The organism is Pseudomonas aylmerensis (genome assembly GCF_001702265.1).
Classification (GTDB): Bacteria; Pseudomonadota; Gammaproteobacteria; order Pseudomonadales; family Pseudomonadaceae; genus Aquipseudomonas; species Aquipseudomonas aylmerensis.
The window spans coordinates 57,672-109,300 of sequence record NZ_MAUE01000004.1 but is presented as its reverse complement, the minus strand read 5'-3'; the positions used below and the strand labels follow the sequence as shown (position 1 = coordinate 109,300).

General features: G+C 62.7%; 48 protein-coding genes (1 of these 48 only partly in view). 28 read left to right on the top strand and 20 right to left on the bottom strand.

Annotated features, from left to right (window positions below; all coding sequences use genetic code 11):
* Positions 1–365: 365 nt before the first annotated feature.
* Both BBG20_RS03780 and BBG20_RS03775 read right to left on the bottom strand, forming a co-directional pair.
* The gene (locus BBG20_RS03780; RefSeq protein ID WP_065900387.1) at positions 366–1,859 is read right to left on the bottom strand and encodes a CoA-acylating methylmalonate-semialdehyde dehydrogenase; all 1,494 of its coding nucleotides are present in this window, start codon (positions 1,857–1,859) and stop codon (positions 366–368) included.
* Between the two features lie 39 nt (positions 1,860–1,898).
* Positions 1,899–3,248, bottom strand: a complete 1,350-nt coding sequence (locus BBG20_RS03775) for an aspartate aminotransferase family protein (RefSeq protein WP_065900385.1) — start codon at positions 3,246–3,248, stop codon at positions 1,899–1,901.
* Between the two features lie 125 nt (positions 3,249–3,373).
* On the opposite strand from BBG20_RS03775, the gene BBG20_RS03770 reads away from it, so the two are divergent.
* From BBG20_RS03770 to BBG20_RS03745, 6 genes are all read left to right on the top strand, one after another.
* Positions 3,374–4,294: a LysR family transcriptional regulator gene (locus BBG20_RS03770; RefSeq protein WP_065900383.1), complete on the top strand. Its 921-nt coding sequence runs from the start codon at positions 3,374–3,376 to the stop codon at positions 4,292–4,294.
* Positions 4,295–4,381: 87 nt separating this feature from the next.
* Entirely contained in the window at positions 4,382–5,776 is a 1,395-nt protein-coding gene (locus BBG20_RS03765) for a uracil-xanthine permease family protein (protein WP_065900381.1), read from the top strand.
* Between the two features lie 87 nt (positions 5,777–5,863).
* The gene (locus BBG20_RS03760; protein ID WP_065900379.1) at positions 5,864–6,523 is read left to right on the top strand and encodes a TetR/AcrR family transcriptional regulator; all 660 of its coding nucleotides are present in this window, start codon (positions 5,864–5,866) and stop codon (positions 6,521–6,523) included.
* Positions 6,524–6,534: 11 nt separating this feature from the next.
* Complete coding sequence (locus tag BBG20_RS03755; RefSeq protein WP_065900377.1) at positions 6,535–7,116, top strand: IMPACT family protein; 582 nt, start codon at positions 6,535–6,537, stop codon at positions 7,114–7,116.
* Positions 7,117–7,172: 56 nt separating this feature from the next.
* Entirely contained in the window at positions 7,173–7,859 is a 687-nt protein-coding gene (locus tag BBG20_RS03750) for an SDR family oxidoreductase (RefSeq protein WP_065900376.1), read from the top strand.
* A 181-nt stretch (positions 7,860–8,040) separates the two neighbouring features.
* Positions 8,041–9,399: an 8-oxoguanine deaminase gene (locus tag BBG20_RS03745; RefSeq protein ID WP_065900375.1), complete on the top strand. Its 1,359-nt coding sequence runs from the start codon at positions 8,041–8,043 to the stop codon at positions 9,397–9,399.
* 139 nt (positions 9,400–9,538) lie between these two features.
* Here the strand turns inward: BBG20_RS03745 and BBG20_RS03740 are convergent, their stop codons facing one another.
* Entirely contained in the window at positions 9,539–10,630 is a 1,092-nt protein-coding gene (locus BBG20_RS03740) for a calcium:proton antiporter (protein WP_065900373.1), read from the bottom strand.
* A gap of 193 nt (positions 10,631–10,823) precedes the next feature.
* Between BBG20_RS03740 and BBG20_RS03735 the strand changes: the two genes are divergently transcribed.
* Positions 10,824–11,777: an adenosine deaminase gene (locus tag BBG20_RS03735; protein WP_012722045.1), complete on the top strand. Its 954-nt coding sequence runs from the start codon at positions 10,824–10,826 to the stop codon at positions 11,775–11,777.
* A gap of 107 nt (positions 11,778–11,884) precedes the next feature.
* Here the strand turns inward: BBG20_RS03735 and BBG20_RS03730 are convergent, their stop codons facing one another.
* Both BBG20_RS03730 and BBG20_RS03725 read right to left on the bottom strand, forming a co-directional pair.
* Entirely contained in the window at positions 11,885–12,580 is a 696-nt protein-coding gene (locus tag BBG20_RS03730; RefSeq protein ID WP_065900371.1) for an ArsR/SmtB family transcription factor, read from the bottom strand.
* Positions 12,581–12,714: 134 nt separating this feature from the next.
* On the bottom strand, positions 12,715–13,644 hold the full coding sequence (locus BBG20_RS03725) for a LysR family transcriptional regulator (protein ID WP_065900369.1): 930 nt from the start codon (positions 13,642–13,644) through the stop codon (positions 12,715–12,717).
* A 116-nt stretch (positions 13,645–13,760) separates the two neighbouring features.
* Between BBG20_RS03725 and BBG20_RS03720 the strand changes: the two genes are divergently transcribed.
* The 3 genes from BBG20_RS03720 (at position 13,761) to BBG20_RS03710 (ending at position 15,421) form a co-directional block, all read left to right on the top strand.
* Positions 13,761–14,054, top strand: a complete 294-nt coding sequence (locus BBG20_RS03720; RefSeq protein ID WP_065900367.1) for a putative quinol monooxygenase — start codon at positions 13,761–13,763, stop codon at positions 14,052–14,054.
* Between the two features lie 25 nt (positions 14,055–14,079).
* The gene (locus BBG20_RS03715) at positions 14,080–15,093 is read left to right on the top strand and encodes a zinc-binding alcohol dehydrogenase family protein (protein ID WP_065900365.1); all 1,014 of its coding nucleotides are present in this window, start codon (positions 14,080–14,082) and stop codon (positions 15,091–15,093) included.
* 145 nt (positions 15,094–15,238) lie between these two features.
* Positions 15,239–15,421 carry a hypothetical protein gene (locus tag BBG20_RS03710; protein ID WP_065900363.1) on the top strand — a complete coding sequence of 61 codons (183 nt, stop codon included), beginning with the start codon at positions 15,239–15,241 and terminating at the stop codon, positions 15,419–15,421.
* An 8-nt stretch (positions 15,422–15,429) separates the two neighbouring features.
* Here BBG20_RS03710 and BBG20_RS03705 read toward each other — a convergent pair whose 3' ends face one another.
* Both BBG20_RS03705 and BBG20_RS03700 read right to left on the bottom strand, forming a co-directional pair.
* Positions 15,430–16,623 (bottom strand): multidrug effflux MFS transporter, encoded by a 1,194-nt coding sequence (locus tag BBG20_RS03705; protein WP_065900361.1) that lies wholly within the window; start codon positions 16,621–16,623, stop codon positions 15,430–15,432.
* Between the two features lie 85 nt (positions 16,624–16,708).
* Positions 16,709–16,906, bottom strand: a complete 198-nt coding sequence (locus tag BBG20_RS03700) for a heavy-metal-associated domain-containing protein (protein ID WP_065900359.1) — start codon at positions 16,904–16,906, stop codon at positions 16,709–16,711.
* A 147-nt stretch (positions 16,907–17,053) separates the two neighbouring features.
* Here BBG20_RS03700 and BBG20_RS03695 point away from each other — a divergent pair, with 147 nt between their 5' ends.
* The 3 genes from BBG20_RS03695 to cueR all read left to right on the top strand — a co-directional run bounded on the left by BBG20_RS03695 (position 17,054) and on the right by cueR (position 20,100).
* Complete coding sequence (locus BBG20_RS03695) at positions 17,054–17,434, top strand: hypothetical protein (RefSeq protein WP_065900357.1); 381 nt, start codon at positions 17,054–17,056, stop codon at positions 17,432–17,434.
* A 66-nt stretch (positions 17,435–17,500) separates the two neighbouring features.
* Positions 17,501–19,702 (top strand): heavy metal translocating P-type ATPase, encoded by a 2,202-nt coding sequence (locus BBG20_RS03690; protein WP_065900355.1) that lies wholly within the window; start codon positions 17,501–17,503, stop codon positions 19,700–19,702.
* On the top strand, positions 19,699–20,100 hold the full coding sequence (gene cueR / locus BBG20_RS03685; RefSeq protein WP_065900353.1) for a Cu(I)-responsive transcriptional regulator: 402 nt from the start codon (positions 19,699–19,701) through the stop codon (positions 20,098–20,100). Before BBG20_RS03690 ends, cueR begins: the two co-directional genes overlap by 4 nt.
* Before the next feature lie 150 nt (positions 20,101–20,250).
* Here cueR and BBG20_RS03680 read toward each other — a convergent pair whose 3' ends face one another.
* On the bottom strand, positions 20,251–21,150 hold the full coding sequence (locus tag BBG20_RS03680) for a PA4780 family RIO1-like protein kinase (protein WP_065900351.1): 900 nt from the start codon (positions 21,148–21,150) through the stop codon (positions 20,251–20,253).
* Positions 21,151–21,284: 134 nt separating this feature from the next.
* A complete protein-coding gene (locus BBG20_RS03675) occupies positions 21,285–22,562 on the bottom strand; it encodes an acetyl-CoA C-acetyltransferase (RefSeq protein WP_065900349.1) in 1,278 nt (425 codons plus the stop codon).
* A gap of 119 nt (positions 22,563–22,681) precedes the next feature.
* Between BBG20_RS03675 and BBG20_RS03670 the strand changes: the two genes are divergently transcribed.
* The 4 genes from BBG20_RS03670 to BBG20_RS03655 all read left to right on the top strand — a co-directional run bounded on the left by BBG20_RS03670 (position 22,682) and on the right by BBG20_RS03655 (position 28,592).
* A complete protein-coding gene (locus BBG20_RS03670; RefSeq protein WP_065900347.1) occupies positions 22,682–24,034 on the top strand; it encodes a 3-oxoacyl-ACP reductase in 1,353 nt (450 codons plus the stop codon).
* A gap of 2 nt (positions 24,035–24,036) precedes the next feature.
* Positions 24,037–24,885, top strand: a complete 849-nt coding sequence (locus BBG20_RS03665) for a MaoC family dehydratase (protein ID WP_065900345.1) — start codon at positions 24,037–24,039, stop codon at positions 24,883–24,885.
* A gap of 301 nt (positions 24,886–25,186) precedes the next feature.
* Positions 25,187–26,722, top strand: a complete 1,536-nt coding sequence (locus BBG20_RS03660; RefSeq protein ID WP_065900343.1) for a collagen-like triple helix repeat-containing protein — start codon at positions 25,187–25,189, stop codon at positions 26,720–26,722.
* Positions 26,723–26,909: 187 nt separating this feature from the next.
* Positions 26,910–28,592: a ShlB/FhaC/HecB family hemolysin secretion/activation protein gene (locus BBG20_RS03655; RefSeq protein WP_065900342.1), complete on the top strand. Its 1,683-nt coding sequence runs from the start codon at positions 26,910–26,912 to the stop codon at positions 28,590–28,592.
* 83 nt (positions 28,593–28,675) lie between these two features.
* Here BBG20_RS03655 and BBG20_RS03650 read toward each other — a convergent pair whose 3' ends face one another.
* Positions 28,676–29,083, bottom strand: coding sequence for a response regulator (locus BBG20_RS03650; RefSeq protein WP_065900341.1), 408 nt, complete (start codon positions 29,081–29,083; stop codon positions 28,676–28,678).
* A gap of 45 nt (positions 29,084–29,128) precedes the next feature.
* Positions 29,129–29,326, bottom strand: coding sequence for a Flp family type IVb pilin (locus BBG20_RS03645; protein WP_065900340.1), 198 nt, complete (start codon positions 29,324–29,326; stop codon positions 29,129–29,131).
* A gap of 331 nt (positions 29,327–29,657) precedes the next feature.
* Between BBG20_RS03645 and cpaB the strand changes: the two genes are divergently transcribed.
* The 8 genes from cpaB to BBG20_RS03605 are packed head-to-tail and all read left to right on the top strand — an operon-like array spanning position 29,658 to position 37,076.
* Complete coding sequence (gene cpaB / locus BBG20_RS03640) at positions 29,658–30,599, top strand: Flp pilus assembly protein CpaB (RefSeq protein WP_065900338.1); 942 nt, start codon at positions 29,658–29,660, stop codon at positions 30,597–30,599.
* Positions 30,600–30,618: 19 nt separating this feature from the next.
* On the top strand, positions 30,619–31,848 hold the full coding sequence (locus tag BBG20_RS03635; protein ID WP_065900336.1) for a type II and III secretion system protein family protein: 1,230 nt from the start codon (positions 30,619–30,621) through the stop codon (positions 31,846–31,848).
* Positions 31,845–33,038 (top strand): pilus assembly protein, encoded by a 1,194-nt coding sequence (locus tag BBG20_RS03630; RefSeq protein WP_065900335.1) that lies wholly within the window; start codon positions 31,845–31,847, stop codon positions 33,036–33,038. Before BBG20_RS03635 ends, BBG20_RS03630 begins: the two co-directional genes overlap by 4 nt.
* Entirely contained in the window at positions 33,035–34,306 is a 1,272-nt protein-coding gene (locus BBG20_RS03625; protein ID WP_065900334.1) for a CpaF family protein, read from the top strand. Before BBG20_RS03630 ends, BBG20_RS03625 begins: the two co-directional genes overlap by 4 nt.
* 10 nt (positions 34,307–34,316) lie before the next feature.
* On the top strand, positions 34,317–35,198 hold the full coding sequence (locus BBG20_RS03620; protein WP_065900333.1) for a type II secretion system F family protein: 882 nt from the start codon (positions 34,317–34,319) through the stop codon (positions 35,196–35,198).
* A gap of 1 nt (position 35,199) precedes the next feature.
* Positions 35,200–36,087 (top strand): type II secretion system F family protein, encoded by an 888-nt coding sequence (locus BBG20_RS03615; RefSeq protein WP_065900332.1) that lies wholly within the window; start codon positions 35,200–35,202, stop codon positions 36,085–36,087.
* A 10-nt stretch (positions 36,088–36,097) separates the two neighbouring features.
* Positions 36,098–36,808 carry a tetratricopeptide repeat protein gene (locus BBG20_RS03610; RefSeq protein ID WP_065900331.1) on the top strand — a complete coding sequence of 237 codons (711 nt, stop codon included), beginning with the start codon at positions 36,098–36,100 and terminating at the stop codon, positions 36,806–36,808.
* Positions 36,809–36,818: 10 nt separating this feature from the next.
* Entirely contained in the window at positions 36,819–37,076 is a 258-nt protein-coding gene (locus BBG20_RS03605; protein ID WP_065900329.1) for a DUF3613 domain-containing protein, read from the top strand.
* Between the two features lie 11 nt (positions 37,077–37,087).
* Here BBG20_RS03605 and BBG20_RS03600 read toward each other — a convergent pair whose 3' ends face one another.
* On the bottom strand, positions 37,088–37,873 hold the full coding sequence (locus tag BBG20_RS03600; RefSeq protein WP_065900327.1) for a response regulator transcription factor: 786 nt from the start codon (positions 37,871–37,873) through the stop codon (positions 37,088–37,090).
* A gap of 126 nt (positions 37,874–37,999) precedes the next feature.
* Positions 38,000–38,449 (bottom strand): prepilin peptidase, encoded by a 450-nt coding sequence (locus tag BBG20_RS03595; protein WP_065900324.1) that lies wholly within the window; start codon positions 38,447–38,449, stop codon positions 38,000–38,002.
* Between the two features lie 72 nt (positions 38,450–38,521).
* On the opposite strand from BBG20_RS03595, the gene BBG20_RS03590 reads away from it, so the two are divergent.
* Together BBG20_RS03590 and BBG20_RS03585 are read left to right on the top strand one after the other, a co-directional pair.
* Positions 38,522–38,965, top strand: a complete 444-nt coding sequence (locus BBG20_RS03590) for a TadE/TadG family type IV pilus assembly protein (RefSeq protein ID WP_065900321.1) — start codon at positions 38,522–38,524, stop codon at positions 38,963–38,965.
* The gene (locus BBG20_RS03585; RefSeq protein ID WP_065900319.1) at positions 38,962–41,691 is read left to right on the top strand and encodes a PAS domain-containing sensor histidine kinase; all 2,730 of its coding nucleotides are present in this window, start codon (positions 38,962–38,964) and stop codon (positions 41,689–41,691) included. Before BBG20_RS03590 ends, BBG20_RS03585 begins: the two co-directional genes overlap by 4 nt.
* Here BBG20_RS03585 and BBG20_RS03580 read toward each other — a convergent pair.
* The 6 genes from BBG20_RS03580 to pbpC all read right to left on the bottom strand — a co-directional run bounded on the left by BBG20_RS03580 (position 41,688) and on the right by pbpC (position 48,542).
* Positions 41,688–43,646 carry a pilus assembly protein TadG-related protein gene (locus BBG20_RS03580; protein ID WP_065900309.1) on the bottom strand — a complete coding sequence of 653 codons (1,959 nt, stop codon included), beginning with the start codon at positions 43,644–43,646 and terminating at the stop codon, positions 41,688–41,690. The genes BBG20_RS03585 and BBG20_RS03580 overlap by 4 nt on opposite strands.
* Before the next feature lie 158 nt (positions 43,647–43,804).
* Positions 43,805–44,362 carry a DUF4136 domain-containing protein gene (locus BBG20_RS03575; RefSeq protein ID WP_065900307.1) on the bottom strand — a complete coding sequence of 186 codons (558 nt, stop codon included), beginning with the start codon at positions 44,360–44,362 and terminating at the stop codon, positions 43,805–43,807.
* Between the two features lie 45 nt (positions 44,363–44,407).
* Positions 44,408–45,010: a DUF4136 domain-containing protein gene (locus tag BBG20_RS03570; RefSeq protein WP_065900305.1), complete on the bottom strand. Its 603-nt coding sequence runs from the start codon at positions 45,008–45,010 to the stop codon at positions 44,408–44,410.
* Positions 45,011–45,034: 24 nt separating this feature from the next.
* Complete coding sequence (locus BBG20_RS03565; protein ID WP_065900303.1) at positions 45,035–45,784, bottom strand: methyltransferase; 750 nt, start codon at positions 45,782–45,784, stop codon at positions 45,035–45,037.
* On the bottom strand, positions 45,777–46,085 hold the full coding sequence (locus tag BBG20_RS03560) for a MazG-like family protein (RefSeq protein WP_065900301.1): 309 nt from the start codon (positions 46,083–46,085) through the stop codon (positions 45,777–45,779). The genes BBG20_RS03565 and BBG20_RS03560 overlap by 8 nt, the downstream gene beginning before the upstream one ends.
* 141 nt (positions 46,086–46,226) lie before the next feature.
* Positions 46,227–48,542: a peptidoglycan glycosyltransferase PbpC gene (gene pbpC, locus BBG20_RS03555; RefSeq protein WP_107339024.1), complete on the bottom strand. Its 2,316-nt coding sequence runs from the start codon at positions 48,540–48,542 to the stop codon at positions 46,227–46,229.
* 234 nt (positions 48,543–48,776) lie between these two features.
* Between pbpC and BBG20_RS03550 the strand changes: the two genes are divergently transcribed.
* Positions 48,777–49,070, top strand: a complete 294-nt coding sequence (locus BBG20_RS03550; protein ID WP_065900299.1) for a hypothetical protein — start codon at positions 48,777–48,779, stop codon at positions 49,068–49,070.
* 135 nt (positions 49,071–49,205) lie between these two features.
* Here the strand turns inward: BBG20_RS03550 and BBG20_RS03545 are convergent, their stop codons facing one another.
* Positions 49,206–51,629: the 3' end of an alpha-2-macroglobulin family protein gene (locus tag BBG20_RS03545; protein WP_065900297.1), read on the bottom strand. 2,478 nt of this gene lie beyond the right edge of the window; the window shows 2,424 of its 4,902 coding nt (coding positions 2,479–4,902); its start codon lies beyond the right edge, outside the window; its stop codon occupies positions 49,206–49,208.

The window sequence follows — 51,629 nt, the reverse complement described above, 5'->3', positions numbered from 1 at the left end:
ACTTCAACCACTTGCGCTTCCGATCTCTCGTTAGCGGGAGGCGAATTCTACAGCGTTACACGCTGCTGTCAACACCTCTTTTTCTCCGCTTTCGACCGAGAAGATCGAAACGTTAATAGAGCCAAACAACACTGCTCTACCAACTCCTTCTGGGCTTCGATGAACTGAAGCAAGTCGCTGTCGAATCTCGCGTAACTCTTTGTTTACCAAGGAGTTTTCCGTTTCGACTGCGCCGGAAGTGGGGCGAATTATAGACTTCCAGAATCTGCCGTCAACACCTTTTTTCACATTTCTGTCATATCGGTCAAAAGCCCCCAAAAACGCGAAAGCCGGCCCCAAGGGGCCGGCTTTCTACTTACCCAGCCTTACAGGCTAGGGAAGGCAAACTGCGACGCTTCATGACTGGCGCGCTGCGGCCAACGCTGGGTAATCGCCTTGCGACGGGTATAGAAGCGCACGCCATCCGGCCCATAGGCATGCAAGTCGCCAAACAGCGAACGCTTCCAGCCACCAAAGCTGTGATACGCGACCGGCACCGGCAATGGAACGTTCACACCGACCATGCCCACTTCAATCTCGTCACAGAACAGCCGGGCCGCTTCACCGTCACGGGTGAAGATGCACGTGCCATTACCGTATTCGTGATCGTTGATCAGTTGCATCGCCGCTTCCAGGCTGCTCACCCGGACCACGCACAGCACCGGCCCGAAGATCTCTTCCTTATAGATACGCATCTCAGGCGTCACGCGGTCGAACAGGCTACCGCCCAGGAAGAAGCCCTCTTCATGCCCGGCAACACTCAAACCACGCCCGTCGACCACCAGCTCAGCACCCGACGCCACGCCGTCTTCTATATAGCCACTGACTTTATCCCGTGCCTGCCCCGTCACCAACGGCCCCATATCCAGGCCGCAGGACGTGCCCGCACCAATCTTCAGCGCCTTGACCTGCGGCACCAGCTTGGCGATCAACGCATCCGCCACCTGATCACCCACGCACACCGCCACCGAGATCGCCATGCAACGCTCGCCACACGAACCATAGGCCGCGCCCATCAACGCGCTGACCGCGTTATCCAGGTCCGCGTCCGGCATCAACACCGCATGGTTCTTCGCGCCGCCCAGTGCTTGGACGCGCTTGCCGCGCTTGGTCGCCTCGGCATAGATGTATTCGGCAATCGGCGTCGAACCGACAAAGCTCAGCGCCTTGACTTCCGGTGCCTCGATCAACGCATCCACCGCGCCCTTGTCGCCGTGCACCACGCTCAGCACGCCTTTGGGCAAACCGGCTTCCTGCAGCAGTTGTGCAATCAGCAGCGTCGAACTCGGGTCGCGCTCGGACGGCTTGAGGATGAAACAGTTACCGCAGACGATCGCCAGTGGGTACATCCACAGCGGCACCATCGCCGGGAAGTTGAACGGGGTAATGCCCGCCACCACACCCAACGGCTGGAAGTCCGACCACGCATCAATGTTCGGCCCGACATTGCGGCTGTACTCACCCTTGAGAATCTCCGGCGCCGAGCACGCGTACTCAACGTTCTCGATCCCGCGCTTGAGCTCACCGGCAGCATCTTCCAGCGTCTTGCCGTGCTCTTCACTGATCAACTGCGAGATGCGTGCTTCGTTCTGCTCCAGCAATTGCTTGAAACGGAACATCACCTGGGCGCGCTTGGCCGGCGGGGTATTACGCCAGGCTGGAAACGCTGCCTTGGCCGAGTCGATCGCCTGTTGAATGGTTTCACGGCTGGCCAACGGCACCTGGTGAATGACCTGGCCGGTGGATGGGTTGTAGACGTCGGCACTTCGACCGCTGTCGTTGACCAACTCACCGTTGATCAAATGCTGGATAAGGCTCATGCAGGGCTCCTGAAAAGTTGTTCTATATAGAAGGAGAAATCAGTCGATCTTGTTCAGCACTTCGCCGACCGCATCGAACAGACGATCCAGGTCCTGCGGCTTGCTGTTGAAGGTTGGCCCGAACTGCAGGGTATCACCGCCAAAGCGCACGTAGAAACCGGCCTTCCACAACGCCATGCCGGCCTCGAATGGACGCACGATCGCATCACCGTCACGCGGGGCAATCTGGATCGCACCGGCCAGGCCATAGTTACGGATGTCGATCACGTTCTTGCTGCCCTTCAAGCCGTGCAGCGCATTCTCAAAGTGCGGGGCGACTTCGGCTACGCTCTGCACCAGGTTTTCCTTCTGCAGCAGGTCCAATGCCGCAAGGCCGGCAGCGCAGGCTACCGGGTGCGCCGAGTAGGTGTAGCCGTGAGGGAATTCCACCGCGTACTCAGGCGTCGCCTGGTTCATGAAGGTCTGATAGATCTCGCTGCTGGCAATCACCGCGCCCATCGGGATCGCGCCGTTGGTGACTTGCTTGGCGATGCACATCAGGTCCGGGGTCACACCGAAGCTGTCGGCGCCGAACATCGAGCCGGTACGGCCGAAACCGGTGATCACTTCGTCGAACACCAACAGGATGTTGTGCTGGTCGCAAATCTCACGCAGACGCTTGAGGTAGCCCTGTGGCGGTACCAGCACGCCGGCGGAACCGGCCATCGGCTCGACAAACACGGCGGCGATGTTCGACGCGTCATGCAACTCGATCAGTTTGAGCAGCTCATCGGCCAAGGCAATCCCGCCCTGCTCCGGCATGCCACGCGAGAACGCATTGCTCGCCAGCAAGGTGTGCGGCAGATGGTCAACATCCATCAAGCCCTGGCCAAACAGTTTACGGTTGCCGTTGACGCCGCCCAGGCTGGTACCGGCGATGTTCACCCCGTGGTAACCACGGGCGCGGCCGATCATCTTGGTCTTGGTGGCCTGGCCCTTCAGGCGCCAGTAGGCACGCACCATCTTCACCGCCGTGTCGGCGCACTCGGAACCGGAGTCGGTGAAGAACACGTGGTTGAGGTTGCCCGGGGTCAGATCGGTGATCTTTTCTGCCAGCTGGAAAGACAACGGATGACCGTATTGGAAGCCCGGGGAGTAGTCCAAGGTGCCCAACTGCTTGGCGACGGCTTCCTGGATTTCCTTGCGGGTGTGCCCGGCGCCACAGGTCCACAGGCCCGACAGCGAATCGTAGACCTTGCGGCCCTTGTCATCCGTCAGCCAACTGCCCTCGGCGGCGACGATCAGCCGTGGGTCACGCTGGAAGTTACGGTTGGCCGTGTAGGGCATCCAGTGCGCATCCAACTTCAGTTGGCTGGCCAGGGACGAAGGGGCGTTTTCGGGCATGTTCATCAGCAAAACCTCGCAGGGCAAAAGGCAGCGTCGGGATTGAAAAGCGTTGTTGCAGCTAAATTGCCACGAGGATAAAGTCGGTGAAATCCAACTCTTCTAACCTTCAGTCAGGCCTTTACTAAACTATGAGCAGCCGTCGACCCGATCCTCTGGCCCAAGTCAGCGACTTCGATATTCGCCTGCTGCGCATCTTTCGCAGCGTGGTCGAGTGCGGCGGCTTTTCGGCGGCGGAGACCGTACTCGGTATCGGCCGCTCCGCGATCAGCCAGCAGATGAGCGACCTGGAGCAGCGGCTCGGATTAAGACTCTGTCAGCGCGGCCGCGCCGGTTTTTCCCTTACCGAAGAGGGCCGTGAGGTCTACCAATCGGCGCTGCAGCTATTAAGTGCCCTGGAAAGCTTTCGTACCGAGGTCAACGGCCTGCACCAGCACCTGCGCGGTGAGTTGATCATCGGCCTGACCGACAACCTGGTCACCCTGCCCCACATGCGCATCACGCACGCGTTGGCGCAGTTGAAGGAACGCGGTCCGGACGTGCAGATCCAGATCCGCATGATCGCGCCCAATGAAGTGGAACAAGGGGTACTCGACGGCCGCCTGCACGTCGGCGTGGTGCCCCAGGCCAGCGCCCTCTCCGGCCTCGAATATCAGCCGTTGTACAGCGAACGCTCGCTGCTCTACTGCGCCGTCGGCCACCCGCTGTTCTATGCCGATGACAAGCAACTCGACGACGCGCGCATCGACACCCAGGACGCCATCGCCCCCACCTTCCGCCTGCCCGCCGAGATCCAGGCTCATTACCAGGCGCTCAACTGCACCGCCAGCGCCTCCGACCGCGAGGGCATGGCGTTCCTGATTCTGACCGGTCGCTACATCGGCTACCTGCCCGACCACTACGCCAGCCTGTGGGTGCAACAAGGCCGACTGCGCGCGCTGAAACCGACTACACGTTTTTACGATTTGAGCCTCGCATCGGTCACGCGCAAGGGGCGTCGCCCTCATTTGGTGCTGGAAAGTTTCCTGGAAAGCCTGGCAGCAACGCGCTAACTCGGGGCCTGCGCAAAAAGCTGAGCAGTTGGACAGTTTTTTGCAAGGGTACGAGGACCTTGAACCGTCCGCCTCGAGTTGCCCGCCATGCCACCAGAATCCACCAGCCCCAGTGACCTGATCTACGGCCTGAATGACCGACCGAAACCGCTGCCCTCCCTGCTGGCCGCCTTGCAACATGTGTTGGCCGCCTTCGTCGGCATCATCACCCCGCCGCTGATCATCGGGTCCACGCTGGGCCTTACCGCCCACTTGCCCTACCTGATCAGCATGGCTTTGATGGTGTCCGGCGTAGGAACCTTCATCCAGGCACGCAGGCCATTCGGCATTGGCGCCGGGATGATCTGCCTGCAGGGCACCAGCTTTGCGTTTCTCGGCGCGGTGTTGTCCGCAGGGTTCCTGGTCAAGCAACGTGGCGGCAGCCCGGAAGACATCCTGGCGATGATCTTCGGTGTGTGCTTTTTCGGCGCGGCGGTACAAATCGTGTTGAGTCGTTTCATCGGCCAGTTGCGCCGGGTCATCACCCCGTTGGTCACAGGGATTGTCATCACGCTGATCGGCATCAGCCTGATCAAGGTCGGCATCACGGATTTGGGCGGCGGCTTCAATGCCCCGGACTTCGGCGCCCCGACCAACCTGGCGCTGGGCCTGTTCGTGGTACTGACGATCATCCTGCTCAATCGCTCCAACACGCCGTGGGTGCGCCTCTCGGCCATCATTATCGGGTTGGCCCTCGGCAGCCTGGCGGCATGGTTCAGTGGCAAGCTGGTGCCACACGCCCTGCCCGATTTGCCTCTGGTCAGCCTGCCGATACCGTTTCGCTTCGGCTTCAACTTCGACTGGAGCGCATTCCTGCCAATCGCGCTGATTTATCTGATCAGCAGTATCGAAACCGTGGGCGACCTCACGGCCAACTGCATGATCGCCCGTCAACCCATCAGCGGCCCTGCTTATATAAGCCGGCTTAAAGGCGGCGTGCTCGGCGATGGCGTCAGCTGCATGATCGCCGCCACCTTCAGCGCCTTCCCCAACACCACCTTTGCGCAGAACAACGGCGTGATCCAACTCACTGGCGTGGCCAGCCGTTACGTCGGGCTGTACATCGGCGTGGTGCTGTTCGCCCTGGGCCTGTTCCCGTTGATTGGCGCGGTGCTGCAGCAGATCCCCAAGCCGGTGCTGGGCGGTGCGACCCTGGTGATGTTCGGCAGCGTGGCCGCCGCCGGCGTGCGCATCCTGGCCCAGGCGCCGCTGGACCGACGCAGCATGCTGATCATCGCCACTTCATTCGGCGTCGGCCTGGGCATTGCCGCCCAACCCAACCTGCTGCACTTGATGCCCGTCCTGGTGCAGAACCTGTTCGACTCGGCCATCACCAGCGGCGGGCTGACGGCGATTGTGTTGTGCCTATTACTGCCGGAAACCAAAGCGACCTCGGTTGCCGCAAACCGCGCGTCGGAAAGCGACAGCCTGGAACCGCTTTGACGGTTTTATTGCATCGGGACTTGTCTGAGGCTTGAGGGTGGGTTATCTGTGCACACGTCGCCATCATCGATCAGCACGGAAACCTCCATGAGCCTCGAAGTTCCTGCCCACAGCAACCCCGCCGGTAAACCCGCCAGCCGCATTCGGCAAAAGAACGAACAAGCGATTCTCCAGGCTGCTGAAGATGAGTTCGCGCGCCATGGCTACAAAGGCACCAGCATGAATACGATTGCCGCGAGCGCCGGGCTGCCCAAGGCCAACCTGCATTACTACTTCACCAACAAACTGGGCCTGTATATCGCGGTGCTCAGCAATATCCTGGAGTTGTGGGACAGCACCTTCAACGCCCTGACCGCCGATGACGACCCGGCTGTAGCCCTCACCCGCTACATTCGCACGAAGATGGAATTCTCGCGGCGCCAACCCCAGGCCTCGCGGATCTTCGCGATGGAGATCATCAGCGGCGGCGAATGCCTGACCGAATATTTCAGCCAGGACTACCGCGCCTGGTTCAGTGGCCGGGCGGCGGTGTTCCAGGCCTGGATGGATGCCGGCAAGATGGACCCGGTCGACCCGGTGCACCTGATCTTCCTGTTGTGGGGCAGCACCCAGCATTACGCCGACTTCGCCACCCAGATCTGCCGTGTCACCGGGCGCACCAAGCTGACCAAGCAAGATATGGAAGACGCCGGGACCAACCTGATCCACATCATTCTCAAAGGCTGTGGCGTCAAGCCGGCCCCCTGAAGACGCGACTTATGCCTTTCACGCTTACCGGCCTTTGCGAGTTTCGCGAAGAAATTCGCAAAAGCCGCTTTATCACCCTCGCCGCACCGATCACCAGCCCGCAGGACGCCCAGGCGTTTTTCGAGCAACACAGCGACTTGAACGCCACGCACAACTGCTGGGCCTGGAAGCTCGCCGATCAATACCGCAGCAATGACGACGGTGAACCTGGCGGCACCGCTGGGCGGCCGATCCTTGCGGCCATCGAGGCACAAGGATTCGATCAGGTCGCCGTGCTGGTGATCCGCTGGTACGGCGGCATACAACTGGGTACCGGCGGCCTCGCGCGCGCCTATGGCGGCGGCGCGAATAAATGCCTGCAGGCCGCCGAGCGCATCGAGCTGATCAGCCGCGTGCCGCTGAGTTGCGCCTGCAGCTTCTCCGAACTGAACCTGGTCAAGCTGCGCGTCGCCGAACTCGGCGGGCTCGTCGTCGAGGAAAACTTCACCGCCCACGGCGTGGAGCTGCAACTGGCCCTGGGCGAAACCCAGATCGACACCCTGCAAACCCAGCTCGCCGACTTGAGCCGAGGACGTATCCTGCTGCAACGCTGAAACTGCTACTGTTGTGCACTGAATTCCCTGAACCGCGATTTCAAAGGAAGCCCTTCATGTCTACGCCAAAAACCGCACTGATCATCGGCGCCTCGCGCGGGCTGGGCCTTGGCCTGGTCAAGCAATTGCTCAAGGATGGCTGGGACGTGACCGCCACCGTGCGTGATCCGAACAAGGCCGATGCCCTCAAAGCCGTCGGCCCGGTGCAGATCGAGAAGCTCGACATGGACGATCAACAAGCCGTGATCGCCCTGAACCAGCGCCTCAAGGACCGCACCTTCGACCTGCTGTTCGTCAACGCCGGCGTCAAGGGCCCCGCCAATCAGGAGCCTGGTCATGCCACCCTGGCGGAAGTCGGCCAGCTGTTCTACACCAACGCCGTGGCGCCGATCAACCTGGCCCAGCGCTTTGTCGGGCAGATCCGCAAGGACAGCGGTGTGCTGGCGTTCATGAGTTCGGTGCTGGGCAGCGTGACCATCCCCGATGGCTCGGACCTGGCGCTGTACAAGGCGAGCAAGGCCGCGCTCAACTCGATGACCAACAGCTTTATCACGCAACTCGGTGACCACAAGCTCACTGTGCTGTCGCTGCATCCGGGCTGGGTGAAGACCGACATGGGCGGCGAAAACGCGCATATCGATGTCGACACCAGCGTGCGCGGCCTGGTGGACCAGGTGAACGCCTACACCGGCAAGGGCGGCCATCACTTCATCGACTACAAGGGCGACACCATCGCCTGGTAACGCCACTCCACTGTGGGAGCGCTTGCCGGCGATGGTCTCAAAAGCAGCGCGTTCCTACAGATAGACCCGAACATAGACTACAAGTAGACTCTGCACCTCGCCCTCACCGGCGACCCTGGATCAGCAGACAGGGCAACACTGAGCTGGCAAACCTGAACCCATCATTCAGAGGAGCCGGCCAATGCCTGCGACCCGTATCTGGTTAAAAAACCCCCTCGCGATTTTCACTGCCAACGGCCTCGACGCCCGTGGCGGCCTGGTGCTGCAAGACGGTGTAATCACCGAGCTGCTGCCCCTGGGCCAAGCCCCCGCACAACCCTGCGCGCAGGTGTTCGACGCGCGCGAACACGTGATCCTCCCGGGGCTGATCAACACCCACCACCATTTCTACCAGACCCTGACCCGCGCCTGGGCGCCGGTGGTCAACCAGCCGTTGTTTCCCTGGTTGAAAACCCTGTACCCGGTATGGGCACGGCTGACCCCGGAAAAACTCGCGCTGGCCACTAAAGTTGCACTCGCCGAGCTGCTGCTCTCGGGCTGCACCACGGCGGCCGATCACCACTACCTGTTCCCCGACGGCCTGGAAAATGCCATCGATGTACAGGTGCAAAGCGTGCGCGAACTGGGCATGCGCGCCATGCTCACCCGCGGCTCCATGAGCCTGGGCGAAGCCGACGGCGGCCTGCCGCCGCAGCAGACTGTGCAACAAGGCCAAGTGATCCTTGACGACAGCCAACGCCTGATCCGCGAATACCACCAGCGGGGCGACGGCGCGCAGATCCAGATTGCCCTGGCGCCCTGCTCGCCGTTTTCCGTCACGCCGGAAATCATGCGCGCCAGCGCCGAACTGGCCGACCAACTCGATGTGCGCCTGCACACCCACTTGGCGGAAACCCTCGATGAAGAAGACTTCTGCCTGCAGCGTTTCGGCCTGCGCACGGTGGACTACCTCGACAGTGTCGGCTGGCTCGGCCCGCGCACCTGGCTGGCCCATGGCATTCACTTCAACCCGGATGAAATCGCGCGCCTGGGAGCGGCCGGTACCGGCATCTGCCACTGCCCGAGTTCGAACATGCGCCTGGCGTCGGGCATCTGTCCGACCCTGGACCTGCTCGCCGCCGGCGCGCCTATCGGCCTGGGCGTGGACGGCTCGGCCTCCAATGATGCCTCGAACATGATTCTCGAGACCCGCCAGGCCCTGTACATCCAGCGCCTGCGTTATGGTGCCGAGAAGATCACGCCAGAAGGCGTACTGGGCTGGGCGACCAAGGGCTCGGCGCAGCTGCTGGGGCGCACGGATATCGGCGAGCTGGCCGTTGGCAAACAGGCCGACCTGGCGCTGTTCAAGCTCGATGAGCTGCGCTTCTCCGGCAGCCACGACCCGATTTCCGCCCTGCTGCTGTGTGGTGCGGACCGTGCGGACCGGGTGATGATCGGCGGCCAGTGGCGTGTGATCGACGGGCAGGTTGAAGGCCTGGACCTCAAAGGCTTGATTGCCGATCACAGCCAGGCGGCGCGTGAACTGATCAACCCAATTTAACGGAAGAAACGCCATCAACATGTGGGAGCGGGCTTGCTCGCGAATGCAGTAGATCAGTCAGCTTATGCATCGACTGACACACTGCCTTCGCGAGCAAGCCCGCTCCCACACTGGTTTCCAGGGTGCTCTGTAGAACCGTTTACAAACCCAGCAACGACAGCATGATAAACGTCGCAAACAGCACAAAGTGGGTCATCCCTTCGATAGCGTTGGTTTCGCCATCGTTGAGGTTGATCGCGCTGACGATCAGCGTGATAAACACCATCACCGTCTGCACCGGCGTCATCGCCATCTGGAACGGCTGGCCGGTGTAGAGCGCCATGGCCTCCATGACCGGCACCGTCAGGATCACCGTCGACAAGGATGCACCCAACGCGATGTTGACCACCGATTGCATGCGGTTGGCCAGGGCGGCGCGCAAGGCCGTCAGGATTTCCGGTGCCGCTGAAATCGCCGCGACCACAATCGCAGTGATGACCGGCGGTGCTCCCGTACCTTCCAGGCCCAGGTCGAGCGTCTTGGACATCACCTCGGCCAGTGCGCCAATCACAATCACGCCAAACACCAGGGTGCCGATGGAGAACGCCAGGTTCACCGGCGGCGCCTGCTCCTCTTCCGGCAGTTTCTTGCGACGCTTTTCCGGGTAGCTGTAGCTGAAGAAATAACTGTGCGGCCCTACCTGCATTCTCAGGAACAGGGTGTAGAGCACCACCATCGCACCGATGGTGAAGGCCGAGTAGATTTTCCAGTCGGCCTCGGGGATAAATTCCGGCACCACCATCGACACGCCCATGGCGGTGAGGATCATCACGCTGTAGGTACGTGCCGAATCATCGTTGTAGGACTGTTCGCCATGCTTGATGCCGCCCATCAACGCCGCCAGGCCGAGGATGCCGTTGATATCGAGCATCACTGCCGAATAGATGGTGTCGCGCACAAGGGTCGGCGACGGCTCATTGCTCATCATGATCGCCAGGATCACCACTTCCACCAGTACGGCGGCGAGGGTCAGGATCATCGTGCCGTAGGGGTCGCCGACCTTTTCCGCCAACTGCTCGGCATGGTGCGCCACGCGCATCGAGGCCACTACGATAAACGCGATCAGCACCACGCCGGCCAGCAGCGCGACCATCTGCCCGCTGTGCAGCATCCAGTGCTCCAACGGGTAGGCGGCGATGGCGGCAATCAGCGCCAGCAACATGAATTTTTCTTGCTTGAGGGATGTGAGCATTCCGGGCCTTTTAGGACGGCAAATCAGTCATTGATGGGGTACAGACTGCGTCACGCCGCTAACGTTTCGTTACACCTTAGTTCACGCGGCCCTTGCGCGAACCCACCAAAACTCTTCTGCCGGTCAGGTTTTGCCGATTATTTCAGTCATCACCTGTAGAATGCCGCCATTGCACCTGATGAGAATTATAGAAATGTACGATTGGCTCAACGCCCTGCCCAAGGCTGAATTGCACCTGCACCTGGAAGGCTCGCTGGAGCCTGAGCTGCTGTTCGCCCTGGCCGAGCGCAACAAGATCGCGCTGCCGTGGAACGACGTTGAAACCCTGCGCAAGGCCTACGCCTTCAACAACCTGCAAGAGTTTCTCGACCTGTATTACAAGGGCGCCGACGTGCTGCGCACCTCCCAGGATTTCTATGACCTGACCTGGGCCTACCTGCTGCGCTGCAAAGAACAGAACGTGATCCACACCGAACCGTTCTTCGATCCGCAGACCCATACCGACCGTGGCATCCCGTTCGAAGTGGTGCTCAACGGTATCGCGGCGGCCCTCAAAGATGGCGAGCAGCAACTGGGGATCACCAGCGGCTTGATCCTCAGCTTCCTGCGCCACCTGAGCGAAGCCGAGGCCGAGAAAACCCTCGACCAGGCGCTGCCGTTCCGTGACGCGTTCGTGGCCGTGGGCCTGGACAGTTCGGAAATGGGCCACCCGCCGAGCAAGTTCCAGCGCGTGTTCGACCGTGCTCGCCACGAAGGCTTCCTCACGGTTGCCCACGCCGGCGAAGAAGGCCCGCCCGAGTACATCTGGGAAGCCATCGACCTGCTGAAAATCCAGCGTATCGACCATGGCGTGCGCGCCATCGAAGACGAACGCCTGATGCAGCGCATCATCGACGAGCAGATCCCGCTGACCGTCTGCCCGTTGTCCAACACCAAACTGTGCGTGTTCGACGACATGGCGCAGCACAACATCCTCGACATGCTCGAGCGTGGCGTGAAGGTGACGGTGAACTCGGATGATCCGGCGTACTTCGGCGGCTATGTCACCGAGAACTTCCACGCGCTGTACACCTCGCTGGGCATGACCCAGGACCAGGCCAAACGCCTGGCGCAGAACAGCCTGGACGCGCGACTGGTAAAACCCTGACGGTGCCGGACGCGGGCTTGCTGGCGAAGGCGGCAGATCAGTCAAACACCGAGTGACTGACACGCCGCCTTTGCGAGCAAGCCCTCTCCAACGGCGACCTCTTCACCTCAAGCCTGCTCCGGCGCGGCGAGCCGAGTGATTTCCGCCAGCCCGGTATCGCTGACCAGCAAGGCGCGGGACTCGTTGACCGCGCGAATCCAGCCCGACTGCACAAACAGTTGTAGCAACCCTGCACCCAACGCCCCTCCCAGGTGCGGTTGGTGCTGGCTCCAGTCAAAACAATCGCACACCAGCGGTGACGCCAGCGCCGGCGTGAAAATACCCAGCCTCGCCAAGCGCTGCGCGCCCTTGAACGTGACGTCGGTGCGCTGCTCAGCGCGCTCGATCCACCCTGCGTCGATCATCCGCTGATACACCCCCGCCGCCAGCTCGCCGCCCAGGTGACCGTGGCATAACCGTGCGTGGCGCAACGACGCAGGCGCCATCAAGGCCGGCGGCGACGACTCGGGGGCAGAACGCATGGCACTGGCCATGGTCGTCGTGGCCAGGGCATCGATGGCGCTGCTGACGTCCGCTGCCGCCATGCGAAACAGCCGCTGGCCGCGTCGAGCTTCGACCCGCAGCAGGCCGCTGCCGGTCAGCCGTGCCAGGTGTGCAGTGGCGGACGCCGGTGACAGCTCGGCGAGGGAGGCCAGTTCGGCGCAAGACTTGGCCGAGCCGTCCATCAATGCCCATAGCATGGCGGTACGCTTGGGCTCGGCGAGCAAGCTGGCGATCTGACTGATGCAAGGTGCCTGTTCCATCTATCCACTCCCTGTTGAATCATTTATCTGCTGCGGTTGGTGCCGAAGTATAGGTGCGCAAACCAGCGGTTCCGCGACGTCCGACAGCACGGATAGGGACAGGCTCTGAGTGAAATTTCCTGCTTTGATGGAGGCTACTGCGAAGCGCGCGGGCGTTCTGGCCTTTGCGCGGTCAATGTCGCACAGCGAGCCACAAGCATTTCCCGCAGCAGGTTGATGGGTTTACTCAACTGCGCACGGTGCGCGCACAGCAGATTCAGTGGCGTTCGCTCGCCGCGCAGCTCCGGCAGGATCAATCGCAGGCGCCCGGCCAGCACATCGGTGCTCACATCCAGCCATGACTTGTAGGCAATGCCCACGCCAGCCACAGCCCAGCGTCGCACCACGTCGGCGTCGTCGCTGAAACGATCACCCGAGACCGTCAGGCTGACTTCGCGCTTGCCGTCGTGGAAACTCCAATGGTCGTGGACGCGGCTGCCGAGCATGTACAACAGGCAGTTGTGCTGGGCCAATTGTTCCAGGTGCCGGGGCTCCCCGTGGCGTGCGAGGTAGCTGGGCGCGGCACACAGCACTCGAACATTCTCGGGAGCCACGGGCAGCGCAATCAGGCTTGAGTCCTCCGGCTCGCCATAACGCAAGGCGATATCCACCGGCTGGCGGAACAGGTCGGCGATTCGATCACCCAACAATAAACGTACGGTGAGTTGCGGGTGTTCACGCTGGAACTCATCCAGCCACGGCAGCAGCTGGTTGCGACCGAAATCCGACGGCGCCGACAGTTGCAGCACGCCGCTGACATGGTCCTGGCCGCTGGCCAACAGGCGCCGCCCCTCATCCAGCGCGCCCAACGCGGCGCGCGCGTATTCGAGGAAACCCTCGCCTTCGGCAGTCAGGCGCAGGCTGCGCGTGGACCGGGCCAGCAGGCGCGTGCCCAGTTGCTCTTCAATCCGCTTGAGTGCTGCGCTGGCCACGGCGGGCGACAGGTCCATGACCCGCGCTGCAGCCGAAAGGCTGCCCAGGTCGGCTGCGCGAACAAACAACTGCAAATCGTCAAAACGCAGCATGCATCCCATCCATTATCAAAATTTCGTTGAAACAGACTGCTGTTTTAGCCGCTTTTATCTTCACGGGAAATAGCCAATCATCTGTGCATCCCGTTCATCACGTGTCTGGAGTTGCCATGTCCACTGCCTTTAACGTCATTGCCACGCTGATCGCCAAGCCCGGCCAACAGGCCACCCTGGAAACCCTGCTGCGCGGCCTGCTGGAACCCACCCGCCTGGAAGCCGGTTGCGAGCAATACGACCTGCACCAGGACCTGCAGCACCCCGAGACCTTCTACATGCTCGAACGCTGGGCCGATGACGCCGCGCTGGCCGACCACGACCAGAGCGCACACATCCAGAGTTTTCGCGCCAAGGCCGCCGATGTGATCGAACACTTCGAACTCAAGCGCCTGAAATTTCTCGCCTGATCACTGCCCTTTTTCCGGAGCCATCATGAAAGCCATTGCCTACTACGCATCCCTGCCGATCAACGATCCCAGCGCCCTGCAAGACATCGAACTGCCAGCACCGGTCGCCGGTCCACGCGACCTGCTGGTGGAAGTCAAAGCCATCTCGGTCAACCCGGTGGACACCAAGGTGCGCCAGAACGTCGCCCCGGAAAACGGCGACGCCAAGGTGCTGGGCTGGGATGTGGCCGGTGTGGTCAAGGCCGTCGGCAGCGAAGTGACACTGTTCAAGGCCGGCGACAAGGTGTTCTACGCCGGCTCCCTGGTGCGCCCAGGTGGCAACAGCGAATTGCACACTGTGGACGAGCGTATCGTCGGCCATATGCCCAAGAGCCTGGGTTTTGCCGAGGCCGCCGCGCTGCCCCTGACCGCCATCACCGCCTGGGAACTGCTGTTCGAGCGCCTGCAGGTACGTGAGAGTAAAGAGGACGAGGGCCAGAGCCTGCTGATCGTCGGCGCGGCCGGTGGCGTGGGTTCGATCCTGACCCAGTTGGCCAGCCAACTGACGGCACTGAAAGTCATCGGCACCGCCTCGCGCCCGGAAACCCAGGCCTGGGCCAAGGACCTCGGCGCCGACCTGGTGATCGACCACAGCCAACCGCTGAGCGAAGCGCTGAAAGCCGCCGGCCACCCGCAAGTGACCCACGTTGCCAGCCTGACCCAGACCGACCATCACCTCGAACAACTGGTGGAAGCCCTGCAACCCCAGGGCAAGCTGGCACTGATTGACGATCCCAAGGCGCTGGACGTGAGCACACTCAAGCGCAAGAGCCTGTCGCTGCACTGGGAGTTCATGTACACGCGCTCGATGTTCGAGACCCCGGACATGATCGAGCAGCACAACCTGCTCAACCGCGTGGCCGAGCTGATCGACGCCGGTACCTTGAAAACCACGGTGGGCGAGCACTTCGGCGTGATCAACGCCGAGAACCTGCGCCGCGCCCATGCGCTGCTGGAAAGCGGCAAGGCCAAGGGCAAGATCGTGCTGGAAGGCTTCTAAAAACGGTCTGTCAGCGTCGTCCCTTATTCCTGTAGGTAAGGGACGACGCCGCTAGTCAGAGAGTTGATCTTTGTCATATTTGTGAGCGTATTCGGGTTTATATTGGCCGCCTTTGCCACGATTCTTTTACGTGAGGAAGTCAGCAATGAAAATCCTGATAAAAGCGTTAGCAAAATCCCCAGGCAATAAATGGCAGGTTCGTCTCGACGGCGACGCGTTTACGTTTCGCAGTGAAGCCGAGGCCCGAGCCTTTGCCAACACCCTGCAAGCCCGTATCCAGGCACCCCACCGTTTCCCGCTCAGCCAGCAACGTTCCGCCGCTGGCTGACCCGCATTTCAGGCCTGCGCCTGCAGGGCCCTCGCCCGTTGCAGGCGCTGGGTCGACATCGCAATCGTCACCGCCAATACACCGCACAAGCTGATGACCATGGCCATCGGCATCGCCGTGCCGTCATGCAACACGCCGACCAGCGACGCGGCGCCCGCCGCCACGCCGAACTGGATGCAGCCGAGCAACGCCGAAGCACTGCCCGCCCGGGCGCCCTGCCCAGCCATGGCGCAGGCCGAGGTGTTGGGCAAAATGCAGCCCAGGCTCGCGATGCAGATAAACAGCGGCACCAGCAGAGGCCACAGCGCGTCGGTGCGCAAGGCTGCGATACCCAACAGCGTCAATGCGGCCAGCATGTAAAGCCAGACCGTGCGCGACAGCAAAAACGCCGGGCCGCGCTTGGCGAGCAGGCGTGCGTTCACCTGGGCCATCAGGATAAAGCCGGCGGCGTTGGAACCGAAGACCCAGCCGTAATGCTCGGCGGGCACGCCATACAGCTTGATAAACACGAAAGGCGAACCGGCGATGTAGGCAAACATCCCGGCAATCGAGATGCCGCCGGTCAGCGCATAGCCGAGGTAGACCCGGTCTGACAGCAGCGAACCGTAGCGACGCAGCGATCCAGACAAAGGCTGGCGTGGTTGATGGGCCGGGAACGTCTCGGGCAAACCCACGGCCACGGCGACGGCGGCCATTACGCTGAAGATCGACAGTGCCAGGAAAATCGACTGCCAGCCCCACAAGCCGACCATCAGCCCACCGGCCAACGGCGCGAGGATCGGCGCCAGGCCAGTGACCAGCATCAGTTGGGAAAACACTTTGGCTGAGCCCACCGCATCACATTTGTCGCTGACCACCGCGCGGGAAATCACCATGCCGGCGCAACCGCCGAGGGCCTGCACGAAGCGCGCGCCGATCAGCCATTCCAATGACGGTGCAAAGGCGCAGGCGAAGGAGGCCAGGGTAAACAGGGTCACGCCGCTCAGCAGCGGGCCGCGCCGACCAAAGCGGTCCGCCAGCGGACCGTAGATCAATTGGCCGATGGCCAGGCCGCCGAAATACACCGCCAGGGTCAGCTGGATGTGTTTTTCGTCGGTCGCGAACGCAGTGGCCATGGCTGGAAAGCCCGGCAGATAAAAATCGATCGCCAGCGGCGCGAAGGCGCTCAAGGCACCCAGAATCAGGATTATACGGAGGTTCATCAGGCACCCAAGTGTGTCGGCAGCCCGACAGTCTAGCCGCGCTTGGGTGCATTTAACACGATAGCTCGCTAACTATTTGAGCGGGTCAGGCGAGCTTGGCGGTGTAGCCTTCTTCACTGATCAGGCTGATCACCTGCTCGGCAGACAGACGGCTTTCCACCCCCACTTCCTTCGCCGCCAGGTCGACCTTCACGCTCGCGGCCGGGTCCTCGTTCTGCACCGCCTGGGTGACGGCCCGAACGCAATGGCCGCAGGTCATTCCTTCAACGCTGAATACTTGCATGACATGACTCCTTTGATGAGGTTAAACCCAGTCTCGACCTTGCCACGATGGCAAGGTCAAGTTCCAGGATGATCTGCCGGGCTGGTATTCGGCGGCGACGTCGGCCAAGCTTCACTCATCTTTGATTCAATCCACGGAGCATTCGCCATGCGCTGGTCGTTTTTTGGCCTTGTCGGCCTGATGAGCTTGTCTGCCATTGCGCCCACGGCCAGTGCCGCAGAAGACTATGCGGTGCTGATCATTTCCCGCGAACGCCTGGAAGTGCCGACCAATTGCGAAATCGGCCTATATATCCAGGACCAACTGGCAGGCCGGCTGTTCCAGGAACAATCCACCTCGTTCAACTTGCCCGCCGGCAATGTGTCGCTACGCCTGAAGCTGTTGCCGGGCCAGTCCCCGGGCTGCCTGCCGGGCATGCTCGCGCCGCCGGCGCAGAACATCACGCTGAAGGTCGGCGACGTACGCAAATTGCGCATCGCGCAGGGCCCGGACGGTATGTACCTCAAGCCTGCCGCACTGGAATATTAAAGGCGCTTGACCTTCCCCACAGGTCAAGGTTGATCCTAGGGGCAACTTCTCCTGGAGGACTGCCCCATGAATGGATCCACCACCTTTGACCTGCCCATCGGCGGCATGACCTGCGCCAGCTGCGCCGGGCGCGTCGAACGCGCGCTGGGCAAAGTGCCGGGGGTGCAAAGCGTCAGCGTCAACCTGGCCAACGAACGCGCGCATGTTGAAGTGCTCGGCCAGATGGACCCGAACGTGTTGATCGCCGCCGTCGACAAGGCCGGCTACAGCGCCAGCCTGCCCCAGAGCGAAGCCGCCACCGAGGTCGACCAGGCCCGGCGCCTGCACCGCGAGCGCTGGGCATTGCTGCTGGCGATCCTGCTGGCGCTGCCGTTGGTGCTGCCGATGCTGGTGGAGCCTTTCGGCCTGCACTGGATGCTGCCGGCCTGGGTGCAGTTCGCGCTGGCGACGCCGGTGCAGTTCATCTTCGGTGCGCGTTTTTATATCGCCGCCTGGAAAGCCGTGCGCGCCGGTGCCGGGAATATGGACTTGCTGGTGGCCATCGGCACCAGCGCCGGCTACGGCCTGAGCATTTATGAGTGGCTCACCGCACCGGCCGGCAGCATGCCCCATTTGTACTTCGAGGCCTCGGCCGTGGTAATTGCCCTGGTGTTGCTCGGCAAATACCTGGAAAGCCGCGCCAAACGCCAGACCGCCAGCGCCATCCGCGCCCTCGAAGCGCTGCGCCCGGAGCGCGCGATTCGCGTGGTCGACGGCCGCGAGGAGGACGTCGCGATCAACGCGCTGAAGCGCGGCGACCTGGTGCTGGTCAAGCCCGGCGAACGCTTCCCGGTGGACGGTGAAGTGGTCGACGGCCAAAGCCACGCCGACGAAGCGCTGATCAGTGGCGAGAGCCTGCCGGTGCCAAAGCAGCCGGGCGACTCGGTCACCGGCGGCGCCATCAACGGCGAAGGCCGCCTGCTGGTGCGCACCCTCGCCTTGGGTGCGGAAAGCGTATTGGCACGCATCATCCGCCTGGTGGAAGACGCCCAGGCCGCCAAGGCTCCGATCCAGAAGCTGGTGGATAAAGTCAGCCAAGTGTTCGTGCCGGCGGTGCTGGTGCTGGCGTTGATCACGCTGGTGGGTTGGTGGCTGTACGGCGCCTCCCTGGAGACGGCAATCATCAACGCGGTGGCGGTGCTGGTGATCGCCTGCCCATGCGCCCTGGGCCTGGCCACACCGACGGCGATCATGGCCGGCACCGGCGTCGCCGCGCGCTACGGCATCTTGATCAAGGACGCCGAAGCCCTGGAGCGTGCGCACGCCGTGAGCGCCGTGGTGTTCGACAAGACCGGCACCCTCACCTCCGGCACGCCAAGAATTGCGCACCTGGCGGCGGTGGATGGCGACGAAGCATCATTGCTGCAGCACGCCGGTGCCTTGCAGCGCGGCAGTGAACATCCGCTGGCCAAGGCGGTGCTGGATGCCTGCCGCGAGCGAGGGCTGGATGTCGCCGATGTGAGCGCCAGCCAAGCGCTGACCGGGCGCGGCATTGCCGGCACCCTGGCGGGCCGGCAACTGGCGCTGGGTAACCGTCGGCTGCTGGAAGAAAGCGGTTTGAACGCCGGTGAACTGTCCGGCTCCGCCACCGCCTGGGAAGCCGAAGGCCGGACCTTGTCCTGGCTGATCGAGCAAGGCCCGCAACCGCGTGTGCTCGGGCTGTTTGCCTTTGGCGATACGCTCAAGCCGGGGGCGCTTGCGGCCGTGCAGCAACTCAAGGCGCAGCAGATCAGCAGTCATCTGCTCACCGGTGACAATCGCGGCAGCGCCCGCGTGGTTGCGCAGGCGCTGGGCATCGAGGATGTGCACGCTGAAGTGCTGCCCGCCGAAAAAGCCGCCACCGTCGCCGAGTTGAAAAAAACCGGCGTGGTGGCGATGGTCGGCGACGGCATCAACGATGCCCCGGCCCTGGCGGCTGCCGACATTGGCATCGCCATGGGCGGCGGCACCGACGTGGCGATGCATGCGGCGGGTATCACCTTGATGCGCGGCGACCCGCGCCTGGTGCCTGCCGCCCTGGAGATCAGCCGCAAGACCTACGCAAAGATCCGCCAGAACCTGTTCTGGGCCTTTGTGTATAACTTGATCGGCATTCCGCTGGCGGCGTTCGGCCTGCTCAACCCGGTGCTCGCGGGCGCGGCCATGGCCTTGTCCAGCGTCAGCGTGGTCAGCAATGCCTTACTGTTGAAAACCTGGAAACCCAAGGACCTGGAGGATCAACGCCCATGAACATCGGCCAAGCCGCCCGCCAGAGCGGGCTGAGCGCCAAGATGATTCGCTACTACGAATCCATTGGTCTGTTGAAAGCCGCCCACCGCACCGACAGCGGCTACCGCGTCTACAGCGGCGACGATTTGCACACACTGGCGTTTATCAAACGCTCACGGGACCTGGGGTTTTCCCTGGAGGAAGTTGGCAAGTTGCTGGCCCTGTGGCAAGACCGCCAACGCGCGAGCGCGGACGTGAAAGCCCTGGCGCGCCAGCACATCGATGAGCTCAATCAGAAGATTCTGGAGTTGGGGCAACTGCGCGACACGCTGCAGGACCTGGTGGAACATTGCCAGGGCGATCATCGGCCGGATTGTCCGATTCTCAAGGAATTGGCTTCGGGCAGTTGCTGCGCCTGACTGAGCTTTACTCGCCCCAGACAGAACAAAATGTGGGCGGGAGCCGGGCTTGCCCGCGATGCAGGCACCTCGGTATGTCAGTCACACCGAGGTGATGCGATCGCCGGCAAGCCAGCGTCTACACCAGCCTGCTCCCACAGTTTTGCGGGATCACTGCAGCCAAGGCGGCGGCGGTGGCTCGTCGGGTACTTTGCTCGGTGGCGCATCGTCCGCCGCGCGAATCGCCTGGCGACGCTCTTCATCCAGGCGCGCCGCTTCGATCTCGCGGATCACTCCGCCGACATCCGCCAGCTCTTCCGGTTCGTCGAACTCACCGGTCAACACGCTGGCCGGGTGCAAGGTGCCGGCTTCGTAAAGCGCCCACATCTCCTTGGCGTACTTGGTCTTCTTCAGCTCCGGGGCAAAACGGCCGAAGTAGGACGCCATGTTGCCCACGTCACGCTCCAGCATGCTGAACGCGTGGTTGTTGCCCGCCGCATCCACCGCCTGAGGCAGGTCGATGATCACCGGCCCGGTTGGCGTGAGCAGTACGTTGAACTCGGACAGGTCACCGTGCACCAGGCCGGTACACAGCATCAGCACGATCTGGGAGATCAGGAAGGCGTGGTATTCGCGCGCCTGGTCCGGCTCCAGCACCACGTCGTTCAGACGCGGTGCTGCATCGCCGTACTCGTCGGCTACCAGCTCCATCAACAGCACGCCTTCAAGGAAGTCGTACGGCTGGGGCACGCGAACGCCCGCACCGGCCAGGCGGAACAACGCCGCCACTTCAGCGTTCTGCCAGGCATCTTCGGTTTCTTTCTTGCCGAACTTGGAGCCCTTGGCCATGGCCCGGGCCTGCCGGCTGTTACGGACCTTACGGCCTTCCTGGTATTCGGACGCCTGACGAAAACTTCGTTTGTTCGCCTCCTTGTAAACCTTGGCGCAACGCAATTCGTTGCCGCAGCGCACCACATAAACAGCTGCTTCTTTACCACTCATGAGTGGGCGCAGCACTTCGTCGACCAGACCGTCTTCGATCAGGGGTTCAATGCGTTTAGGAGTCTTCATCAGCTTTTATTGTGGGTCCTTTATTACCAAATACGCGTATGGCACTCGTTATACGGCAATCGGCTCGCCGGTGGGAGAGGCTACCGACCTCTGACCCGTCAAGAATGCATCCAATATGCCAATTTTTATCGCAATCAGCGTTCGATGATCGCCGTGACCCCTTGCCCGCCCGCCGCACAGATCGAAATCAGCCCCCTGCCCTTGCCCGCCGCGTCGAGCAACTTGGCCAGATTGGCGACAATGCGCCCGCCCGTGGCGGCAAACGGGTGGCCGGCTGCCAGGGAGCTGCCCTTGACGTTCAGGCGGCTGCGGTCGATGGCGCCCAACGGTGCATCCAGCCCGAGGCGGGTCTTGCAGTAGTCCGCGTCCTCCCAGGCCTTGAGCGTGCACAACACTTGGGCAGCGAAGGCTTCGTGGATCTCGTAGTAATCGAAGTCCTGCAGCGTCAGGCCATTCCTCGCCAGCAGGCGCGGTACCGCGTAGACCGGCGCCATCAACAAGCCTTCGGCGCCGTTGACGAAATCTACCGCAGCCGCCTCGCCATCGCGCAAATACGCGAGGATCGGCAAGCCGCGCTCCTGGGCCCAGGCCTCACTGCCCAGCAGCACCAGGGACGCACCGTCGGTGAGCGGCGTGGAGTTGCCAGCGGTGAGCGTGCCCTTTTCGCTGCGCTCGAAGGCAGGCTTGAGGGCGGCGAGTTTTTCCAGGGTCAGGTCGGGGCGCAGGTTGTTGTCGCGGGTCAGGCCGAGAAACGGCGTCAGCAAGTCGTTGTGCCAGCCTTCGGCGTAGGCGGTGGCCATTTTCTGGTGACTTTCCAGCGCCAGTTGGTCTTGCTCGGCGCGTGGGATCTGCCATGCCTGCGCCATCAACTCGCAATGCTGGCCCATGGACAAACCGGTGCGCGGTTCGCCATTGCGCGGCAGTTCGGGCTTGAGGTGATGAGGACGAAGTTGTAACAGGAGTTTTAATTTGTCCGCCATGGACTTGCTGCGATTGGCCTGCAGCAGGAGCTTGCGCAGCCCTTCATTCACGCCGATCGGGGCGTCGGACGTGGTGTCGACCCCGCCGGCAATCCCGCATTCGATCTGGCCCAGGGCGATCTTGTTGGCCACCAGCAATGCGGCCTCAAGGCCGGTGCCACAGGCCTGTTGAATGTCGTAGGCCGGGGTTTGCGGCGACAGGCGCGAGCCGAGCACGCATTCGCGGGTGAGGTTGAAGTCGCGCGAATGCTTGAGCACCGCACCGGCAGCCACTTCGCCCATGCGCAGGCCGTGCAGGTTGTAGCGCTCGATCAAGCCCTCCAGGGCCGCAGTCAGCATCGCCTGGTTGCTCGCCGTGGCATACGGGCCATTGGAACGGGCGAAAGGAATGCGGTTACCGCCAATGATCGCTACACGGCGCAATTGAGTCATGAAAAGCTCCCTCGGTCTGTTATGGGCTGGCTGCTGTGGGCTGGATAACAGAGCCTAGTCGAACGACTGCTACCCTGGGATGGTCAACCCTTTGAACCCCAGTCTTCGGAGAGCGTTCCATGTCTGACCGTTATATCGACTTCGCCAACTCAAGCCTCGGCCATCGCCTGGTCGCTGCCATTGGCCTGCCGTCACCGGTACGCCTCGAACGCTGGCAAGCCGGGCGCCTGCGCCCGGTAGAAGGGGCATTGTTGCTCGGTGGCGGCGCGCTGGCGGCCAAGGTGCTGCCGTTTGCCAATAAACTCACTGACGCGATCTACAGCTACGGCACCGACGCCTCGACCGCCCCGGCGTGGATTCCCGGCCACGGGCCCAAACTCAAGGCGGTGGTGTTCGACGCCAGCGACTTGCAGCACACCGACCAGCTCAAGCAACTGCGTGAGTTTTTCCAGCCGCTGCTGAAAAACCTGGATAACAGTGCGCACCTGGTGATCCTCGGTCGCGCGCCGGAAAGTCTCGGCGATCCGTTTGCCGCCAGCGCCCAGCGCGCCCTCGAAGGCTTCAGCCGCTCACTGGCCAAAGAGTTGCGCAACGGTGGCGTGCTGCAATTGCTCTACGTTGGCGAGGGCGCCGAAGACCAGCTGGAAGGTGCGCTGCGGTTTTTCCTGTCGCCCAAGAGCGCCTACATTTCCGGCCAGGTTATCCGCCTGCAGGCCTGTGACACGCCGGTCGAGGACTGGACGCGCCCACTCGCCGGGCGCAAGGCGCTGGTCACCGGTGCCGCCCGTGGCATTGGTGCGTCCATCGCCGAAACCCTGGCCCGCGACGGGGCCGAGGTGATCCTGCTGGACGTGCCCCAGGCCAAGACCGATCTCGAAGCCCTGGCCGCGCGCCTGGGTGCACGTTCCGTGCTGCTGGATATCTGCGCCGAAGACGCCGCCAGCCAGTTGATCGAACACCTGCCCGACGGCCTCGACATCCTGGTGCACAACGCCGGGATCACCCGCGACAAGACCCTGGCTAACATGACCCCGGAATACTGGGACGCGGTGCTGGCGGTCAACCTGAATGCCCCGCAAGTGCTGACCAAGGCGCTGCTCGACAGCGGCACCCTGCATGACAACGCGCGCGTGGTGCTGCTCGCGTCCATCAGTGGGATCGCCGGCAATCGCGGGCAAACCAATTATGCCGCGAGCAAGGCCGGGTTGATCGGCCTGGCCCAGGCCTGGGCGCCGCTGCTCAAAGAACGGGGGATCAGTATCAACGCCGTGGCCCCAGGCTTTATTGAGACCCAGATGACCGCGCATATTCCGTTCGCCCTGCGTGAGACCGGGCGCCGCATGAGTTCGCTCGGCCAGGGCGGCTTGCCACAAGACGTCGCCGAAGCCGTCGCCTGGCTTGGCCAGCCGGGCTCAGGAGCGGTCAGCGGGCAAGCGCTGCGGGTGTGTGGGCAAAGTCTATTGGGAGCGTGAGCATGCAATGGCAGACAGTGGGCAGTCCCCCGTTTCTCGCGCCGCTGTACTGGCGCGCCGCGCTCAAGCGCAAGATCACCGGCACTGCGTTGCCCGAGCAGGGCTTGCGCTGCCGGGTCAGTGTCAATCCCAAAGCGGTCGCGGCGTATCGCAAGGTCTGCGGGTTTGCCGACAGCGCAGTGCTGCCGGCGACTTATCCGCACATCCTCGCGTTCGGCTTGCAGATGCAGTTGCTCACGGCCAAATCGTTTCCGTTTCCGCTGCTGGGGTTGATTCACCTGAGCAATCGCATCCGTATTCATCGTCCGCTCGGCGGTATCAGCGACCTGTTCATTGGTGTGCATGCGCAAAACCTCAAGCCGCATGCGAAGGGCGCAACGTTTGACCTGGTGACCACCGTCGAGGATTCCCTCGGCCTGCTGTGGGAGGCCGAGAGCCGCATGCTCTGTCGCGGCGTAAAACTGGAAGGCGCAGCGAGCGACGAGGCGCAATCGCCCCCCACCCAGGTCAGCGAAGTGAGCCGCTGGAAAGCCCCGGCCGATATCGGCCGCCGGTATGCGCGGGTGTCCGGCGACTACAACCCGATCCATCTCAGCGCGCTCACGGCCAAGCTGTTCGGCTTCCCCCAGGCCATCGCCCACGGACTGTGGAACAAGGCGCGCACCCTGGCGGCCTTGGGTGAACACCTGCCGGCCGCGAACATCGAGATAAACGTCGAGTTCAAGAAGCCGGTACGCCTGCCCAGTGAGGTCACCTTATGGGCCAGTGCGCCCGGGTCCAGCGGGGAGTTCGTGTTGAAAGGCGCGGGTGACATTGAACACATGGTGGGCAAATGGCAGCCAATCGCCTGAACAACCACTGATTAATTGTATATATACATCCTGGGTTATAGCGGACTTTATTAAGTCCGCTTTTTTATTCAACTCCTTGATTTTTAAAATATATATATCTTGATACATCCACCCCTTATACCCTTGGTATTAGTCGCTTAACCGGTACATCCGCGCCGTATATAAATCGTTAATACCAAGTAGAGCATTGTGAGAAAGAGCGCCCGGGCTTGTTATAGCCACACGGACAAACGCATCGCTATCCCTAGAAATAGCGAGCGTTTGAGACAACCAAGGTTGTACAGGTGCAAGGAACTCAATCATGAAAGCTCAAGTAGTGTTTTGGAAAGCAAGTACCGCGCTGGCCCTGGCAGTAGCAATGACGCTCGGCGGCTGCAGCAGCGGTGGTGGTGGGCATCACAGTGGCGGCTCCGCTTCCTCACCGGACGCATCCACTGGCGGTGGCGGTACCGGCGGCGGGGGTACTGGTGGTGGCGGCACAGGAGGTGGCGGTACCGGCACCACCAGCACCCTGGTCACGGCTAACGTGGCTGATACCCTCGGCGATACCGTAACCGGCCTCGGCGGCACTGTCAGCAGCCTCGGTACCACACTCGGCAGCCTGCCGATCGTGGGGGCTACCGCAGGTGGCCTGGTAACCTCTGTCGGCACCGCTGTCGGCAGCATCGGCACGGGCGTTTCGGATGGCCTGGGCACACTGGGTACCGACAGCAATGCACTGGGCAAAACCGTGGCCGGCGTGGCCAACGGAGTCGCCGATCTCGGCACCGGTGTCTCCACGACCGGTCAAAATGTGGCGACGCTGCTGGGGCAAGTGCCCGTGGTCAGCGGTGCCGCCCCCGTAGTCGGCAATGTAGTGGGCAAGGTCGGCAACGCCGTGACCATGCTCGGCGACACACTCAGCACGGCGAGCACCACCGGCCCACTGGGCTCGGTCACCAACACCGTCGGCGCGAAAGTACTGGTGCCCGTGGTGTCCCTGGTGGAAAAAACCACCGGCAAAGTCGGCACCACCACTGGCCTGGATACGCCTGTCGGCGGCCTGCTGCAAAAAGTCGGCGATACCGTTGACGGCCTGGGCGATAAAGTCGCCGATGCCGGCGGCACCGGCAACCCTGTCACTGGCGCTGTGGGCAATGTGCTCAATGGCGTGGGCACCGTGGTCGGTAAAGCCAGCGGCTATGTCGACCCGGCTGACGACAGCAGTGGCGGCAGTGGCGGCGGCACGGGTGGTGGCACTGGCGGTGGCACCGGGCAACTGGGCCTGGCGGAACTCATCGGTGGTGTGATCGCAGGCGCCGGCAGCGGCCTGGATGCAGGCAGCAGCAATGGCGTGGTCAGCGCGACCGGCGTCACTGGCGTCAAAGCGGGCGGTACCGTGGCATCGCTGGGTACCCTGCTGGGTGGCAGCGGCACACCGAACACCGCAGCAGGCGCACCGGTTGCTGCCCTCACCAATCAGGTCGGCGGCGCCCTGAACCCTATCACCAGCGGCGTTACCAGCCTGACCCAAAACGTCGGCAACGCCACCGGCCTGGGTGCTCCCGTCAACGGCCTGGTGACCAATGTCGGCGGCGCCGTCAGCAGCCTGGGCGGCAAAATCAGCGGCACTAACGCCAACCCGGTCACCAACGCCTTGGGCGGTACCGTGAGCGCAGTAGGCGGCACCGTGGCCTCGATCGGCGGCCTGGTGACCGGCGGCACCAACACCGGCGGTGGTTTGCTCGGCGGTGGCCTGAACCTGGGAGCCGGCGCATCCGCCTCCGCAGGTGCAGGTGCCAGTGCAAATGGGGGTCTGCTGGGCGGCCTGATCGGTGGCCTTACCGGCAAAAAATAGAATTGCACCTGGCCGATTAGACGGCCTCACCTACAGCGCCTACGCTTGGTTGAGACGAGAGACCCCAATAAGTCTCTCGTCTTTTTTTATGGGTCAATGATCGATCCCTGAAAACACCCGAACCGCGCCCCCAGAGCCCGGCGGGACCCTGCAATACGCTGCTGCAGTTTTGACCATGGAGTGTCCTATGCGCGCTTTGACGCCGTTGTTATTGCTCACCCTCAGTGCTTACGCCCACGCCGATACCCTACCCAGCTTCCTCAATAGCAACGACACCATTCGCAACCTGCCCGTGCCCAACCTGCCCGCCGATGCGTATCGACCGGCGACCCCGCAGACCCAGTTGCCCACCCCCGCTGCCACCGCTGCGCAACCCCTGCTGATGGACACCAAGGTGACCATTCGCAAGCTGCAGATCGACGGCGGCACGGTCTACCCGCTGAAGGAAGTCGCCCAGGCCTTCGAACCCCTGATCGGCCATGAAACCAACCTGGCGCAATTGATCGAAGCCACCCGCAGCATCACCCGCCGCTACCAGGAAGACGGCTATTTGCTGTCCTACGCCTTCCTGCCGGAACAACGCTTTGAAGGCGGCCTGGTGCACGTGGTGCTGGTCGAGGGTTATATCCGCGATTACGACCTGCAAGGCGACATCGGCTCGGTGTCGGCCTACGTCGACAAACTCGCGGAAAAACTCAAGGCCGAACGCCCGCTCACCCGCAAGACCTTCGAGCGCTACACCACGCTGATGAGCGCCATTCCTGGGGTGACCCTGCAGGCGCAGGTGCCGCCGCCCGGCACCACCGATGGCGGCACCCATATGCAAATCACCGCCAGCCGCAAACCGTTCACCACCAGCATGAGCCTGAACGAGGCCAGCCGTGGCGGCACGCAAGCGCTGCTGACGGCCACCAGTAATTCGTGGACATCCATGGGGGAACAACTGAGCCTCAGCGGGCTGTTCCCACCGGGCGACGACAAAGAGCATTACTACCGTGCGGCCTACAGCCAGTTCATCAATGCCGAGGGCACGCAGTTGGTGTTGTCGGGCGAGCGCTACCGCGCCGACCCACGCACCAGCCTGCAATTGGGCGACGGCTTCGAACTCAAGCCGCACCAGGAAATCGACCGCTACTCCATCGGCTTCAGCCACCCCGTGATCGCCTCGCCCAACGAGTCCCTGAGCCTCGGCGCCCGCTACTACGCGGTCGACCAGACCACCCGCTACAAACTCGAAGGTTTCCCCCAGCGCCTGGAGCTGCAAACCGACCTGCGCGCCTTGGCGTTCGAGGGTGATTGGCGCAAGGCCGATACCACCCAATTGCGCATCCTCAGCGCTGGCCTGTACCAAGGCATCAACGGCATGGGCGCCAAGACCCGCAGTGACTTCGGTGGCCTCAAGCCGGACCTCGATTTCTTCCGCCTGCGCCTGTCCGGCGTGCAGAGCAACAAGCTCTTCGATAACTGGCAAGGCGTGTTGTCCGGCGCGCTCTACTGGAGTGATGACACCCTGCCCGACAGCGAGCGCGCCACCTTCGGTGGACAGAACTTCGCCCGTGGCTACCCCGATGACCAGGGCTCGGGCGACAAGGGGTGGGGCGTGGCGTATGAGGTCAACTACAGCTACAACCGCGCCGGCGAATGGGTGCGCATCCTGCAGCCTTATGTGGTGTTCGACCGCGCCAAGACCTGGTTCAACGACCTGCCGATCAAAGGCAACAACATGTCATCGGCCGCCGTCGGCCTGCGCTTCGGTGACGCCAAGTACTACAACATCTCCCTGGAAGCGGCCAAGCCGATGTCGGAAGTGGCGCTGGACAACTTTGATCGGCGTCCGCGCTACACGTTGAGCTTCAGCTACCAACTCTAAACCTCGCACCGCGCTCACCTGCCAGGTGGGCGCAACCAGCCGCGCGGGCGATCTCACGGACGCCAGCACCGGCAAGGCGACCGCTACTCAGTGGATTTCTTTGCGAGAGGGAACAGGTTGTTCAAGGTATCGATCAACCGCACCAGGTAGATCGGCTTGCGGAACAGGTCGAGCACTTGCAGCCGCAGCATGTCGCTGACGTCGTCCATCTCGGCATGGCCCGACATGACAATCACCGGCAGGTGCGAGCGTGAGGTGTGTTCGCGCAGACGCTTGATCAAGGAAATGCCACTTTCCTCGGGCATGCGCAGGTCAGTGATGACCAGGGCAATGTCAGGGTGGAGTGTCAATTCTTGCAGGGCGAAGGTGACAGAGTTGGCGGTAAAACAGACAAATCCCTCGTTACCGAGGGACTCGGCAAGTTCGATCAGGGCGTCTTCTTCATCGTCCACCAATAAGATTTGTTGGCGACCCGAAGAAGATGCGCTCATGACCGTACCTGCCCGTGGATGAAGGGGGTGGCTTTACACTTTAACTCAGGTCACCGTGGTCATCTTGTTGGCAATACCGTTGAACACCGAGGCGATCTTGGTGCCCAGCCCCGAGCCTGCACCGACAATAACAATCGCCACCAGCGCCACGATAATGGCGTATTCAATACCTGACGCGCCCTCTTTGCGTTTGAAGAATAGTTGTGTCTGAACATAGAACTTCAACATCAGGTCAAGGAACATAAGACTTCTCCCTAAGAACGCCACTGAAAGCCGAAGGGCTCTAGATCCAGATAATCACGGCGTGCCACTAGAGCATTGTCAACAAACCCCAGGCTCACAACTGTAATAACGCATTAATCAGAAAGTATTAGTCACAACGTTGGCGCCATAAACCCGCTGTTCAAAAGGCAACGCCTTGGCGTGCAGATAAATTTTCTGTCAGGTAATGGCATTTCGTCCTAGCTGAGCTACCTTCAAATAGCCAAATCGTTAGTTGTTCATCACAGCCAGGTTGCGAATTAACTCGATTGGATTAACGAGTGTGTAATGCAACGGGAAAGGGAGAGCCGTCATGAACAGTCGTATCAGCATGGTCCTGGCCGGCTTGTTGCTGATCGGGGCATTGATTGCAGGGTACTGGGGGCTGGTACTGAGTCGCTCGCCGGAGCCCGTCACGGCACCCACCGCACCTGTCGTTTCCGTGGAAAAAACCGTCGCTGCCGTCGAAGACCAGAACCGCACCCCCGTCGTGGTATTGGTGCATGACGTCCCTGCTTTCGTACCACTGACCGCTGCTGACCTGGCCGTGGAAAAACTGCGCACCGTACCCGCCGGCAGCCTGACGCAACTGGACCAGGCGATCGGACGCAAACCGCTGCGCATGCTGGCTGCGGGCACCTGGCTCAACGAAGAGAGCTTCAACGCCGGCGGCCCGCTGGCCCGCATGATTCGCCCAGGTGAGCGGGCGCTGGCCGTCGCGGTGGATGAAGTCATCGGCGTCGCCGGCCAGTTGAGCCCAGGCGACTACGTGGACGTGCTGCTGTTCCTGCGACAGGACAACGGCAATACCGAGCCGTCAGCCCAAATCGTCCTGCCGGCCATGCGCCTGCTCAGCGTCGGCGATCAAATGGGCCTGGCCAATGACGGCACGCCTGCGGTACCACCACCGGCCACGCCTGAAGAACGCGCCCAGGCCGCACAACGCCGCGCCGGTGCCCGCACCGTAGTGCTGGCTGTGCCGGAAGCCTTATTGAGTCGCCTGATGCTCGCGGCCCAGGCCGGCACCCTGCGCCTGGCCGTGCGCAGCGCCGACGAACAGCTGCTCAGTCGCTACTGGGCCGGCGAAAGCGACGCACCGGACAAACTGGAAAGTGCCAACCGCGACCTCTATCAATTCACCCAGCTGGCTCTGATCGGCCCGCCCAAGCGGGTAGCCACAGTCGCCGGCGAGCCCGGCGCACGTCGTGGCATTGAAGTGATTCGCGGTGCCCAAGCAGCCCCACAAACCCCGTGATTGAGCAAGGATGCCTTGAATGAGCCATCGCTACACTGCCATGTTCACGCACCTCGCCTGGACCCTGATGCTGTTGAGCCTGCCGGCGGGCATGGCCTTCGCGGCGCCGGGTAATTGCAGCGCCCTTGGCCAGTTGCCCGCCGTGGTCGAGGTGGGAGAAGGCCTGCAACAGGAACTGCAATCGCCGGTGGCAATAACCCGCCTGGCGATTGGCGACCCGAAGATCGCCGATGTGCGCGTCAACGGCGACCGTAACTTCCTGCTGACCGGCGTCGGTGTCGGCGCGACCAGCCTGATGGTGTGGACCGCCTGCGCCAGCGCGCCGCGCCAGAGCATGGTGTTCGTCAAGGGCAAGGCCACTTCGGCGCTGACCAGCTTGTCGCTGTCGCCTTCCGAGGACCCACTGCTGCCCAGTCAGGTGCAGACCGACATTCGCTTTGTCGAGGTCAGCCGTACCAAGCTCAAGGAAGCCAGTACCTCATTGTTCGGCCAAGGTGGCAATTTCCTGTTCGGCAGCCCGGGCAATGGCACGATCCCCGCCACCACCGCCAGCAGCTTTCGCGGGCAGGCGGTGAATAATGGCTTTTTCAACATCGGCTTCGGTGGCGGGCGGATCTCGGCGATGATCAACGCCCTCGAACAGAGCGGCTTCGCCTATACCCTGTCGCGTCCCAGCCTGGTAGCCCTGAGCGGGCAGAGCGCAACCTTCCTGGCCGGCGGCGAAGTGCCCATTCCGGTGCCCAGCAGCGGCAGCGACAGTATCTCCATCGAGTACAAGGAATTCGGCATCCGCCTGACCCTGACCCCCACGGTGATCGACCGCAATCGCATCACCCTCAAGGTCGCGCCGGAGGTCAGCGAACTCGACTACAGCAACGCCGTGCAGATCCAGGGGATCCAGGTGCCCGCCCTGACCGTGCGTCGAACCGACACCAGCGTGTCCCTGGCCGATGGCGAAAGCTTCGTGATCAGCGGCCTGATCAGCAGCACCAACCGCTCCACCATCAGCAAGTTTCCAGGCCTGGGTGACATCCCGATCCTCGGCGCGTTTTTCCGCGATTCCAACATCAGCCGCGAAGAAAAAGAGCTGCTGATGATCGTCACGCCGCACCTGGTCCAGCCGCTGGCCGCGAATGCGCAACTGCCTTCCCTGCCCGGCGAGAAACTGCGCACCTACGACCCGAACTGGTACCGCCTGTTCTTCCTGGAAAACGGCAACTTCGATCGTCGCAGTGGACTTTCCCAATGAGCGATAGCCTGAGTCAGACATTTCTGGCAATTACCCGCAACACCACCGACCTGGAATGGCTCCAGGGCGCACTCGCGCCCCTTGGCCAAGTGGTCAGTGCCGGCGGTGGCAGCCTGGATGAGTTGCTCGCGCTGGTCGACGTGACCTTCGCCAACCTGGTGTTCGTCGGCCTCGACCGTGAAAACGTGGTGGCCCAAAGTGCGCTGATCGAAGGGGCCCTGGAAGCCAAGCCGATGCTCGCGGTGGTCGCCCTCGGCGATGGCATGGACAACCAACTGGTACTCAATGCCATGCGCGCCGGCGCCCGCGATTTCGTCGCCTATGGCTCGCGCTCCAGTGAAGTCGCAGGCCTGGTGCGGCGCCTGAGCAAGCGCCTGCCGCCGGTGACTTCGAGTGCGCAGTTGGGCGGTCTGACCGTGCTGTTTGGCACCCAGAGCAACGCCGATGGTGCGATGCTGGCGACACACCTGGCACTGGTGGTGCAAAAAAGCGGGCAGCAAACCCTGCTGCTCGACCTGGGCCTGCCGCGCAGTGACAGCCTGGCGCTGCTGGGGCTGGAAAGCACGTTCAACTTTGGCGATGCATTGCGGCACCTGCGCCGTCTCGATACCACCTTGATCAACAGCGCCTTCACCACAGCCCTGGATGGCCTGCGCATCCTGGCCTATGCCACCGGTGACGAACCGCTCAAACTGACCAGCGCCGCCGAGCTGTACATGCTGCTCAGCGCGTTGCGCCAACACTTCCAGCACATCGTCGTGAACATTACCGGGCAACCGGACAGCGAGGCGCTGCGTACCTTTGTCAGCCACTGCGACAAACTGCTGTGGTGCACCGACCAGAGCGTACTCGACTGTCGGCGCAACCTGGCGGTGCTCAACCGCTGGCGCGACAAAGGCATGAAACTCGAGCACGCCAAGCTGGTGGTCGACCGCTATATCAAATCCTGTGCACCCGACACCGAGGCCCTGGAAAAAAGCTTCGGCCTTGAGTGCATCGCCGTCCTGCCGCTGAGCGCCGAACTGCGCCTGAACGTCAAGAACCAGGGCCAGACCCTGTTCGCCCTGGCCCCACGCGAACCCCTGACCCAAGCCGTGCGGACCTTGGGCGAACGCCTGGCGAAACGCTCCGAGGGCCTTGAAAAACCCTCGATGCGCTGGTTTGAACGCTTCCTGGGGTCGGGACGATGACCAGCGAAAAACTCTTCGGCGGCCCGGCCCGCAGCGTCAGCGGCAACAGCGACCATGATGGCCTGAAGCTGGTGCTGCACCGCTACATCATTGACGCCATCGAGGAGTCAGGCAAAAACCTGCTCGAAGGCACGCGCCAGTCGCTGGCGCAGTTTGTCACCGACAAAGTCTCCGAATACATCACGCGCATGCGCCTGGCGATCTCGCGTTATGAAATGGAACGCCTGGCCGAAGAAATCGTCGACGAACTCACCGGTTTCGGCCCGCTGGAAGTGCTGCTGCGCGATCCCTCGGTGACCGAGATTCTGGTCAACGGGCCGCACCGGGTGTTTATCGAGCGCGACGGCCTGCTGCATCAGAGCGACCTGCGCTTTATCGACGATCACCACGTCGAGCGCGTGATGCAGCGGATTCTCGCGCCGCTGGGACGGCGCCTGGACGAGTCCTCGCCGATGGTGGATGCGCGCCTGCCGGACGGCAGCCGGGTCAACGCGATCATCCCGCCGATTGCCTTGGACGGGCCGTGCCTGTCGATTCGAAAGTTTCGCAAGGACATGCTCAAGAGCAGCGACCTGGTCGCCATGCAGACCATCGACCAGAGCATTTTCGAGTTCTTTCAGGAGGCCGTCGGCAAGCGTTGCAACATTCTCATCAGCGGCGGTACCGGCACCGGCAAGACCACGCTGCTGAATATCCTCAGCCAGTTGATTAACCCGCACGAGCGCCTGGTGACCATCGAGGACGTCGCCGAGCTGCAACTGGGCCATCCCCATGTGGTGCGCCTGGAAACCCGGCCGCCAAACGCCGAAGGCCATGGTGAAGTGCGGTCCAGCGACTTGATCCGCAACGCCCTGCGGATGCGCCCGGACCGCATCATCCTCGGCGAAATCCGAGGCGTGGAAGTGCTCGACGTGATGACGGCGATGAACACCGGCCACGACGGTTCCATGAGCACCGTACACGCCAACAATGCCCAGGATGCCCTGCTGCGCCTGGAAACCCTGGTGGGCCTGACCGGCCGGGTGATCGCGGAAAAAACCCTGCGCCAGATGATCTGCGCCGCCCTGGACGTGGTGATTCAACTGACACGCATGCCCGATGGCCGCCGCTGCGTCAGCGAAGTCGTCGAGGTGGTGGGCGTGCGCGACGACGTGTACGTCACCAATACCCTGTTCCGGCTGGACCGGCGCACCGGCTTCGGCTTCCTGCGCGAAGCCATCAACCCGGCCGGTGACAAACTGCGCCGCGAATCGGCCTTGCCGTTATAGGGGGCGCCTGATGACCGGACCTATGTTGCTGCTTTTTTGCCTGCTGCTGATCGGGCTGTCGCTCTGGCAGTTTCAGCACGGCCTGCGCAAGGCCCAGACTGACCGCGTGCTGGAGCGCCTCGGTGACGGCCAACCCGAGGCCCGCGAAGAACCCACTCGCTGGTCCGGCCTTGAGCGCATGTTTCTGCGCGCGGGGCTGGGCAAGCCGACTGATCGACTGGGCCTGTGGCTCAGCGGTTGGATCGTCGGCGCGTTGTTCGGCTACCTGATCGCCGACGGGCTGGGCCTCGCAGTGATGGTGCTGGGGCCGCCCATTCTGTTGCGCGTCTACATCAGTTGGCGTTACCAGCGGCGGGTGCAACGCATGGTCGAACAGTTGCCACAGTTGCTGGACCACAGCGTACGCAGCCTGAAATCCGGCAGGACCCTGGCCGACGCCGTATTGGGCGGTATCGAGAATATTGATAACCCGCTCAAGGAGGCCATGGGCCGTGTGCAGCGCAACGTGCGCATGGGCGTGAGCCTGCCGGACTCGGCGAGTGACTTTGCCGAATTCTACGAACAGGACGAATTTCGCCTGTTTGCCCTGGGCCTGAAGGTCAACCATCGCTACGGCGGCAACGCCAGCGAACTGCTGGAAAACCTGATCAAGATGATTCGGGAGCGTGAACAGGGAGCCCGCCAACTCAAGGCCATGACCGGTGAAACGCGCATGACCGCGTACCTGCTGGGTGGCTTGCCCGTTTTGCTGGTGAGTTACTTCATGCTGGTCAACCCTGGCTACCTGTTGACCATGTGGAACGACGACACCGGGCGCACCCTGCTGTTCGTCGCCCTCGCGATGGACCTGACAGGCACCTTCGCCATGTGGCGCATGCTGAGGAGCGTCTGAGATGGTGCTTCTGGCTGGCGCCTTGATGTTCCTTGCCGCCCTGGTGCTGGTGGGTGGCCAGGTCCTTGAGCATCGCCGGCGCGATCGCCGCGTCTCCGAACGGTTGCAGGGGCGGACCGGCAGCGATGACAAAATCGGCGCGTTCATGCGCCAACTCGGCGGCAGCAGCCTGGCCCAGCGCTCGGTCAGCCTGGACAATGAAACCCAGGTGCTGCTCAACCGGGTCGGTTGGCGTAAAGCCAGCCAGCGCTCGCTGTTTGCAGCCTTCCAGGTCGGCGTGCCGATTGTATTAATGGGCCTGACCTTCCTCGGCCAGGAGCTGTTTTTCCCGCAGGCCGCCCCTGTGTGGATTGCCCCCGCGGTTGCCTTGGGCATCGGCTACCTGCTGCCCAAGCGCGTACTCGCCGCGGCCGCCAAATACCGCCAGCAGCGGATCGCCAGAGAGATCGCCACCTTCATTCCACTGCTGCGCATCCTGTTCGAATCGGGCATGGCGGTTGAACAGTCTCTGCGCGTGCTGGGTAACGATGCGCAGCGCTTACTGCCGAGCCTCACGCACGAGCTGCGCCTGATCCTGGCCCGGGTCGATTCCGGCCTGGAGCTGGGCGAAGAACTGGGCAAGACCGCCCGCCTGCTTGAAGTGGACGAGTTCACCGACACCTGCATCATCCTTCAGCAATTGATCCAGCAAGGCGGCGGCGCGATGAAATCCCTGCTGGCGCTCAAGCAATTGCTGGATGACCGCCGGCTGACCCGCCTACAGGAATACATTTCGAAGATGTCGGCAAAAATGTCGGTGGTGATGATGGTGTTTCTGTTTCCAGCCTTGCTGATCGTGCTCGGCGGCCCCGCCTTTATCGGCATCGCCCGCGCCTTGAGCCACTTTTGAGGAAGCCCTGATGAAAGTACTGATCGCCGGCCTGGCCCTGTTGATGCTCGGTGGATGCGCCACCAACGGTCAATCGCCCTGGGCGGCTCTGACCACACCCGGCAGTTGCAGCAAGCCCAGCGCCGACCAGGAACTGGCGTTGAACCTGTCCGATGACCTCGCCAACGAAGGCAAGCTGCACGCCAGCCTGGCCAACCTGCAGAACCTGCCGGACACCTTGCCCCAGGTGCGCCAGCGCAAGGCGCGTAACTACCGTTTGTTGGGCCGCAGCGAAGCTGAGCCGTTGTACCGCAGCCTGCTCGGCACCTGCATGACGGCCGAGGGCGAGCACGGCCTGGGACAACTGGCCGCCGCCAAGGGTGACAACGGCCAGGCGATGGCCCACCTGCAAAGGGCTGCACGCCTGGCACCTACCGACGAAAAAATCCGCAATGACCTGGGGGTGGTGTACCTCAACCAATTGCGCCTTGAAGACGCGCGCTTCGAGTTCATGACGGCCATCGAACTCAAGCAGGGCGAACCGTTGGCGGCCGTGAACCTGGTGACTTTGCTGATCTATCAGGATGACTGGGGGCAAGCGGCCAAAGTGGTCAGCCAGTTGGGCCTGAGCCCCGAACAGGTCACCGAGGCCCAGGCTCGCGCGGTGAAACTCAAGGAGTCCAGCGCGGCAGCACGCAACGTCGCGGCAGTCAGTGATGCGCTGCCGGTGACCATCAAATAAGGAGTCGACGATGAAAGCCTATTACCTGGTTTACCTGGCGTTGCTGCCGCTGAGCGCAGTGGCCATTCCACCCGGCCCTTCGTCTCCACAGCAGGCAGAGACGGAGAACTGGATGGCGCTGCAGATCAATGGCCGAGCCGCCTCGCCGACGCCGCAAAAGACCACGCCCACCGAAAGGGAGCAGGCCATGCAGCGTTGGCTCGACAGCAACAAGCATCCGATTCCGGAGTTCTTCGAAGCGTCATCCAAAGGCGGGAAGAGTCAATAACGCTGCGCGCGTCAGTGGGCCGTCACCCGCTGGCGCATTGCCGAATTGTTCGGCGACAACGCCAATGCCAGTTGGGTGCGGTTATGCATATGGGTCAGGCGCAAGACCTGGGACACATACAGCTTGACCGTGTTTTCGGTGATGCCCAGCTCGCAGGCAATCTGATAGTTGGTCTGGCCCTTGCCCACCAGCCGCGCCACGTCCAGCTGACGGGGCGAGAGCTGATTGAAGATGGTCGGGATTTCCACCGGCCCGGCCTCTTCGGCTGACTCGCCATCGTCGGACAGCCCTGCATTCGGGCTGCGACGTACTTTGTCGAGGTCCTGGTACAAGTCATTGATCGACTCGGAAAGGTACTGCAGCTTCTGGTTCAGGTGCCCCAGTTGCAGCTCTTTTTGCCGTTCCTCCAACGCCGCTTCCTGGCGTTGCAGGCCTTCGAGCAATTCATCGAGGTTGATCGGCTTCTGGTAGTAATCGGAGATGCCTGCGCGCAAGGCCTTGATCACGTCCTGCTTGTCGGCACGCCCGGTGAGCATGATCGCTTCGAACGCGCGCTGCTTGCCGGCGACCTTTTGCATGGCCTGGACCAGCTCGATGCCATCCATGTCGGGCATGTGCAGATCGCACAGCACCAGGCCGATCTCGGCGTCTTCGCTGAAACGCTTCAAGGCGTGGCGGCTGGACTCACACGGGACACAACGATAACCACTGTTTTCGAGAAATTCGCAGAGCTCTTCCACGATCAGCGGCTGATCGTCGACCACGAGCACTTTTACTGCCGATGTGAGCTTGTTCACGCGCTACTCCATGCCTGGAAAGCCAATAGATTGACCTATCCCTTTCGACGAAGAATCCTATACATCTACTCAATAAACGTAGACCTACTTTATGACTATGTACATAGCGATAAAGGCCTTGTGCGACTAATGGATCCAAAATAAATACAGCGCGAAACCTGTCAATAAAAACGGCGCAAAAGGCTGTTTTGTTGACGCCTCCACACCCGGTTTCGCATGGCCCGCGCTAACCCATTGATGGATAAGCAGCCACGCGCCCAGGACGGGCGCAGCGCCGATCAATGACCACAACAAAGGGTCCACGGTGGTGGCCATTCCCAACGCGGCCAACAGCTTTACATCGCCCGCGCCAAAGCGTCCCAGCACATAGCCGGGCAGGCCCAACAGCAGCGCCAGGGCAAACGCCCAGCCACCCTCCTTCGCCGGCGCACCCAGCCAGGTGACACCCGTCCAGCTCAAATAAAGTAAGGCCAGCAGCCCAACCCCCAAGGTCAACCCATTGGCGATCTGTCGCTGACGCATATCCTGCACCGCACAGAGCCCCAGCCAGAGCACTATCACCACGCCATGGATCACGTAAAAAACATCCCTTTTTGCTGATTGATTCTATGCTGATATCAGGTAGTAGCCGTCAGGGTAGACGCAGTCATGAAAACAGGCCTCCCCAGAAAGCAAAAAGGTGCTGCGGCGATCGAGTTCGCCCTGGTCTTCGGGATCTTCTTTGCCGTGTTTTATGGGTTGGTCAGCTATAGCCTGCCGCTGTTATTGATGCAGTCATTCAACCAGGCCGCAGCCGAGGCGGTGCGCCAGGCCATGTCGATAGACCCGGTCGCGGCCGGAACCGCCTACCCGACGCAGGTCACCCAGCGCGCGAAAGATACCGTCGCCGCGCAATTGAGCTGGATCCCCGCAAGCTTCCAGTTCCAGCCCTCCTTCGTCAGTGCCACCTACACCGGCACCACGCTGACCGTCGCGATCACCTACCCCAGTGCCAACCTCAACTCGGTATTCCCGGCGCTGGTGATCCCCGGCATAGGCAACGTACCGAGCCTGCCGACCAACCTGACGGCCAGTTCGAGTATCCAGTTTTGACCGCGGGGGATAACCTTTTCGGGCGCCTGTCGGGCCGCACCCGCCCGCAGGTTCTCGAGCCGCAAGCGGTGCCGGCTGCCGGGCTGCATGTGCGACTGGATGACCAAGGCCGTGTCGTCAGCCTCAGCGGCACGCTGCGTCAGCAATTGGCCGCGCAGAGCGTGGCCGAAGCCCGGCCATTATTGCGAGACCTGCTGTGTGCCGGCAGCGCGCTGAGCGTCGAAGGCCAGCCCGCCGACTGGCAACGTCAAAGCCTCGACCTGGATTTCCAGGGTATCGGGCAGGTGCTGCACACCCGCGGCTGGGTCGAGCCAGAGAGTGACGGCTGGATCCTGCGCTTGCTCGACATCGGTGACTTGCTGACCGGCAGGCAACAGGCCGGGCAGCGCGAGCAGAACCACCAACTGGCTGGCCGCATGAGCGAGCAGTTGCGCGTCTGCAGCCTGGGTCGCTTGCCCGACGTGGTCACCGAGCAGCTGCGCAGCCTGGCACAGCACTGGCGAATCCCCTGTGTTGCCCTGGCAGTGCCCGATGACGACGAGCGGGGTTGGCGGATCTACAGCCAATACACCGCCCATGACGCACCGGCCCTGTGGCAAACGGGCCAGCACCTCGGCACCGGCCTGGACGGCGTCAACGGCAACGTATCGCTGAGCCTGGCCGAGGCACGCAATGATCACCCGCGCCTGCTCAGCCTCTTCGGCCATGCCGACGGGTTGCTGGTGCCGTATCGCGACGCCGAGGGCGTTGCCGCCTGGCTGCTGTGCGGTTGCTACATCGGCGAGCCACAGACCCGCGAACGCGACTGGCTGGACCTTGCCGCTGCCCTCGCCGCGCCGTTGCTCAGCCGCCTGCGCGAACAGCGCGCGCACCAACAACTGGAACGCATGGAAGCCCTGCAAGGCCTGCTCGGCACCGGTTGGTGGGAACTGCTGCCCGCCACCGAGGAAATCCAACTCGCCCCGAGCCTGTTGCGCAGCCTCGGCCAGGAAGACGGCGCGACGCGCCAGGCGCTGGGCCTGTGGCTGGAGCTGATTCATCCCGCCGATCGCCAGGAGCTCAACAGCCGCCTGCAGGATTTGCAGGCCCTGGGCAAACCCCTGCTGACCAGCGTCCGCCTGCAACGCACCGACGCCGACCAGCCGCTCTGGTATCGCGTGCAGGGCCAGGTACTGGCCGCGGGCGACAGTCGGCGCTGGATCGGCTTCATGCTCGACATCAGCGACATCAAGAACCAGCAACTGCAAGCCGCCGCCGCCCATGCGCGCCTGGACAACGTGATCGCGAGTTCACCGGCGGTGATCTATGTACAGCGCTACGTCGGCGGCGCGTTGCACCCGGCCTTCTTCAGCGACAGCCTGCTGCCCGTGCTGGGCTGGACCCTGGACGATTGCAGCCATGACAGCCTGGCCGCACTGGTCCACCCCGAAGACCGCGACCTGTACTTTGATCGCACCCGCCAACTGCTGCGCGAAGGCAATGTGCGCAGTCGCTACCGGGTGCGTGACAAGCAGGGTGCCTACCATTGGCTGCTCGACGAGGCCAAGTTGCTGCGCGATGACCTGGGCCTGCCGGTAGAAGCCGTCGGGCTGTGGCTCGACGTGACCGAGGCGACCCTGGCCGCCGAGCAGATCAAGCAGAGCGAAGAACGCTATCGCATCCTGGTGGAAGACTCGCCGGCGATGATCTGCCGCTATCGCCCGGACTTGACCCTGACCTTCGGCAACACGCCACTGGCCAACTACCTGGAGTGCCGGCCAGAGCAACTGCCGGGGCTTCACCTCGGTGATTGGTTGTCGGACGAACAGCGCCAGGCATTTATCCAGCGCATCCGCCAACTGACCCCGGAATTCCCGGTGAGCACCGCCGAAATCAGCCTGCAACTGCCGGGTCGGGAACATGCCTGGTGGGTGTGGTCCGACCGTGGTGTATTCGATGAGCAAGGCGTATTGGTGGAAGTGCAGGCCGTTGGCCGCGATAACACTGAGGTACGTCGCTCCCAGCAACAACTGACCCAGAGCGCGAAGATGGCCACCCTCGGGGAAATGGCCACGGGCCTGGCCCACGAGATCAACCAGCCGCTGAATGTGATGCGCATGGCCATCGTCAATGTGCTCAAGCGCCTGGGCAACGGCGACGCGCAGATCGACTACCTGACGGAAAAGCTCCAGCGCATCGATGCCCAGGTCCAACGCGCGGCGCGTGTGGTGGACCATATGCGCGTGTTTGGCCGCCGCTCGGAAATCGAACAGCAGCCCTTCGACCCCTCCCAGGCCGTGGAGGGCACGCTGTCGCTGCTCGGCGAAGGGTTGCGCGGCAAGGGCGTGGACCTGCGCGTCACCCCGGCGGACTTCAGCGTGCAGGTCAAAGGCTACGCCGACCAGCTTGAGCAGGTGCTGATCAACCTGATGGTCAACGCCCGTGATGCGCTGCTGGGCAAACGTGAAAACAACCCGCAGTTCCGCCCCTGGATCGCTGTGCACTGCGAGCACGACAGCCGGCACGTACGCATTTGGGTCGAGGACAACGGCGGCGGCATCGACCCACGCTTGCTGGAACGAATTTTCGAGCCGTTTTTTACCACCAAGCCCATTGGCGTCGGCACCGGGTTGGGGCTGTCGGTGAGCTATGGGATTGTGGAAAACATGGGCGGACGGCTGAGCGTCACCAATGGCGAGCAAGGCGCGCGGTTTTGTGTGGAACTGCCGGTGGTCCAGCCAGGTTAGATCACCAGGTAGGCGCGGCCCATGTGGCAGGTGAGGTTGGCGCCGACTTCGGCGTTGCCGGCGGTGATACCCAGTGCACTGAGCAAACTATTCACAATCGGATCCAGCACCGGTGACAAGACGCCTTTGACCGCAGTGATCAGCGTATTCGTGATCGTTGTAAGCAGCCCCGAGACCCCTGCCAGCGCGCCCCCCGATACGTTGCCTGCAGGCGGGGGGACATAAGTCACTTGGATCGCACCCAACGTATTGACTAAGCCAGCGACGACATTTGAAGTGGGCGGAACCGATTGATAGGTCGGCGCCTGATTCATCTCATTAACGGGATAAAAAAGCATGCTCTGGCTTGTCCCGCCGACCTGCGCATGAACCACCGATAGCAATAAGCTGCCTCCCGCACCGGCTCGGCGTGGGCCACAACCGAAAATCCCCGTGCAGGTCTGTATGCCAATATCGACGAGAGCGAGGGGCTGAACAGTGGCCGCGGCTGTCGAGGAGAATGCCTGCACCGGGTCAACTTTCCCCACCGACACATCCGCCAGCGCCGTACTCGCCATCACCGTCAGTGACTTCGTCGCACTGCTCGCACAACTGAAATCCGTGACATAAGACGTAGCGCTCGCCACTTCGATGTTGATGTCTAGGCCATTCAGCAACTGTACATCGGTATGGTCGCAAGGTTTCAACACCAGGCACAAAAGCGGGTCCAGCAGACCGACAAGATTCAGATGCAGCAGGTTATTGACGACGCTCGTCACTGGCGTGGTCAGGGACGAAACCGCCGACGTCAAACTGTTCACCGTGTTGAGCACAGGCAGCTGGATAGACACCAGCGTGCGAACTTGCGCCGTACGCACAAAGATCTGATCTTTTGGCGGGGTTTGCGACAATCCCGCCTTAGCCTTTGCAGGGTTGCCGATGGCCGACAGCTGCGGAGGCTCAATCACTTTGGTTTGCACCGACACATTGCCGATCAGCGGAATATTCAATTGAGTAGCGGCACTCACCGCACTCTTGCTGCTGGACAGTTGTGCCACGGTCTGCAGTAACTGAAACAACTGGACACTGGTATTCAACGCGGCGGCCGGTGTTCCGGTGGCGACTTTGAGCAGATCTCCAACGGTCAACAGCTGGGTATTTGGCGCGATGGCTTTTACTGAGATCACGTCGTTGATGACTGCCGTCGCTACCGAGCCGTTTTTTTGCAACACCTTTACGGCTGCGTCGATTAATTGACTAGCGGATACAGCGGTGCTCAACAGCGCGTCGTAATCACCGGCCTTCACATTCAGCTGAATGGCCAGCTGGTCCAAGTAGCTGAGCATATTCAGGTTTGTCGTCAGCAAGCCATTCCAGCTCGCGGCTGTCAGGGACAGGTTGCCACCGAGCAGATTGCCGATGACCAGGTTCAGTATCGGCGACTTCGTGGAATCCACCGACGCCAGGCTGCTGCGGATCGTCAGCTGTGCCACCGGCGGTGCATATGCGGCCACGGCGGTCGCGCTCAAGGTCATCTGGGTGGACACCGGCACGCCGCTGAACATGTTCCAGAGACCACTGGCGATGCTGGTCACCACGCTGCGCGTGGCGATCACCCGCACGGCATCGTTTTTTGTGGGGTCTGCGCTAAACACGCGGACATTGCTGGCATTGGTCACCAGCGAGCCGCAGGTAACTGCCAAGCCACGACTGGTGTCGCCCGCAACCACGGTGAAACCATTGCGGGTGGCGTTCTGCACCGCATAGTCATTGGCAGTAGTCGAGGGCGTGCACAAGCCGCCACGGCCGGCGGCTTCCAGGGCGGCGGTGTCGGCGATGGACTGCAGCCGGCGCTTTTCCATATACAAGCGACCGCTGTCCACTGCCAACAGCATGAACACCAGGGCTACCGCCAGGGTACCCGCCGCCATCAAGCCAATTGCACCACGCTGCCGGGAACCAAGTCGGGGAGACATCAGGCACTCCTTAGCGCTTACTCTCCGTAGTTGGTGTGAAGTGTAGACAAGGCTTGGAGGGTGCGCTGGCCCGGCGCCACCCGGGTGACTAACGGGAATTCACCGGCGGCAGCAGGCCTCATGTGGGAGCAAGCCTGCTCCCACATGGGATAGTGGTTTTAGTGAGGGGGATAGCTGGAGAGGACGCGATTGACCGTGGTACGGATGGCTTTGTCGCGGTCCTGCGGGTTTGGGGAAGTGGCCATCATTTGCTCGTCACTGCCGCGCCACACCAGCTTGCCGTCCTTGCCGTCGAGCAGATCGATCTGGATGGTGGCGACTTTGTAAGTCACGTTGCGGGTTTCGTTGTACATCGGCCCGCCCCAGTAGCCATTCCAGGGGCCACCCCAGGCGCCGCCGTAGTTGGTGGTGACTTGCTGCTGGCGGTCCTCGACGATGAGATAGGCCTGCACGCTCAAGTCAGCCTTGGTGCCGGCCGCAGCCGGGCGCAGGCCGCGCTGGTCGAGTTGCTCACCCACCGCCTGCCGAATGCGTTGCTCGGTAAGGTCGCTCTTGATCCGTGGATCATCCGGGCGGTATTGCAGCGCCGGGTCTTTCCAGGCCCAGCTGCGGTAGGCGCCGAAGTCCCGGCTGGCATCAAAATCGTGGTTGACCTGGGTATTCTGGCAACCGCCCAGCAGCACAACAAACGCGAGCGTAGCGATACGACGAAACATGGTTGTTCTCCAAAGAGCGACCTGCACTTGAAATGAGAATAGCTGTTAACTCGGAGGATAGGCCGTCATTGCCTTCTGCACCGCCTGGCGCAAGGCATCTCCCCGCTCACTGAGGCTTCCCTGGCTGCCCGTTTCCGCGCTGGCACTCCACACCGGCTGGCCCGTGCGGGCATCGAACAGATTGACGCGAACCACCACCACCTGGACTTCATAGGTGCGCACGATCGGCACGGAGTTGTACATGCCGTAACCATTGCCATAGCGGTTGTAGCCGCCGTAACCATAGCCGTAGTCATCCTGGACTTGCTTGAGGCGCTTCTCCAGGCGCACATCGGCGCTCACGAACAGGTCCGCCGGACGGCTGTCGTGCAAGGGCCGCAGGCCGCGCTGGTCAAGGGCGCCGCTGACCGCCTCGGCAATTTGCGCCGAATCCGCCCAGGCAGTGCCGGCCGGCAGTTGGCCGTTGCGCCAGGCCCAATTGCGGTAGGCGCCATAGTCACGCACCGGCGCCGGGTAGGCGCTGGCATCGAAGGTGTTGGCTGCCTGCGCGGGGGCGGGCGGGATCGGCGCTGAAGCAGCCACATAAGGGTTGGGACTGGAACAGGCGCCCAGCCCAAGGGACAACAGGATCAAACAGAGACGACGCATTTCGACCTCCGCAGACTGGGCCGCTTATACCGGACGGCAGATCCAGTGCAAATAACGCCCAAGTCCGGCAAAGCTTGGGTGACGACGGTGAGCGAGCTCCATCTCTACAAGGTCCTGTAAATCCGCGCGGGCCTGGAATTCCACCGGCATATAGTCGTGGAAAACCCGCACGCCACTCTGGCTTTCGACCTGCCAAAGCCCCTCGAGTTGCGCCGCCAACTCACGTGGGTCCAGCGGCTGTTGCGGGGTCAGGCTCTGCTTTTCGCCGGCCAGGTCATTCCTGCGCATTTTGCGGAAGTGGCCCTTGAGCAGATTGCGATAAATCAGCGCATCACGGTTGTAGAACGCCAGCGACAGCCAGCCTCCAGGCACCGTGAGCTGGTGCAGCACCGGCAGGATGGCGTGGGGTTCGGCCAACCACTCCAGCACGGCATGGCACAGCACCAGGTCGTAGGGTTCGGTCAGTTGGCCCAGCAGGTCTTGCCAGGGCGCATGGATGAAGGTCGCCGTTTGTCCGGCCTCGGCAAACCGTTGGCGTGCGGCCTCGAGCATCGGCTCGGCGGGTTCGGCCAGGGTCACCTGATGACCGAGCTCTGCCAGCCATAGCGACATGTGCCCAAGGCCCGCGCCGATATCCAGCACACGCAGCGGGCGGCCAGGCAGCGCTTCGGCCAGGTCGGCCTGGAGTACCGCCAGGCGAATCGCGCCTTTGGCGCCGCCGTAGATCTTTTCGGCGAAGCGCGTGGCCAACTGGTCGAAATGGCGGTCACTCATGGGCGAACCGCCGTTCACTGTCGGCCAGCTTGGCGCGCACCACCTCGTTCATGTCCAGGCCCAGCTCACTGCACAGCAACAACAGGTACAGCACGATATCGCCGACTTCCTGCCCGGCGTGGGCGAGTGCGTCGGCAGGTAACTGGCGGGACTGGTCTTCGGTCAGCCATTGGAAGATTTCGACCAGTTCGGCCATTTCCACGCTGGCGGCCATGGCCAGGTTTTTCGGGCTGTGGAACTGCTTCCAGTCGTTGGTATCGCGAATGCGGTGCAGGCGTTCGGTGAGGTGTTCGAGGTTCATGCGGGGGCTCCTGAAGGTGGATAGCTTCGGGGGGAATGGCTTTGAAGGCAAGTGAACCTTTGGGGCGCTATCACCGGCAAGCCGGCTCCTACGGTTTGGCATGCATTCCCCTGTAGGCGCCGGCTTACCGGCGATGGCAGTTCAGTCGACGACGCTGAATTCGAGCCGGGCGGTCTGTCCGGCTTCGTCGAGAACGCTGAGCTGGTAGCGGCCCAGGTGCTCGAAGCTGGCATTGATAAATTCCTGGTTGGCGCTGTCACCCAACGGTGCGCCATTGAGGAACCACCAGCGCCGGCCACTGCCGCCCAGGGCGGAGAGTTTCAAGCGCAGAGCTTGTTGGCTGGCGGCCGGCAGGCGCAATTGGTCACCTTCGCGCACGCCGACGATGGACAGCGGCGACGCAGCGGCCAAGGCCGGCGGCGGGCAATCAGGGTCGGCCGGCGGAATCCGCGCTTCACGACGCTCCACCCTGGGCAGCCAGGGTTCCAGCGGCGCCGGCCACAAGGCTATGTTTTTCGCCACCGCGCCAGGGCAATGGGCATCCACTCGCAGGCCCTTGGCATTGACCCAGACGCTTTCCATCAAGCCCACGCTCAACGGTTGATCCAACGCCTGCAAGGTCGGCGGCGTGGTGTTGTCCAGCGTCCAAGCAAACCGCTGGCGACGGCAATTAGGGTCGCTGCGGCTCATGGGCTGGCCCAGTGGCCAACAGATCGCGGCCACGCCGACATTGGCCGGCACCGGTTTGACCGCTGCGCTGATACCGCGCTGGCTGTCGCGGTTGGTCAGTACATCGTGCACCTGCAGCATCAACGGCGCCGCCGACGCGAGGCCGAACTGCCCCGGCACCGGCGTGCCGTCCGGGCGGCCGATCCACACGCCGATCAAATAGCGCGGCCCGACACCAATCGCCCAGGCATCGCGAAAACCGTAGCTGGTGCCGGTTTTCCAGGCCAATACCGGGCGCTGTACCAGTTCGGCGCGCGGGTCACGGTCGGGCCGTGCCTGGCCGCTGAGGATGCGGCGGATGATCCAGGCGGATCCTGGCGACAACATTGGCCGTTCTCTCAGCGTATCGTCCGGCTGTAAACGGAGAGTGGCGCTCTTGCCATCCCGGGCGAAGGCACTGTAGCCGCTGACCAGGTCTTCGAGGCGGCTGCCCGCGCCGCCCAGGATCAACGCCAGGTTGGGCTCTGCCAACGCCGGCAAGGCCAAGGGCACACCGCCGATACGCATCTGCGCGGCAAAGCGCTTGGGCCCGTAGGCTTCCAACAACTGCACCGCGGGCAAATTCAGCGAGCTGGACAGCGCCGTGCTCGCCGGCACCGCGCCGGTAAACCCCATGGAGAAGTTGCCCGGCCGGTAATCGCCGTAACGTCGGGGCACATCCTGCAACAGGGATTCGGAATGAATCAGCCCGTCGTCCAGCGCCATGCCATACAGGAAGGGTTTCAACGTGGAGCCTGGCGAGCGCAGCGCGCTGATCATGTCCACATGGCCGAAGCGCTTGGTATCGTTGATATCCACTGAGCCCAGGTAGGCGCGCACGGCCATGGTTTCCTCTTCCACCACCAGGATGGCGGCGGAGGTGTGTTCCGGCAGGCGCGCGCGCCAGCCCAGCAGCAGGTCTTCGAGCCGGCGTTGCAGGGTGGCGTCCAGGGTGGTGCGGATCAGCGGCGGGCTGTCCGGACGGTTCAGGCGTCGAGCGAGCAAGGGCGCCAGGCTCGGTTCCAGGCGCGGGGCGAGCAGCAACGGTTCTTCGAGGGCTTCGTCCACCGCCGGCTGCGGCCATACCTGGAATTCGGCGAGGCGACGCAGCACCTTGTCGCGGGCTTCCTGGGCGCGCTGCGGGTGACGGTCGGGACGCAAGCGGCTGGGTGCCTGGGGCAACACCGCGAGCAGGGCGGCTTCGGCATGCGTCAGTTGCGCCGGCGATTTACCCAGGTACGCCCAACTGGCGGCGGCCACGCCCTGCAACGTGCCGCCAAACGGCGCGCGGTTCAGGTACAGGTTGAGGATCTGTTCCTTGGACAGGTGCCACTCCAACTGCGCCGTGCGCCATAACTGGCGCAGCTTGCCGTGGAAAGTCCGCGAGTGGGGGTCGAGCAGGCGCGCGACCTGCATCGACAAGGTGCTGCCGCCGGACACCACGCGCGCGCCCGTCAGGTTCTGCCACGTCGCCCGCACCAGCGCCAACGGGTTCACCCCGGGGTGCTGATAAAACCAGCGGTCTTCGTAGGTGAGCAATGCGTCCAGGTAATACGGCGACACTTCGCCGGTCTGCACCGGGTAGCGCCATACACCATTGGCATCGGCAAACCGCCACAACGGCGTGCCATCCTCAGCCAGCACCACCCGCGCCAGGTCATCCTCGGGCAGCGGCAACGGCCAGATCCGATCCGCCAGCCACAGCAGCGCCACCAGCAACACCACGGCGCCCAAGCCCCAACGCAACACCCGTAGGAGCCGGATTGCCGGCGATAGCGTTGGTTCAGTGGGTAAATGCGTCACAGGCCCACCGCTCTCGCAGCAAGGCGGCGACCCGACAAGTCAGCCCCCATACTGAAATGCGTACACCAAAAACAAAGGAAACCCATTATTAAACCTGCAAACCTCTATGCTTCACGGAACTAGCCTGTCGCAATAACAACCAACGCACAGATACGCCCACCTTCTTATCAGGACACACTCATGCAGGTAGAAAGCTTCTTCGAATGGTTGGGCCAGGCGCTCGGCTCCGTCATCCGCTTTATCGTCGACGGGCTCAGCGGGTTGTTCGGCGCCTTGACCCACGCGGGCGGCAACTTTATCGAAGGCCTGTCGCGCACGCTGGGCATGGACACGTCGATCATCAGCATCCTCACCCTGATCGTCGGCCTGCTCTTCCTGTACTCAGCCGTACGCGCCTTCATGCGCGCCTCGATCATCTTCGGCATCATTTGGCTGATGCTCGGCCTGTGGCTCCTCAGTTGGGTCGTCCACTAAACCAAAAACCAAAAACCCCTGTGGGAGCGGGCTTGCTCGCGAAGACGCTGGGTCAGTACCCAATACGCTGACTGACACTACGCCTTCGCGAGCAAGCCCGCTCCCACATTGAGTGCGCATTTCAGGTCGAGACCTTCAACGCCCCTTGATCACCAGATCCGCCGGCGTCTCCCCCACCGCCTGCCAGTTCGGCCGGTACATCGACTCCACCTGCGGCGGCGGCACCCGGTAAGTCCCCGGCGTCACCGCCCGTGCCAGGTACAGCAGGTGCGTGGTGCCATACCCGTCGAGGTTCATCGCCGCCACATAGCGGTCATCCCTGAATTCCTGGTGCTTGAGCGATGCATTCTGCATCGACTCACGCCACTCCTTGACCTGGCTGCTGGCGTTTTCCAGGCTCGCCGCGCTTTGCGCCAGGTTCTGGTTTTCCAGCTCCAGGCCCGCGGGCAGCAAGTCCACCACCAACGCGTCCGGCACCCGTTGCTTGGCGCTCACCGCCAGGTGCACCAGCACCAGGTCACCGCTGTTCAGCGTACGCAGGTTCAGCGGCTGACCGTTCATGCCGAGGTATTCGCGGCGGATGCTCAGGTTGTCGCCACCGGCTGCCGGTGGCACTTGTGGATAACCCGACAGCGTCAGTTGCTGGTACACCGGCGTGTCACCCTGATTGCTCAAGGTCAGGTCGCTGGACAGCTGCTTGCCGTCCAGCGCCAGGGTCGACTGCTGGTTATTCAACGCCTGCACACCGCCGCTGCCGGTAAGCGACACCTGCCAGTTCGCCTCGGGCTGCGCGAACCCAAGACGCCCGGCCAGGAACAGCGAGTTACGTTCCTGGGTCGACAGGTAAGGGCTGGCCGCCAACTGATCCGACAGTGTGAACAGGCGCTCCTCACGCTTGCCCTTGGCCAGGTCATTCTCTTCCAGCAAGGCCAGGATCATCGCCTGGTCGCGCAGCGGGCTGCCGTAATCGGCCAGCCACTCATTGGCACTGCGCTGGGTTGCCAGCCCCGCCTGCAGCGCCTGGTCGGCGCGCGGCTGATCGCCCATCTTCTGCAGGGCGATGGACAGCTGCACCAGCGGCAGCCCCGAACGTGCTTCGCTGCGTCGTTCGAAAATACTCCGCAGCGCGCCCAACGGTGCCTGCTGACTGCGCGCCAGGACCATGCCGGCGTAGGCCTGCACGGCGAAACGCGTGTGGTCGGCGTTGTCGCTGTAATCGACTTCGATCAGGTTACGTTCCTGCACATACCGCAGCAGGCGTTCGCTGGCCTTCTTCAAGGCCTCGGGCGGTACTGCAAAGCCCTGGTCACGGGCGCGCAGCAGGAAGTCAGTGACATACGCGGTCAGCCAATACTCTTCCTCACCATCGGCGCCCCACAGCCCAAAGCTGCCGTTGTAGCGCTGCATGCCCAGCAGGCGCTCGATGCCCAGCTCGATCTTGCGCTTGCGCGCGGCATCCGGCTCGCCTTTCACCCCCAGGCGCTTGAGCAAAGCGTCGTCGGCGTAGAGCGAGGGGTACAAGCCACTCGCGGTCTGCTCCAGGCATCCATAGGGGTAGGCCTTGAGCGCACTGATCTGCGCACCCAGGTTCAACGGCGGTCGGCTCGACAGACTCAGCAACGCCTCGCGTCCCGACGCATCGAACTGCTCCAGCGTGCCAGCGGGCAGGCTCCACGGCTCGCTTTTGAGCACCGCGCGATAATGCTTGAGCAATGCCGGATACGCCGGGCGCACGCCCAGGGTCCATTCGCGGCTGAACGGCGGCAGGTTTTCGCCGGGCAGGTCCAGGCCATTCACGGTCACCTTGACCTTGCCCTGGCCCAGGCCGCCCCAGGCTTTGACCGGGATGCGCAGCGTGGTGCGCTGGCCCTGCTTGAGCTCGATGGATTGCGCGCCGCTGTTGACCAGCTCCAATTGCCCTTCGGCGCTCAGTTGTACCTCCAGCTTCTGCGCCTTGCCCGACAGGTTGGACAAGTCCAGCGCCAGCGTGGTCTGGTCACCTCCGGCGAGAAAGCGCGGAGCCGACAGTTCGGCAATCAGCGGTGCGGCAATCACCGTCTTGCCCTCGGCCATGCCGTAGCGGTCATCGCTCCAGGCCTGGGCCATCAGGCGCAACTCGCCGTTGAAGTCGGGGATATTGACGCTGACTTCGCCTTCGCCTTGCTCATTCAGGGTCACCGGTGCGCTTTGCAGCGCAACGATAGTGACGCTGGTATCCGGACGCTTGCCGCCCTTGGCCAGCGCCGCGTCACCACCGAAGGCCAGGCTGGCCAGGCGGCCCTGTCCGGCTTCGATCAACTGGCCGTAGATGTCGAACTGGTCGACACCATAGGCCTTGCGACCGAACAGGCTGGAGTACGGGTCCGGTGTCGGGTATTCGGTGATATTGAGGATGCCCACGTCCACCGCGGCCACCAGCACGTGCACCTGCTTGGGCACGCTGCCGTCCGCATTCTTCGCGGCAATCTTTACCGTCAGCGGTTGTTTGGGACGCATTTTTTCCGGCGCGGTCAGGGTCACGCCGAGTTTGCGCTGGGTGCGGTCCAGCGGCAGGTGCAG

Excerpts from the sequence above, each read along its gene's own strand:
- BBG20_RS03770 (WP_065900383.1), top strand. The coding sequence starts at position 3,374 with ATGAGCAGCCGTCGACCCGATCCTCTGGCCCAAGTCAGCGACTTCGAT.
- BBG20_RS03710 (WP_065900363.1), top strand. The coding sequence starts at position 15,239 with ATGAAAATCCTGATAAAAGCGTTAGCAAAATCCCCAGGCAATAAATGG.
- BBG20_RS03645 (WP_065900340.1), bottom strand. The coding sequence starts at position 29,326 with ATGTTCCTTGACCTGATGTTGAAGTTCTATGTTCAGACACAACTATTC.
- BBG20_RS03630 (WP_065900335.1), top strand. The coding sequence starts at position 31,845 with ATGAGCGATAGCCTGAGTCAGACATTTCTGGCAATTACCCGCAACACC.
- BBG20_RS03695 (WP_065900357.1), top strand. The coding sequence starts at position 17,054 with ATGCGCTGGTCGTTTTTTGGCCTTGTCGGCCTGATGAGCTTGTCTGCC.
- BBG20_RS03565 (WP_065900303.1), bottom strand. The coding sequence starts at position 45,784 with ATGAGTGACCGCCATTTCGACCAGTTGGCCACGCGCTTCGCCGAAAAG.
- BBG20_RS03720 (WP_065900367.1), top strand. The coding sequence starts at position 13,761 with ATGTCCACTGCCTTTAACGTCATTGCCACGCTGATCGCCAAGCCCGGC.
- BBG20_RS03605 (WP_065900329.1), top strand. The coding sequence starts at position 36,819 with ATGAAAGCCTATTACCTGGTTTACCTGGCGTTGCTGCCGCTGAGCGCA.
- BBG20_RS03715 (WP_065900365.1), top strand. The coding sequence starts at position 14,080 with ATGAAAGCCATTGCCTACTACGCATCCCTGCCGATCAACGATCCCAGC.
- BBG20_RS03590 (WP_065900321.1), top strand. The coding sequence starts at position 38,522 with ATGAAAACAGGCCTCCCCAGAAAGCAAAAAGGTGCTGCGGCGATCGAG.
- BBG20_RS03570 (WP_065900305.1), bottom strand. The coding sequence starts at position 45,010 with ATGCGTCGTCTCTGTTTGATCCTGTTGTCCCTTGGGCTGGGCGCCTGT.
- BBG20_RS03725 (WP_065900369.1), bottom strand. The coding sequence starts at position 13,644 with ATGCTGCGTTTTGACGATTTGCAGTTGTTTGTTCGCGCAGCCGACCTG.
- BBG20_RS03765 (WP_065900381.1), top strand. The coding sequence starts at position 4,382 with ATGCCACCAGAATCCACCAGCCCCAGTGACCTGATCTACGGCCTGAAT.
- cueR (WP_065900353.1), top strand. The coding sequence starts at position 19,699 with ATGAACATCGGCCAAGCCGCCCGCCAGAGCGGGCTGAGCGCCAAGATG.
- BBG20_RS03705 (WP_065900361.1), bottom strand. The coding sequence starts at position 16,623 with ATGAACCTCCGTATAATCCTGATTCTGGGTGCCTTGAGCGCCTTCGCG.
- BBG20_RS03625 (WP_065900334.1), top strand. The coding sequence starts at position 33,035 with ATGACCAGCGAAAAACTCTTCGGCGGCCCGGCCCGCAGCGTCAGCGGC.
- BBG20_RS03655 (WP_065900342.1), top strand. The coding sequence starts at position 26,910 with ATGCGCGCTTTGACGCCGTTGTTATTGCTCACCCTCAGTGCTTACGCC.
- BBG20_RS03735 (WP_012722045.1), top strand. The coding sequence starts at position 10,824 with ATGTACGATTGGCTCAACGCCCTGCCCAAGGCTGAATTGCACCTGCAC.
- BBG20_RS03575 (WP_065900307.1), bottom strand. The coding sequence starts at position 44,362 with ATGTTTCGTCGTATCGCTACGCTCGCGTTTGTTGTGCTGCTGGGCGGT.
- BBG20_RS03560 (WP_065900301.1), bottom strand. The coding sequence starts at position 46,085 with ATGAACCTCGAACACCTCACCGAACGCCTGCACCGCATTCGCGATACC.
- BBG20_RS03730 (WP_065900371.1), bottom strand. The coding sequence starts at position 12,580 with ATGGAACAGGCACCTTGCATCAGTCAGATCGCCAGCTTGCTCGCCGAG.
- BBG20_RS03660 (WP_065900343.1), top strand. The coding sequence starts at position 25,187 with ATGAAAGCTCAAGTAGTGTTTTGGAAAGCAAGTACCGCGCTGGCCCTG.
- BBG20_RS03745 (WP_065900375.1), top strand. The coding sequence starts at position 8,041 with ATGCCTGCGACCCGTATCTGGTTAAAAAACCCCCTCGCGATTTTCACT.
- BBG20_RS03670 (WP_065900347.1), top strand. The coding sequence starts at position 22,682 with ATGTCTGACCGTTATATCGACTTCGCCAACTCAAGCCTCGGCCATCGC.
- BBG20_RS03675 (WP_065900349.1), bottom strand. The coding sequence starts at position 22,562 with ATGACTCAATTGCGCCGTGTAGCGATCATTGGCGGTAACCGCATTCCT.
- BBG20_RS03635 (WP_065900336.1), top strand. The coding sequence starts at position 30,619 with ATGAGCCATCGCTACACTGCCATGTTCACGCACCTCGCCTGGACCCTG.
- BBG20_RS03700 (WP_065900359.1), bottom strand. The coding sequence starts at position 16,906 with ATGCAAGTATTCAGCGTTGAAGGAATGACCTGCGGCCATTGCGTTCGG.
- BBG20_RS03550 (WP_065900299.1), top strand. The coding sequence starts at position 48,777 with ATGCAGGTAGAAAGCTTCTTCGAATGGTTGGGCCAGGCGCTCGGCTCC.
- BBG20_RS03665 (WP_065900345.1), top strand. The coding sequence starts at position 24,037 with ATGCAATGGCAGACAGTGGGCAGTCCCCCGTTTCTCGCGCCGCTGTAC.
- BBG20_RS03615 (WP_065900332.1), top strand. The coding sequence starts at position 35,200 with ATGGTGCTTCTGGCTGGCGCCTTGATGTTCCTTGCCGCCCTGGTGCTG.
- BBG20_RS03650 (WP_065900341.1), bottom strand. The coding sequence starts at position 29,083 with ATGAGCGCATCTTCTTCGGGTCGCCAACAAATCTTATTGGTGGACGAT.
- BBG20_RS03760 (WP_065900379.1), top strand. The coding sequence starts at position 5,864 with ATGAGCCTCGAAGTTCCTGCCCACAGCAACCCCGCCGGTAAACCCGCC.
- BBG20_RS03690 (WP_065900355.1), top strand. The coding sequence starts at position 17,501 with ATGAATGGATCCACCACCTTTGACCTGCCCATCGGCGGCATGACCTGC.
- BBG20_RS03580 (WP_065900309.1), bottom strand. The coding sequence starts at position 43,646 with ATGTCTCCCCGACTTGGTTCCCGGCAGCGTGGTGCAATTGGCTTGATG.
- BBG20_RS03775 (WP_065900385.1), bottom strand. The coding sequence starts at position 3,248 with ATGAACATGCCCGAAAACGCCCCTTCGTCCCTGGCCAGCCAACTGAAG.
- BBG20_RS03680 (WP_065900351.1), bottom strand. The coding sequence starts at position 21,150 with ATGAAGACTCCTAAACGCATTGAACCCCTGATCGAAGACGGTCTGGTC.
- cpaB (WP_065900338.1), top strand. The coding sequence starts at position 29,658 with ATGAACAGTCGTATCAGCATGGTCCTGGCCGGCTTGTTGCTGATCGGG.
- BBG20_RS03750 (WP_065900376.1), top strand. The coding sequence starts at position 7,173 with ATGTCTACGCCAAAAACCGCACTGATCATCGGCGCCTCGCGCGGGCTG.
- BBG20_RS03780 (WP_065900387.1), bottom strand. The coding sequence starts at position 1,859 with ATGAGCCTTATCCAGCATTTGATCAACGGTGAGTTGGTCAACGACAGC.
- BBG20_RS03620 (WP_065900333.1), top strand. The coding sequence starts at position 34,317 with ATGACCGGACCTATGTTGCTGCTTTTTTGCCTGCTGCTGATCGGGCTG.
- BBG20_RS03740 (WP_065900373.1), bottom strand. The coding sequence starts at position 10,630 with ATGCTCACATCCCTCAAGCAAGAAAAATTCATGTTGCTGGCGCTGATT.
- BBG20_RS03755 (WP_065900377.1), top strand. The coding sequence starts at position 6,535 with ATGCCTTTCACGCTTACCGGCCTTTGCGAGTTTCGCGAAGAAATTCGC.
- BBG20_RS03610 (WP_065900331.1), top strand. The coding sequence starts at position 36,098 with ATGAAAGTACTGATCGCCGGCCTGGCCCTGTTGATGCTCGGTGGATGC.